This is a genomic window from Carboxydocella sporoproducens DSM 16521 (genome assembly GCF_900167165.1).
In the GTDB taxonomy this organism is placed as follows: domain Bacteria; phylum Bacillota.
The window spans coordinates 1-57,671 of the sequence record NZ_FUXM01000003.1; the positions used below are offsets into that span (position 1 = coordinate 1).

General features: G+C 49.4%; 53 protein-coding genes, 1 tRNA gene and 1 rRNA gene (1 of these 55 running past the window's edge). 46 read left to right on the forward strand and 9 right to left on the reverse strand.

Annotation, left to right across the window (positions count from 1 at the left end):
- Nucleotides 1–102 precede the first annotated feature (102 nt).
- The 21 genes from B5D20_RS01710 (at nucleotide 103) to alr (ending at nucleotide 24,535) form a co-directional block, all read left to right on the forward strand.
- A tRNA-Asn gene (locus tag B5D20_RS01710) sits at nucleotides 103–177 on the forward strand.
- Nucleotide 178: 1 nt separating this feature from the next.
- Nucleotides 179–295: ribosomal RNA gene (rrf, locus tag B5D20_RS01715) — 5S ribosomal RNA — on the forward strand.
- A 129-nt stretch (nucleotides 296–424) separates the two neighbouring features.
- Nucleotides 425–2,875: a UvrD-helicase domain-containing protein gene (locus tag B5D20_RS01720; protein ID WP_078664506.1), complete on the forward strand. Its 2,451-nt coding sequence runs from the start codon at nucleotides 425–427 to the stop codon at nucleotides 2,873–2,875.
- A 25-nt stretch (nucleotides 2,876–2,900) separates the two neighbouring features.
- Entirely contained in the window at nucleotides 2,901–5,264 is a 2,364-nt protein-coding gene (locus tag B5D20_RS01725) for a DEAD/DEAH box helicase family protein (protein WP_078664507.1), read from the forward strand.
- Nucleotides 5,264–5,647, forward strand: coding sequence for an HIT family protein (locus B5D20_RS01730; RefSeq protein ID WP_078664508.1), 384 nt, complete (start codon nucleotides 5,264–5,266; stop codon nucleotides 5,645–5,647). The genes B5D20_RS01725 and B5D20_RS01730 overlap by 1 nt, the downstream gene beginning before the upstream one ends.
- A gap of 2 nt (nucleotides 5,648–5,649) precedes the next feature.
- Entirely contained in the window at nucleotides 5,650–5,961 is a 312-nt protein-coding gene (locus B5D20_RS01735) for a nucleoside triphosphate pyrophosphohydrolase (RefSeq protein ID WP_078664509.1), read from the forward strand.
- A gap of 92 nt (nucleotides 5,962–6,053) precedes the next feature.
- Nucleotides 6,054–7,508: a Wadjet anti-phage system protein JetA family protein gene (locus tag B5D20_RS01740; protein ID WP_078664510.1), complete on the forward strand. Its 1,455-nt coding sequence runs from the start codon at nucleotides 6,054–6,056 to the stop codon at nucleotides 7,506–7,508.
- Nucleotides 7,509–7,512: 4 nt separating this feature from the next.
- Nucleotides 7,513–8,118 carry a DUF4194 domain-containing protein gene (locus B5D20_RS01745; protein ID WP_078664511.1) on the forward strand — a complete coding sequence of 202 codons (606 nt, stop codon included), beginning with the start codon at nucleotides 7,513–7,515 and terminating at the stop codon, nucleotides 8,116–8,118.
- Nucleotides 8,115–11,423, forward strand: a complete 3,309-nt coding sequence (locus B5D20_RS01750; RefSeq protein WP_159071919.1) for an ATP-binding protein — start codon at nucleotides 8,115–8,117, stop codon at nucleotides 11,421–11,423. The genes B5D20_RS01745 and B5D20_RS01750 overlap by 4 nt, the downstream gene beginning before the upstream one ends.
- 10 nt (nucleotides 11,424–11,433) lie before the next feature.
- Nucleotides 11,434–12,672 carry a Wadjet anti-phage system protein JetD domain-containing protein gene (locus B5D20_RS01755; protein ID WP_078664513.1) on the forward strand — a complete coding sequence of 413 codons (1,239 nt, stop codon included), beginning with the start codon at nucleotides 11,434–11,436 and terminating at the stop codon, nucleotides 12,670–12,672.
- 129 nt (nucleotides 12,673–12,801) lie between these two features.
- Complete coding sequence (locus B5D20_RS13775) at nucleotides 12,802–12,939, forward strand: hypothetical protein (protein ID WP_159071918.1); 138 nt, start codon at nucleotides 12,802–12,804, stop codon at nucleotides 12,937–12,939.
- 468 nt (nucleotides 12,940–13,407) lie between these two features.
- Nucleotides 13,408–14,547 carry a glycerate kinase gene (locus tag B5D20_RS01760; RefSeq protein ID WP_078664514.1) on the forward strand — a complete coding sequence of 380 codons (1,140 nt, stop codon included), beginning with the start codon at nucleotides 13,408–13,410 and terminating at the stop codon, nucleotides 14,545–14,547.
- Nucleotides 14,544–15,689 (forward strand): acyltransferase, encoded by a 1,146-nt coding sequence (locus B5D20_RS01765; protein ID WP_078664515.1) that lies wholly within the window; start codon nucleotides 14,544–14,546, stop codon nucleotides 15,687–15,689. Before B5D20_RS01760 ends, B5D20_RS01765 begins: the two co-directional genes overlap by 4 nt.
- A 43-nt stretch (nucleotides 15,690–15,732) precedes the next feature.
- Nucleotides 15,733–16,899: an acyl-CoA dehydrogenase family protein gene (locus tag B5D20_RS01770; RefSeq protein WP_078664516.1), complete on the forward strand. Its 1,167-nt coding sequence runs from the start codon at nucleotides 15,733–15,735 to the stop codon at nucleotides 16,897–16,899.
- A gap of 39 nt (nucleotides 16,900–16,938) precedes the next feature.
- Nucleotides 16,939–18,654 carry an aldehyde ferredoxin oxidoreductase C-terminal domain-containing protein gene (locus B5D20_RS01775; protein ID WP_078664517.1) on the forward strand — a complete coding sequence of 572 codons (1,716 nt, stop codon included), beginning with the start codon at nucleotides 16,939–16,941 and terminating at the stop codon, nucleotides 18,652–18,654.
- Between the two features lie 167 nt (nucleotides 18,655–18,821).
- Nucleotides 18,822–20,150: a histidine kinase gene (locus B5D20_RS01780; protein WP_078664518.1), complete on the forward strand. Its 1,329-nt coding sequence runs from the start codon at nucleotides 18,822–18,824 to the stop codon at nucleotides 20,148–20,150.
- Nucleotides 20,122–20,910, forward strand: coding sequence for a LytR/AlgR family response regulator transcription factor (locus B5D20_RS01785; RefSeq protein ID WP_078664519.1), 789 nt, complete (start codon nucleotides 20,122–20,124; stop codon nucleotides 20,908–20,910). Before B5D20_RS01780 ends, B5D20_RS01785 begins: the two co-directional genes overlap by 29 nt.
- A gap of 59 nt (nucleotides 20,911–20,969) precedes the next feature.
- Nucleotides 20,970–21,359, forward strand: a complete 390-nt coding sequence (acpS, locus tag B5D20_RS01790) for a holo-ACP synthase (RefSeq protein ID WP_078664520.1) — start codon at nucleotides 20,970–20,972, stop codon at nucleotides 21,357–21,359.
- A gap of 1 nt (nucleotide 21,360) precedes the next feature.
- Complete coding sequence (locus B5D20_RS01795) at nucleotides 21,361–22,926, forward strand: NAD(P)H-hydrate dehydratase (RefSeq protein ID WP_078664521.1); 1,566 nt, start codon at nucleotides 21,361–21,363, stop codon at nucleotides 22,924–22,926.
- Nucleotides 22,923–23,411, forward strand: coding sequence for a CBS domain-containing protein (locus tag B5D20_RS01800; protein WP_078664522.1), 489 nt, complete (start codon nucleotides 22,923–22,925; stop codon nucleotides 23,409–23,411). The genes B5D20_RS01795 and B5D20_RS01800 overlap by 4 nt, the downstream gene beginning before the upstream one ends.
- Nucleotides 23,411–24,535, forward strand: a complete 1,125-nt coding sequence (gene alr / locus B5D20_RS01805; RefSeq protein ID WP_078664523.1) for an alanine racemase — start codon at nucleotides 23,411–23,413, stop codon at nucleotides 24,533–24,535. Before B5D20_RS01800 ends, alr begins: the two co-directional genes overlap by 1 nt.
- On the opposite strand, the gene B5D20_RS01810 is transcribed toward alr, so the two are convergent.
- The 3 genes from B5D20_RS01810 to acs form a co-directional block, all read right to left on the reverse strand.
- Nucleotides 24,532–25,206, reverse strand: coding sequence for an LrgB family protein (locus B5D20_RS01810; RefSeq protein WP_078664524.1), 675 nt, complete (start codon nucleotides 25,204–25,206; stop codon nucleotides 24,532–24,534). The two genes, alr and B5D20_RS01810, sit on opposite strands and share 4 nt — an antisense overlap.
- Nucleotides 25,203–25,574 (reverse strand): CidA/LrgA family protein, encoded by a 372-nt coding sequence (locus B5D20_RS01815; RefSeq protein WP_242952031.1) that lies wholly within the window; start codon nucleotides 25,572–25,574, stop codon nucleotides 25,203–25,205. Before B5D20_RS01815 ends, B5D20_RS01810 begins: the two co-directional genes overlap by 4 nt.
- An 84-nt stretch (nucleotides 25,575–25,658) precedes the next feature.
- Nucleotides 25,659–27,560, reverse strand: a complete 1,902-nt coding sequence (gene acs / locus B5D20_RS01820) for an acetate--CoA ligase (RefSeq protein WP_318262671.1) — start codon at nucleotides 27,558–27,560, stop codon at nucleotides 25,659–25,661.
- A 197-nt stretch (nucleotides 27,561–27,757) separates the two neighbouring features.
- Here acs and B5D20_RS01825 point away from each other — a divergent pair, with 197 nt between their 5' ends.
- Nucleotides 27,758–27,949, forward strand: a complete 192-nt coding sequence (locus tag B5D20_RS01825) for a ferritin family protein (protein WP_159071917.1) — start codon at nucleotides 27,758–27,760, stop codon at nucleotides 27,947–27,949.
- Here the strand turns inward: B5D20_RS01825 and B5D20_RS01830 are convergent.
- On the reverse strand, nucleotides 27,946–29,205 hold the full coding sequence (locus B5D20_RS01830) for a hypothetical protein (protein WP_078664526.1): 1,260 nt from the start codon (nucleotides 29,203–29,205) through the stop codon (nucleotides 27,946–27,948). The two genes, B5D20_RS01825 and B5D20_RS01830, sit on opposite strands and share 4 nt — an antisense overlap.
- Before the next feature lie 97 nt (nucleotides 29,206–29,302).
- Between B5D20_RS01830 and B5D20_RS01835 the strand changes: the two genes are divergently transcribed.
- The 3 genes from B5D20_RS01835 to B5D20_RS01845 are packed head-to-tail and all read left to right on the forward strand — an operon-like array spanning nucleotide 29,303 to nucleotide 32,943.
- Nucleotides 29,303–29,713, forward strand: a complete 411-nt coding sequence (locus tag B5D20_RS01835; protein WP_078664527.1) for a CoA-binding protein — start codon at nucleotides 29,303–29,305, stop codon at nucleotides 29,711–29,713.
- A gap of 3 nt (nucleotides 29,714–29,716) precedes the next feature.
- The gene (locus B5D20_RS01840) at nucleotides 29,717–30,586 is read left to right on the forward strand and encodes a damage-control phosphatase ARMT1 family protein (RefSeq protein ID WP_078664528.1); all 870 of its coding nucleotides are present in this window, start codon (nucleotides 29,717–29,719) and stop codon (nucleotides 30,584–30,586) included.
- A gap of 5 nt (nucleotides 30,587–30,591) precedes the next feature.
- Entirely contained in the window at nucleotides 30,592–32,943 is a 2,352-nt protein-coding gene (locus B5D20_RS01845; protein WP_078664529.1) for a polysaccharide deacetylase family protein, read from the forward strand.
- Nucleotides 32,944–32,950: 7 nt separating this feature from the next.
- Here the strand turns inward: B5D20_RS01845 and B5D20_RS01850 are convergent, their stop codons facing one another.
- The 4 genes from B5D20_RS01850 to B5D20_RS14045 form a co-directional block, all read right to left on the reverse strand.
- Complete coding sequence (locus B5D20_RS01850; protein WP_078664530.1) at nucleotides 32,951–34,060, reverse strand: PRK06851 family protein; 1,110 nt, start codon at nucleotides 34,058–34,060, stop codon at nucleotides 32,951–32,953.
- A gap of 328 nt (nucleotides 34,061–34,388) precedes the next feature.
- Entirely contained in the window at nucleotides 34,389–34,694 is a 306-nt protein-coding gene (locus B5D20_RS01855) for a hypothetical protein (protein ID WP_078664531.1), read from the reverse strand.
- On the reverse strand, nucleotides 34,684–35,790 hold the full coding sequence (locus B5D20_RS01860) for a phage minor capsid protein (RefSeq protein WP_078664532.1): 1,107 nt from the start codon (nucleotides 35,788–35,790) through the stop codon (nucleotides 34,684–34,686). Before B5D20_RS01860 ends, B5D20_RS01855 begins: the two co-directional genes overlap by 11 nt.
- A 279-nt stretch (nucleotides 35,791–36,069) precedes the next feature.
- Nucleotides 36,070–36,789, reverse strand: a complete 720-nt coding sequence (locus B5D20_RS14045; RefSeq protein WP_078664533.1) for a thermonuclease family protein — start codon at nucleotides 36,787–36,789, stop codon at nucleotides 36,070–36,072.
- A 190-nt stretch (nucleotides 36,790–36,979) separates the two neighbouring features.
- Here B5D20_RS14045 and B5D20_RS01870 point away from each other — a divergent pair, with 190 nt between their 5' ends.
- Nucleotides 36,980–38,935, forward strand: a complete 1,956-nt coding sequence (locus B5D20_RS01870) for a thioredoxin domain-containing protein (protein ID WP_078664534.1) — start codon at nucleotides 36,980–36,982, stop codon at nucleotides 38,933–38,935.
- Between the two features lie 41 nt (nucleotides 38,936–38,976).
- Here the strand turns inward: B5D20_RS01870 and cooS are convergent, their stop codons facing one another.
- A complete protein-coding gene (cooS, locus tag B5D20_RS01875; protein WP_078664535.1) occupies nucleotides 38,977–40,875 on the reverse strand; it encodes an anaerobic carbon-monoxide dehydrogenase catalytic subunit in 1,899 nt (632 codons plus the stop codon).
- Between the two features lie 94 nt (nucleotides 40,876–40,969).
- Here cooS and B5D20_RS01880 point away from each other — a divergent pair, with 94 nt between their 5' ends.
- The 20 genes from B5D20_RS01880 to B5D20_RS01970 all read left to right on the forward strand — a co-directional run.
- Nucleotides 40,970–41,518: a GDSL-type esterase/lipase family protein gene (locus tag B5D20_RS01880; RefSeq protein WP_078664536.1), complete on the forward strand. Its 549-nt coding sequence runs from the start codon at nucleotides 40,970–40,972 to the stop codon at nucleotides 41,516–41,518.
- Nucleotides 41,515–42,999: a coproporphyrinogen dehydrogenase HemZ gene (gene hemZ / locus B5D20_RS01885; protein ID WP_078664537.1), complete on the forward strand. Its 1,485-nt coding sequence runs from the start codon at nucleotides 41,515–41,517 to the stop codon at nucleotides 42,997–42,999. Before B5D20_RS01880 ends, hemZ begins: the two co-directional genes overlap by 4 nt.
- A gap of 142 nt (nucleotides 43,000–43,141) precedes the next feature.
- Nucleotides 43,142–43,498, forward strand: coding sequence for a hypothetical protein (locus tag B5D20_RS01890; RefSeq protein ID WP_078664538.1), 357 nt, complete (start codon nucleotides 43,142–43,144; stop codon nucleotides 43,496–43,498).
- 18 nt (nucleotides 43,499–43,516) lie between these two features.
- Entirely contained in the window at nucleotides 43,517–44,536 is a 1,020-nt protein-coding gene (locus tag B5D20_RS01895; RefSeq protein WP_159071916.1) for a type IV secretion system protein, read from the forward strand.
- Nucleotides 44,514–44,834, forward strand: coding sequence for a hypothetical protein (locus tag B5D20_RS01900; protein WP_078664540.1), 321 nt, complete (start codon nucleotides 44,514–44,516; stop codon nucleotides 44,832–44,834). The genes B5D20_RS01895 and B5D20_RS01900 overlap by 23 nt, the downstream gene beginning before the upstream one ends.
- Nucleotides 44,818–45,444 (forward strand): hypothetical protein, encoded by a 627-nt coding sequence (locus B5D20_RS01905; RefSeq protein ID WP_078664541.1) that lies wholly within the window; start codon nucleotides 44,818–44,820, stop codon nucleotides 45,442–45,444. The genes B5D20_RS01900 and B5D20_RS01905 overlap by 17 nt, the downstream gene beginning before the upstream one ends.
- On the forward strand, nucleotides 45,375–47,207 hold the full coding sequence (locus tag B5D20_RS01910; RefSeq protein ID WP_143311771.1) for a VirB4 family type IV secretion system protein: 1,833 nt from the start codon (nucleotides 45,375–45,377) through the stop codon (nucleotides 47,205–47,207). Before B5D20_RS01905 ends, B5D20_RS01910 begins: the two co-directional genes overlap by 70 nt.
- Entirely contained in the window at nucleotides 47,179–47,817 is a 639-nt protein-coding gene (locus B5D20_RS01915) for a M23 family metallopeptidase (protein ID WP_159071915.1), read from the forward strand. The genes B5D20_RS01910 and B5D20_RS01915 overlap by 29 nt, the downstream gene beginning before the upstream one ends.
- A gap of 7 nt (nucleotides 47,818–47,824) precedes the next feature.
- A complete protein-coding gene (gene cpaB / locus B5D20_RS01920) occupies nucleotides 47,825–48,484 on the forward strand; it encodes a Flp pilus assembly protein CpaB (RefSeq protein WP_159071914.1) in 660 nt (219 codons plus the stop codon).
- Nucleotides 48,485–48,507: 23 nt separating this feature from the next.
- Nucleotides 48,508–49,782 (forward strand): CpaE/TadZ family protein, encoded by a 1,275-nt coding sequence (locus B5D20_RS01925; RefSeq protein WP_242946682.1) that lies wholly within the window; start codon nucleotides 48,508–48,510, stop codon nucleotides 49,780–49,782.
- On the forward strand, nucleotides 49,710–50,936 hold the full coding sequence (locus B5D20_RS01930; RefSeq protein ID WP_078664546.1) for a TadA family conjugal transfer-associated ATPase: 1,227 nt from the start codon (nucleotides 49,710–49,712) through the stop codon (nucleotides 50,934–50,936). The genes B5D20_RS01925 and B5D20_RS01930 overlap by 73 nt, the downstream gene beginning before the upstream one ends.
- A complete protein-coding gene (locus tag B5D20_RS01935) occupies nucleotides 50,920–51,735 on the forward strand; it encodes a type II secretion system F family protein (protein ID WP_159071913.1) in 816 nt (271 codons plus the stop codon). Before B5D20_RS01930 ends, B5D20_RS01935 begins: the two co-directional genes overlap by 17 nt.
- Entirely contained in the window at nucleotides 51,732–52,589 is an 858-nt protein-coding gene (locus B5D20_RS01940) for a hypothetical protein (protein WP_078664548.1), read from the forward strand. Before B5D20_RS01935 ends, B5D20_RS01940 begins: the two co-directional genes overlap by 4 nt.
- A gap of 19 nt (nucleotides 52,590–52,608) precedes the next feature.
- A complete protein-coding gene (locus B5D20_RS13780) occupies nucleotides 52,609–52,782 on the forward strand; it encodes a hypothetical protein (RefSeq protein WP_159071912.1) in 174 nt (57 codons plus the stop codon).
- A gap of 20 nt (nucleotides 52,783–52,802) precedes the next feature.
- Nucleotides 52,803–53,171, forward strand: a complete 369-nt coding sequence (locus B5D20_RS01945) for a TadE/TadG family type IV pilus assembly protein (RefSeq protein WP_159071911.1) — start codon at nucleotides 52,803–52,805, stop codon at nucleotides 53,169–53,171.
- Nucleotides 53,158–53,598 (forward strand): pilus assembly protein TadG-related protein, encoded by a 441-nt coding sequence (locus tag B5D20_RS01950; protein WP_078664550.1) that lies wholly within the window; start codon nucleotides 53,158–53,160, stop codon nucleotides 53,596–53,598. Before B5D20_RS01945 ends, B5D20_RS01950 begins: the two co-directional genes overlap by 14 nt.
- Before the next feature lie 166 nt (nucleotides 53,599–53,764).
- Complete coding sequence (locus B5D20_RS01955; protein ID WP_078664551.1) at nucleotides 53,765–55,027, forward strand: D-alanyl-D-alanine carboxypeptidase family protein; 1,263 nt, start codon at nucleotides 53,765–53,767, stop codon at nucleotides 55,025–55,027.
- 78 nt (nucleotides 55,028–55,105) lie between these two features.
- Entirely contained in the window at nucleotides 55,106–55,282 is a 177-nt protein-coding gene (locus tag B5D20_RS01960) for an aspartyl-phosphate phosphatase Spo0E family protein (protein WP_078664552.1), read from the forward strand.
- Between the two features lie 166 nt (nucleotides 55,283–55,448).
- The gene (locus B5D20_RS01965) at nucleotides 55,449–56,651 is read left to right on the forward strand and encodes an ABC transporter substrate-binding protein (RefSeq protein WP_078664553.1); all 1,203 of its coding nucleotides are present in this window, start codon (nucleotides 55,449–55,451) and stop codon (nucleotides 56,649–56,651) included.
- Nucleotides 56,652–56,783: 132 nt separating this feature from the next.
- Nucleotides 56,784–57,671: the 5' portion of a methyl-accepting chemotaxis protein gene (locus B5D20_RS01970; protein WP_078664554.1), read on the forward strand. The gene runs 816 nt beyond the window's last position; 888 of the gene's 1,704 nt are visible here — the first part of the coding sequence; the start codon lies at nucleotides 56,784–56,786; the stop codon falls past the right edge of the window.

Genomic DNA, 57,671 nt, shown 5'->3' on the forward strand with positions numbered 1-57,671 from the left:
AGCCGCAAGGCTTTGAGCGGACCGGTACTAATAGGTCGAGGTCTTAACCTCAAAAGAACTCTGTGCGGTTTTGAGGGAGCAATCCCTTGAATTGAATAATGTTCCCCGATAGCTCAATGGTAGAGCGCCCGGCTGTTAACCGGTAGGTTGCAGGTTCGAGTCCTGCTCGGGGAGCCAGTCCGGTGGCAATGGCGGTGGGGCAACACCCGTTCCCATACCGAACACGGCAGTTAAGCCCACCAGCGCCGATGGTACTTGGACCGCAGGGTCCTGGGAGAGTAGGTCGCTGCCGGACAAAGAACCCCTCTGATCAGAAGATCAGAGGGGTTTTGCATTTCATCGCAGTTTCAGGTAAGGAAAATAAAAGGAATTGCTTGGAATTTGTCGAATTGATATATCTGACAGGGAATGGGGGGAGACCGATATGGAATTAAATTTGGAGCAAAGAAAATTAATTCAGCTAAAACCAAATGGTCAATGTTTAATTAAAGGAGTAGCTGGTTCTGGTAAAACTACAGTTGCGGTCTATCGGATCCCTTTTTTGCTTAATTATTATTGTTATCAGCCGGATGACAATGTACTTCTGGTGACTTTTACTAAAACACTCACAAATTATATAAAATATTTATATGACAGGGTTAACGATGAGGATAAATTACCATATCCAAGTCTTTTTAGCCCTGAAAATGCAAGGGTTGAGATTATTAATATTGATAGCCTGGTTTACAAATACTTTCAGCAATATCAGCTTTGTAATAATGTTAGATTTAATTTATTAACTGATAAAAGGTTAGCATATACATATCTGGCTCAGACAATAAATGAGTTAAAGAGACAATATTCGAATATTTCACTACTTGATCAGCAACATATAATTTTTTTATATGATGAAATTGATTGGATAAAATCCTGTAATTATCTTGAACTAGAAGAATATCAAAATGCAGATCGCCTGGGTCGCATGGGGAAGCAGGGCAGTGATGGACCTAAGAAGTTGCCCAAAAACTCGGAGACTAGAAGAGCAATTTTTGAATTAATGAAACTGTATAATGAAAAATTAAGAAGCAGCGGATACGTGGATTTTAAGGATATGGCGTTGTATGCTTTGAAGCAGGCGAAAACTAAAGTTGATAAAAAGTATACGCATATAATTATTGATGAAAGTCAAGATTTGACACGGGTACAATTAGAGTTACTTAAATTGCTTTATAATGAAAAAGATTATTCCAGTATATGTTTTATTGCTGATACAGCACAAAGTATTTATCCACACTCATGGTTAGTTAAGGGCAGGAGCTTTGCCAGTATTGGTTTTGATATGACAGGTAGGAGTTACTCGTTATCCAAGAATTATCGTACAACAGCCCAAATTGCTAAAGCGGCTTACAGTCTAATTGAAAAGGACCCTGAGATTATCGAGGATGAGAACTTTGTTCAACCATCTTTAATAGATAGACAGGGAAATTTTCCTGTAAGACGATATTTTACTTCTCCCCAGGATGAAGCAGAGTATATCGTTCGTGAGCTGGGTCAATATGTATTGAAAGCTTATAATCCTAAAGACATAGCTATAATTGCGAAAAATAAAGAGCAGCTCAGATATATTAAAGAACAGTTGGATAAAGCTCAAATTACGGCAAATATATTTGAACGTAAAGAGATGGATTTTGAACATGAGGGTATAAAACTGGTAACAATCCATTCTGTAAAGGGATTAGAGTTCAAAGTTGTATTTATTATTGGACTTAATTCAGGCATTATACCATACATATCTTATGCAGACGAAGAAGGGCGGTTGGTACAGGAAACAACAGACAGAAAACTGCTTTATGTAGGAATGACCAGAGCAAATGATATGTTATATTTGACTTGTAGTGGCCAGCCATCTAAATTTTTGCAAGAAATAAATTGCGAGTTTTTGCGCCTTTCGCCTCGAGCTAAAATTGGCTGTTATTATCAGATACCGATTGAAAAATACCAATTTAAAGAAAAAATTATCGATCTTTTTTCACGAGAAGAACAAGTAAGGCAATGGTTGATCAATGAGCTGCAAGAAAAATATAAATATCCTTTAGCTTTGTTGGACGTTGAATATCAGGTAAATTCTTTTTCTAAAGTTGGTCTTGTTGATATAGTCGTATCAATATATCGTAAAAATTTGCGAATACCTTATATTTTTGCTGAAGTAAAGGCTTTAGGAAGAGGCTTGCATAATGGCTTGGAACAATTAAAAAGTTATATGAGTAATGAAAAAAATTGTCAATATGGTTTATTAACTGATGGAAATGAAATGGTTTTTCTTGATAAAGACCTGCAAATGATCGATGATATTCCCGAGTTCGGCTCATGGATGTTGCCTGAATATATTATCAGGTACGAGTTCCACGATTTGAAACGAAACAGGACTTTCATTTTGGAGTTAGATCAGGATAACCCGGATGAACTAGTTGTTAGAAGCCAGGATGCTTACTCAGAAAAATATGATTTTGCTCAATTATCAGCAATAAATGTTTACAGTAGTGTTGCTGCTGGTAACCCCACTGAGATTTTTGAAGAGCCTTTAAAAGAGATGTTATTACCGGAGGAATGGTTTAATAAAGCAAACGAGTATTTTATACTCCAGGTAAAAGGGGACTCAATGATTGGAGCCAACATTGCAAGTGGGGATATGGTACTTGTACAAAGACAAACAACAGCTCAAAATCGTGATATAGTAGTTGTTGCTTTAGGAGAAGAAGCTACTCTAAAACGTTACGTTCCAATGGGAAATAGTGTTATTCTGATGCCGGAAAATAAAAATTATGAGCCTATTCTAGTCCAGGATACAAAAGCACAAATTATAGGAGTTGTGATAGGGATAATAAAACTTGTCTAATTTTGAGAGCCAAGGGGGCAAGCCGATGCCGGGAAATGCAATTACCGGAGAAGAGCATGGCCTAATATATTATCTATCTAAAGATTTACAGGAAGCTAAAATGGTAAAACTAATTGTTTCTTTTCTAATGGAGCAAGGAGCTGAATTGCTGGTAAATGACTTAAAAACCCTGGCTGCAAAGGGAGTCCCAATTCGCATTTTAACCGGACGATATCTTAATATAACTGAACCGTCGGCAGTTTACTTGCTGAAAAAAGAACTAGGAGACAGCCTGGATATCCGTTTTTTTAACCGACAAAATGTCTCTTTTCACCCTAAGGCTTACATTATTGAAAAGAAAAAGGCTGGGGTAATCTATATAGGTTCGTCTAATCTTTCCCGCTCCGCGTTAACTAATGGGGTAGAATGGAATTTCCGGTTGGAGGAGCAGGTGGCTCCTGAAGATTATGCTCAGTTTGTTGCCGCCTTTGACCGGTTATTTGAAAGGCAGTCGGAGAAGGTTACGGATGAAGTTTTGATGGAATATGCTGCAAACTGGCGCAGGACTATTTTTAGCGAAGACCGTCCACAGACGGAAGAAATAGTAAGGCCAAGAGGGGCACAGATTGAAGCTTTATATAATTTGGCTGAGTGCAGAAGAAATGGCTATAAAAAAGGGTTAGTGGTTGCTGCAACAGGTATAGGCAAAACATATCTTGCGGCTTTTGATAGTAAAAAATATGCCAGAGTGCTGTTTCTAGCCCACAAAGAAGAGATTTTACGACAGGCAGAGGCTAGCTTCGCTAAAGTTCGTCCTGGAGCAAAGACTGGCTTTTTCTCTGGGCAGGAGAAAACGCTTGATGCTGAGCTGCTTTTTGCAACTGTGCAAACCCTGGGCCAAGAACGTTATTTAAAGCCGGAAGTGTTTTCTCCCGACTATTTTGACTACATTGTTGTGGATGAATTTCATCATGCAGCGGCTGATAGCTATTTACGTGTGCTAAATTACTTCAGGCCCAAGTTTTTATTGGGACTTACGGCAACTCCGTACCGGATGGATAATAGGGATATTTTTGCTCTCTGCGACAATAATGTTGTTTATGAAATTTACCTGGCTGATGCCATTAATCGTGGACTGCTGGTACCTTTCCGCTATTATGCTTTTTATGATGATACTGATTATGACCGAATCGCTTTCAGAAATGGTCATTATGATATTAAACAACTGGAAGCAGCCCTTTCACAAAATCGCAGAGCAGGTCTGGTTCTAGAAAAGTATAAAATGTTTCAGAAAGAGAAGGCAATAGGTTTCTGTGCGGGTATTCGTCATGCAGAGTATATGGCGGAATATTTTAATCAGCATAAGGTTCCGGCTGCGGTGGTACACAGTGGGCCTTCTGAGTCCAGATACTATCTGCCCCGACAGGAAGCAATTAGCCAGCTGGTGGAAGGCAAACTCAAGGTAATTTTTACCGTCGACATGTTTAATGAAGGCGTAGATATTCCAACAGTAGATATGGTTATGTTCTTACGACCGACTGAGTCATATGTTGTCTTTTTACAGCAGCTGGGTCGAGGTTTGCGTAAGGCAGAAAATAAAGAATATCTGACGGTGTTGGATTTCATCGGTAACTATAAGCGAGCCCATCATATTCCTTATTTATTAGCTGGGAAAAACCCCATGGCTGTTGAGGGGAAGAAATTTAGATTACCTCATGAAATTGATTTTCCAGAAGGCTGTATAGTAAATTTTGATTTCAAACTCATTGACCTTTTCCAGGAACTGCGGAAACGGGATCCGCTGACACAAAGGCTTAAAGACGAGTTCTGGCGGCTTCAGGATGAGTTGGGGCGCCGGCCCACAAGACTGGATATTTACCTTGGCAGCGATATACCCCTTCGCCACTTCCTTAATATGGACGGCTGGCTGGGTTTTTTGGCCAGTATCGACCAACTGACAGCAGAAGAGCAAAACTGGCTTAACAATAATGTTGCTGCATTTTTAAGAGAACTGGAGAAAACCAGTATGACTAAGTCGTATAAAATTCCTACTTTGCTCAGCTTTATTGAAGACGATAGGTTATTACACAGTGTAAATAAATCAAGGCTGATACATGTATGGCGTGAATATTATTCTGATCCAGTACATGAGCAGGATATGGTCAGGGACAAAACCACCAGAACCTGGAGAAACTGGGATGATGAAAAACTGGCCCGACTGGCAATCCGTAATCCGGTTTTTTACTTATCGCAAGGCCGGTTTTTCCACTTCGATGAAATTAACCAGGTATTTACCTTAGACAGTTCCATTGTGGAACATATTAGTCCGTTATTGGCGGAACATGTCAGGGATATTTTGACCTGGCGCAGCACTGAGTATTTTGCGACACGATATAGAAGGGGTGAGTAATGATGGATTGTATTTTTTGTCAGCTGCCGAAAGAAACCTTTATTGCTGAAAATGAGCTTGCAGTTGCTATTTTTGACAAGTTTCCTGTTAATCCTGGGCATACGCTGGTAATTCCCAAGCGTCATTTTGCAAATTTTTTTGAGGCGACTGGAGAAGAAATAATGGCTATTTATGATTTGTTACAGGAAGTAAAAAGGATACTTGAAACGCAATTCAAGCCCGATGGCTATAATGTTGGAATAAACGTAGGGCAAGTAGCTGGACAGACTATCATGCATCTGCATGTCCATGTCATTCCCCGTTATCAGGGGGATGTGGATAAGCCCCGCGGTGGGATAAGAAACTTGAAGCCAAATTTAGTACCTTATGTGGAGGAACTGTAGAGATGAAGGTTTATAACAAACTGGTGAGAGATCGAATACCAGAAATCATTGAACAGACCGGCAAAAAGGTGGAGTATGAAGTGGTGGAGGATAATGAGAAAGTGATCCAGCTGCTGGAAGAGAAACTTCTGGAGGAATGGCAGGAGTATAAGGAGAGCGGGAGTGTGGAGGAGATTGCCGACCTGCTGGAGGTGTTGTTTGCTATAGCCGAGAGGAAAGGGATAAGCAGGGATGAGTTATTGGAGCTGGCAAGAAAGAAGGCAGAGGAACGAGGGGGGTTTAGGAGAGGGGTGGTTTTGATTGGAACATATTGATAATTGTTGCTTAAATCGATAATTTAAGAAGGAATCCACTTTCATCAGGGCGAACTAAAAATACTGACAAATCGCCAAAAAGGAAGGTTCTAATGAAGCCAGAGCTAAACCTCTTCGCTGTTATTCCTGAAAAATTTTTCAGCGTCCTGGCCAGCCCCCTCAAAGAGGACTATGCTAATATCCTCTTCCGCATTTTCCACCAGTACCGGTTGACCAATTTCGGTTTATCCAGGGAAGTTTTGCTGGATATCATCATTGATTACCTGGAGGAAAAGGCGGAAGATGAACAATTTACCCGTCTGCTCGATGAAAGCGTCTGGGAAGAAAGCCTGGACCTGGGCAGCTCGCCCCGGGACCGGGCCAGCTTTGTTTTGCGCAAACTGGAGGAAACGGGCTGGATTACCAGAGAAACCCTGGTCAATTATGAAGAATATATCAATCTCACCGATTATGCCATTCAAATCCTGGACTTGCTGGACAAAATCCGCAAAAACCACCGGGCGGAATACCAGGGTTATGTATTTGCTACCTATACTTTACTTTACACCGAGGAGGCCAGCCGGCAGGGGGCCATGGCCCTGGAAAAGGCCTATGAGCAGACGGAAGCCCTGCTCAACGGGCTGAAGGCGTTAAGTCATAATATCAAGCGCTATATTGAACGGGTTCAGGATGAACTGGATCCGAAGGCCATCTTGCGCCTGCATTTTGAAGATTATAAGGCGGAGATTCTGGACCGCAGTTATCACCGGTTGAAAACATCGGATAACGTTTCCCGCTATCGGCCTAAAATCGTGGACAGGATCAACCAGTGGTACAATGATGAAAACTGGGTACAGGAAGCGGCAGTCCATGAGGTGCAGCGCCGGCGCCAGGGGGAGCTGACCATAGAGGAGGCGCGAGAGCTGATTTATGGGCGCATGGATTTTATCCGACAAACCTACCTCAACCTGGATCAACTGCTGGAGGAAATCGATCGGCGCAATTCCCAGTATGCCAGTGCCTCTCTGTTGCAGATTCAGTACCGGCTGAACAGCAGCCAGAACCTGGAGGGGCAAATTCTTTCCCTTTTGCAGTACCTGGCCCAGTTGTTAACCGAACAGGCAGCCCGGGGAGATGATGATTTGCCAGCGGCCATGGCTGGACTGTTCAGCCTGTACAGCCAGTCTTATCTGGATGAAAAATCCCTTTATACTCCCCGCCGGGCAGCGCGACAGCACCAGCCGGCAGAAGTGGTGGAAGCGGTTACAGTGGACGAGCGGGTTCGGGCCCAACGGGTGGCGGAACTGCAGGCGCGCCTGGCGGAAAAGCTGACCCGGGACAAAATCAACCGCTATGTGCTGGAGAAACTGGGCGAACGGGAGATGATCCGGGCCGAAGAGCTGGGTATCGAGGCCATGGAGGATTACCTCAAATTGATTTACACGGCAGTCTATGGCCGTTCACAGCGGGTGGACTACCGGGTGGAGTATAGTGGACCGCGGGTAACAGCGGCAGAAGGAGCTTTTGAATTCAAAAATATCGTCATCCGGCGGCGGAAGGGAAGATAACAGGATGAACTGGTATACCCGTTATGAGGGATTGAATAACAGTGATAAAGGGGAATTTAACCGGGTGGTAAATTTATTACTTGCGGTGACTTTTGTCAATAAAAAGCATCCCGACCAGCGCCGGGATTATTATTTCATCGAACGGCATGAGGAAATGTTTCACCAGTATTTGGCCCTGGCCGGCTGGGAGCTGCGACATGATGCTGTCCACGGCGTTTACCAGGCTGTCAACAGTCAGGACTTCAATCGCTTGCGGCTGAAGCTGGAGGAGAGCATTATTCTTCTGCTCATCCGGTTGATCTATGAGGAAAAACGCAAGGAGCTGCATCTATCTGAACACGTTAGTTTCCGGGTGAGGGAGTTGCAGGAAAAATATGCTGCCCTGAAAATCAGCAAACGGCCTATCAATAAAAAGTCTTTGCGGGAAGGGTTGGCCCTGTTTAAGCGTTTTCATCTGCTGGAGGTTCTGGATGGGGATGTGACCGACCCGGAATGCCGCCTCCTGATCTATCCGGCTATTTTGCTGGCAGTCAGGGTGGAGGATGTGCGCCAGGTTTACGAGCGACTGAGCGCCTATGGGGAAGATGGGGAAGAAGGAGAAGCAGAATGAAAGACTTGACGGGGATTAAACTGATCAACTGGCATTATTTTACCAATGAAACCATTCGTATCAAGAACAGTGTACTTTTGACCGGGGACAATGGCTCGGGAAAGTCTACCATTCTGGATGCCATGCAATATGTGCTGGTGGCTGATTTGCGCAAAATCAAATTCAATGTTTCTGCCCATGATGAGACCAAACGGGATCTTTTGGGCTATTTGCGCTGTAAAACCGGCAATGACCGCAGTGATGGCAGGAAGTTTTTGCGCCAGGGGGATATTACTTCTTTTGTGGTCCTGGAATTTTTTGATACTGACAAACAAAAGCCCTTTCTGCTGGGGGTGGTGGCTGATTCCTATGCCGATGACATCAACTGGGACAGCCGCTTTTTTAAAATTGAAAACCAGGCCCTTGCGGATGAGTTGTTTTTCCTGCCCGGCACCAGACGACCGAGGAATATCAAGGTCTTTCGGGACCATTTAAAAAAATTGTCCGGTGCTACCCTTTATCCTTCCGCTGACCAGTATCGGCGGGATTTGCTGCAAAAATTGGGTTCTTTAAATGAACGTTTTTTTGAGCTGCTGGTCAAAGCCATTTCCTTTAAGCCCATTACCGATATCCGGGAGTTTGTCTACAATTATGTCCTGGATGCCAAACCCATTCAGATCGAGGCCATGGTGGAAAACTTCCGCCGTTACAGCGAATACCGCAATCTGGCCCGGCAGACCAGAGAAAAGATTGAGGACCTGACTGCGATTCTGGACCGGTATCAGGAAATCCGGAACCAGCAGGAGACGGCCCGGATGCAGGAGTATATCATCAAAGGGGCTACTGCCGTCGGTCTCAGGGCTGAGCTGGAAGCCAATCTGCGCGACAGCGCCCGGAAAGAAGAAGATTTAAACCGGATCAAAAGCGAGCTGGCCGGGCTGGCCAACCGGGAAGAGGTTCTGGAAGGGGAATGTAACGGCTACCGGGAAGCACTGGCTGCCAGTAGCACTTACCAGTTGATTAAAGACCTGGAAAGGGAGATCAGCTGGCTGGAGGTGGAGGAAAAACGGCTGGAGCAGGACAGGCAAATGCTGCAGGAACTTGCCGCTGCTGAGCTGGCTTCTCTGCGGCGCTTGCTGGCAGCCAATTGTCTAACTGAATCAGAAAAACTGACCCTGGCTCCTTTGCCGCCTCTCCTGACGGCCTTGAGTCAGGGCCAGGGCGGGGAGGAAGCGGCAGCGGTTCTGGCGGCCGGTTTGGCTGCCCTCAAAGAGGTCCAGGCCCGGCTGGACCAGGAGATCTGGACCCTGAAAGGCCGGTTGCAGGAACTGACAGAAAGGGAAGAAAAGTTACGGTCAGAACTGGCCCAGTTGCGCCAGGGACGGTTTGCCTATGACCGGCGGATTACCGATTTACAGGCCGTGATTCGCCAGGGCTTCCGCCAGGATAAGGGGCTGGAAGTGGAAGTATCGATTCTCTGCGAATTGCTGGAAATCAGGGATGAAAAATGGCGGGATGCCGTCGAAGGCTTTTTAAATACCCAGCGCTTCGATCTGCTGGTGGAACCCCGGTATTTTGACTATGCCCTGACCCTGTATGAACGCTATAAAAGGCAGAAAGGGATTTCCGGTGTGGGCCTGGTTAATACCCGGGCGGTGGAAAAATTTATCGACCGCGTGGAAGCCAATGCCCTGGCTGAAGAAGTACTGACGGATAATCCTTATGCTCGTGGTTATGTCAACCAGTTACTGGGCAATGTAATCAAATGTGAAACAGAACAGGAGTTGAAATATCACCGCCGGGCCATCACTCCCACCTGTATGACTTACCAGAACAATACTGCTCGTCAGATTAACTTTAAAGTCTATGAAACCCCTTATATCGGTGAAAAAGCTATTCCCAAACAAATCGCCAAAAAGGAAGGGGAACTGGCTGAACTGGTACGGGAACGGGAACAGCTGGCTGCTATGCTGGCGGAGCGGGAAAGCTGGCGGCGGGAAACGGCGTATAAAGAAGGCAGCTACGCCAAATTAACAGACCGCTTATCTGCTATTACCCGCCTGGCGGCGATACGAGATGAACTGGCTGCTAAACGGGCAGAGCTGGACCGGATGGATCGCTCGGATCTGGAGGCTCTGCAGGGTCAACTGGCTTTGCGGCAGGCGGAACTGAAACAGGTGCGGGAACAGATTAATTTACGCAACCGGGAAGCAGGGGCGGCAGAAGAAGCATTGAAGCGGGCCCGTAATCTGCAGCTGGAGTTAAAGCTGCAAGCCGAGGCAGCAGAAGCGGAATGGGAAGAGTTCAAAAGGCGTTATCCCGAACTGGCGGTCCGGGGTGAGGAAAGTTTGCAGAAAGAGCTGGCCCGCAAAAAGCCGCGGGAAGTGGCGGAAAGTTTTCGCATCAACTACCAGGGCCTGCTAACCCAGATCAATACCAAACAGCAGCAGTTAATGAGCTTGCAGAGCCAGTACAACAACCGGTGGCATTTCGGTGGCCGGATTGACGGGAACGATATCGCGGAATACCGGGCGGAATATCAAAAGCTGGCGGACAGCGAGTTACCGGAATACGAGGAAAAAATCCTTCAGGCTCAAAAAGAGGCTGAGGAGGAATTTAAGGAACATTTCATCTACAAACTAAAGGAAAATATTGAACTGGCTCAATCACAGTTCAACACCCTCAATGATGCCCTGAAAGATATTGCTTTTGGTTCTGACAAATACCGCTTTCTGGTTACTCCCAGCCAGAAGTACAAGCGGTTTTATGATATGATTATGGACACTGATTTGCTGGGCGGTGGCGAATCCCTTTTTGCTTCTCATTTCCGGGAACGGCACCGGGAAGCCATGGACGAGCTGTTTGAGCGCATGGAAAATCAGCACCTGGAAGCGGTAAAAGAAAACGTGGAGTTGTTTACTGACTATCGCACTTTTCTGGATTATGATATTAAGATTTACCATGCCAATGGCGAGGTTTCTACCTTTTCTAAGGTTTGTCGGGAGAAATCCGGTGGTGAGACCCAAACTCCCTATTATGTAGCGATTGTAGCTTCCTTCCTGCAATTATACCGGCTGAAGCACAATCGGGCGGCGGCGCGCCTGGTTATGTTTGATGAAGCCTTTAACCGCATGGACAGCGACCGGGTGGAAAATTTCCTGCGCTTTTTGCGGGACCTGGGCTTACAGGCCCTGATCGCTGCTCCTACCGATAAATGTGAATATATTGCCCCCTATGTCGGCACCACCTTATTAGTGATGCGGGATGGCCATAGCAGCTGGATCGAGGATTATAAAGTGCTGAAGGAAGAGATGCTCCGCCGTTAGGAGGTCAGCGATGAATCAGCATAGCCGTCAGATTCTGCATACTCTTTTAGACAAATATGAAAACAGCGGCAGTTACCGGGGCACCAGCACCAGGCCCCGCCGGCTATTTTACCGATTTACTCCCCGGACCTTGCCAGCCTATTTTGATGATACTTCAGCCCGGCAGAAAGAGGAAATTAACAGCGATATGATCCATTTGGCTGAAGCAGGGGTAATCGAGATTTTCTGGGTGAAACATGAGGAAGGCAATCTCATCCAGAAAGTGGCCCTGAGAATAGAAGGCTTACCCACTGCCTTTCATCTGCTCAGGCGTACGCCGCGCCAGAGCCGGGAAGAGAGTATGCTGGCCCTGGTCCGCAATTACCGGGGCCAGGGTCCCGCCTGGCTGGAAAACTTTCTGGCCTGGCTGGAGGAGCGGCTGCTGCTTCGGGAAGGCATTAGTCCATATCTGGACTTGCATGACATGGAAATAGCCGACCGGGTTCTGACTGCCCTGCAGGCCCTGACAGAGCTACAGGAAGAAACGCCCGAGCGGGTATTCAGCCTGCGGGTGCTGGGACATAGTAAAGCCTGGGCGGCTATTGCTCAGAGGGTCCTGCGGATAGTGCGGGATTTTCACGGGGGCTGGGGCCTGGAGGAGGCCCGGGAGGTCTGGGCGGAATTTGGTCTGGTGGCCAATCCCCAGCATATTTTTGTTCATGGTAACCTCACCCTGCAAGTAGCCGGTGGGATAGTGGAAACCCGCCTTTTCCAGCCTGATCTGGGTCTTTCTGCCCAGCTGATTCAAAATATGCAGGTGCTGGACGTCCAGGCAGACTTCCTCATCACCATCGAGAATTTGACTTCTTTTTATCAATTCATTCGCAAACATCCGGGCCAATATGTGGCAGTCTACCTGGGCGGTTACCACAACCGGTTACGGAGGGAGTTTTTGCAGAAAATCCAGCGTTGCCTGCTGGAGCAGGGCCGGGAGATTCCCTGTTATCACTGGGGGGATATCGATTACGGCGGCTTTGATATTTTCCGCCACCTGGCTGAACACAGTTTACTGCCGCTCAATCCCTATCTGATGGATTCCGAGACCTTGCTGCGGCATCGCCATTTGGCCCTTGCCATCAGTGATGCTTATGCCCGGCGCCTGGCGGGGTTGCTGGATAAGCCAGGATTTGAGGCGTTTCGCGAGGTGATAGAGGTAATGCTGCGGGAAAGAATCCGGCTGGAGCAGGAATCGGTGGAGGTAATTGTGTAGGGGGGAGAAGTTATACAGTGTAGCAGCATTATATTTATCACGAGATAAATTCGACTTAAGTATAGAAATTCCTAATTTCATACAAACAAATTAAGCAAATGATATAATGTTTATAGAGAGGTGATATATATGGAAACGAAAATTACATTAAAACTGGAAGAAGGTAGCGTAAAAAAAGGGGGCTTAAACCCACAGCCGACAACACAAAAACCCGTTTATTCTCCCCCAGCGCAAAAACCGCCGGTAAAACAAGCTTCCCCAAAATAAAAGAAAGAGCCCGTAATGACCTACGCTACAGCTACTGCAAATCCCTGCATAGCTGCCTGCAATCTTTCGACTGCAAACAACCATTACGGAACCTGCAATAACCTTTGCTCGACCATTACAAGTACCTTAGAAGCCGTAGCTGACCTCTCGGCCAGATACGACCTCCAGCGCCGCTGAGGAGCCTGCGGAACCTGGAATGATCTTAGCTCGACCACCAGGCATCCCTTTTGACCCTGCCATGATCCTTCGGACCATGACAGAGCCTGACAGGACACCGGACAGTCTGCCCGCCGACCAATACAGAGCCTTATCCGACCCTGTATTGACCTTTGGCCGACTATTACTGAGCCTTGCGACCCGGTAACAGTCTTGGCTCGGCCATTACGAACCCTTTCCGTTCATTATTGTCTCCAGCGGATAAGATAATATACAGCGAAACAAAAATTTTTTGCAAGGGTGATAGTCATCATGAGAGTACTGATCGTGCCTGATTCTTTTAAAGGAAGTTTGTCGGCCACGGCGGTGGCAGAAGCCATTCGGAGCGGCTGGCAAAGGGTGCGGCCGCAGGATGAGATAAAACTGATACCCATTGCTGATGGGGGTGAAGGGACAGTAGAGGCGCTGCTGACCGCGGTGGGCGGGGAAAAGGTAGATTGCGTTGTGCGGGGCCCCCTGGACCGGCCGGTACAGGCTTTTTACGGCTTGCTGAATGAGGGCCGAACAGCGGTTATCGAAATGGCAGCTGCTTCCGGGCTACATCTGGTACCGGTAGCGGAACGCAATCCCCTGCTGACCACTACCTCTGGTACAGGCCAGTTGATTAAGGCAGCCCTGGATCGCGGTTGCCGGCGGCTGATTATTGGTATCGGTGGCAGTGCCACCAATGATGGCGGAACGGGCATGGCTACCGCCCTGGGGGCCCGCTTCCTGGACCAGGAGGGCCGGGAATTGCCTCCCGGAGGAGGGGCCCTGGTCAATCTGTGGCAGGTGGACCTCTCGGGCCTTGACCCTCGAATCAAAGAGGTGGAAATCCTGGTGGCCTGTGATGTGACCAATCCGTTAATTGGTCCCCAGGGGGCCAGCCGGATCTATGGGCCGCAGAAAGGAGCAACTGCTGAGCAGGTGGAAATCCTGGAAGCAGGTTTAACTCGCCTGGCAAAAGTAGTGGAAGGAGAACTGGGAGTAGCAATTGCTGATTTACCCGGTGCCGGGGCGGCAGGGGGACTGGGTGGCGGTCTGGTGGCTTTCCTGGGAGCTCGTTTGCAACCGGGCTTTCCCTTGATTGCCCGGCAATGCCGGTTGCAGGAGTGGATAGATTGGGCAGAGCTGGTTATCACCGGGGAAGGTCAGCTGGATGGTCAGTCGGTTTATGGCAAAGTTCCGGTAGGAGTGGCGGCTATGGCTAAAGGTAAGCCCGTAATTGTGCTGGCCGGGTCCATCGGGCCGGGGGCGGAAAAAACCCTTACTGCTGGTATTACCGCCTACTTTTCTATTGTCAGTGGGCCGATGGCTCTGGCAGAAGCCATGGAACGCGGCCGGGAGCTACTGGTAGAGACGGCTGAACAAGTGGCCAGGATTTTAACAATCAAGAAGGCGGGGAACGGATGACAACTGACAGGGAAAGAATTGCGGAGTTAGATATATTACGGGGAGTCGCTTTTCTGGGTGTGGTTTTGCAACATGCGATTGGGATTTTTATCCGCAAACCGGATATATACCAGGAAGCGGCTCTGATTCTGGGACTGCTGTTTAATCTGGTGAAATTTGCAGTCCCGATGTTTGTCTTTATTTCCGGAGTTGGATTGCTTTACAATTACTATGAGCAACTTGACTATGCAGGTTTTATTAAAAAACGGAGCCGGGAAATTTTGTTTCCCTATCTCTTCTGGTCGTTGTTGTATTATTACCATTACTATGAGAAATTACCTCTGGATTCTCCCGGGTTGATACGATTCATGCAACAACTGGCAACGGGTAGTGCCGCTTACCATCTCTGGTTTGTGGTAATGATTTTTCAGGTATATCTCTTCTATCCCTTGATATTGCCCATTTATCGCTGGCTGAGACCAAGAGTCCAGAGCTATAAAAGCCTGTACATAATACTGGGAATGGCTGCTTTATTGTATACTGCTTTGATGGGGTTTTCCGCTTACATAGTTCCGGGTGGATATTTTAAATTTGAATCGAGTTTGCTGCAGCTAATTTTTATCAAATACAGGTCTATAAATTTTCTTTACTATAGTTTTTACTTTGTTCTTGGTAGCTTGGCGGCCTTTGCATTGGTGAAATGGCGTGACCTTGTGCTGCGCACCCTGGCCGGTAATAGTGTGGCTTTTGCCGGGCTATTCTTGTGGATTAGTTTAGAGCTTCTCCAGGGAGCAAGAAACGGAGTCGTTAATCTGGCTATATCTACTAGCTTAAAGCCCTCCATGTTTTTTTATACCGTCTCCTCGATTCTGCTGATTTATGGGTTAGCCTTATTAGTGACGAAATATAATCCACTGCTTCAACAAATTCTGAACGGGATAGGTCGCTATTCCTTTGGAGCCTATCTGGTTCATGCCCTGGCCCTGGACTATATTGTCAAACAGCTAACCTGGGCTACTCCGTCCAATTATCTGGAAATGACGCTGATAAGTTTTGGATTAACGGCGGTTGTCTCCTTTTTGTTAGCCTATTTGTCTCAGTACGTGCCTTTCGGGAAACTTGTTATGGGCAATGGCTCCAGGGGAAGAATAGAACTATTATAAAAAGGAACATTGTTTCGATAATCAGAACATGGAGGTAATAAGGATGAATTTCTATTTCACCGAGGAACAACAAATGCTGCGCCAGACGGTACGGCGCATCGCCGAGGAGAAAGTGGCTCCGCGGGCGGCAGAAATCGATGAAACCGGTCAGTACCCCTATGACATCTGGGAGGTATTCAAGGAAACGGGTTTGCTGGGGGTCAGCTTCCCGGAGGAATACGGCGGCTCAGGGATGGGAGCTACCGGGCTCTGTATTGCCATTGAAGAAGTGGCCAAATACTGTTGCAGCTCCGGCCTGATCCTGTTACTCACCTACTTACCCACATTGCCGATTCGCATTGCCGGGACACCGGAACAGAAGAAAAAATACCTTACACCGGTGGCAACAGGTGAAAAACGGGCTTCCTTCTGTCTGACCGAGCCTACTGCTGGCTCTGATGCAGCTAACATCAAGATGACCGCTGTCCGGGACGGGGACTATTATATCCTGAATGGCCGTAAGCAGTTTATTTCCGGGGCCTCCATGGCTGACTATGTCACTGTCTTCGCCAAAACCAAACCGGAAGCCAAACACCGCGGTATGTCGGCTTTTATTGTCGATACCAGTACCCCTGGCTTTTCCATCGGACGGCATGAAAACAAAATGGGAGTAAGGGGTGTGCCTCTGTGTGAGGTGATCTTTGAAAATGTGCGGGTACCGGCAGAAAATCTGCTGGGTCAGGAAAATGAAGGCTTCAAGCTTGCCATGCAAACCCTCAATTCCATGCGGCCGGTGGTAGGAGCCCGGGGACTGGGGTTGGCTCAGGGGGCACTGGCCTATGCCCTGGAATATACCAAACAACGCCATGCCTTTGGCGGGCCCCTGGCGGATAAACAAGGGCTGCGCTGGATGATGGCTGACATGATTACCCAAATCGAAGCGGCCCGCCTGCTGGTTTATCAGGCAGCTTTCCTGATCGATCAAGGTAAGATTACCAGAGAATATGCCGGTTTGCTCTCCATGTCCAAGATTTATCCCACCGATATGGCCATGCGGGTGGCGATTGATTGTGCCCAGCTGCTGGGAGGCTACGGATATATGAAGGATTATCCCCTGGAGCGCTATATCCGGGATGCTAAACAATTGCAAATTGTAGAAGGAACCAGCCAGATTCAGAGAGAAATTATCTCCAGGTGGCTGCTGGAAAACGGAGTGAACCGGCCCTTCTAAAACTAAAGGGCTGTGGCAGCACAAAAGGGGGTAATAGGAGTGGATAAACTGTTACGCATTGACCTGGGACGTCAGATGATCAAGGAAGAAAATCTGCCGGAAGCCTGGCAAAAATACGGGGGCAGGGCGTTGACCGCTGCTGTGTTGCGCGCAGAAGTAAATCCAAAGGTGGATCCCTTGTCTCCAGGCAATAAACTGGTGCTGGCAGCGGGCTTGCTGGCAGGCAGCGGGGTACCCTGTTCCGGGCGCTTGTCCATCGGGGCCAAAAGCCCTTTAACTGGCACCATAAAAGAGAGCAATGTAGGCGGAACAGCGGCCCAGCGCCTGGCCCGGCTGGGTTATCGCGGGATAATCATTGAAGGAAAGGCTGAGAATGGGCCAGCAGTGCTGGTGGTAAAAGGCGATGGAGCAGTTCTGGAACTGCGGCCCCAGCTGGCTGGGCTGGGGAATTACCAGACGGCGGCCCGGTTGCTGGCTGAATATGGGCCTGAAGCGGCGGTAATCAGCATTGGACCGGTGGGGGAACTGGCTTTGCCGGTGGCTTCTGTGGCGGTGACCAACCGGGAAGGATTGCCTTCCCGTCATGCCGGCCGCGGGGGCATGGGGGCAGTGATGGGCAGCAAGGGGCTGAAGGCCATTGTGCTGGTGGGCAAGGATGGCGTTTCCCGGCCCGCCGCTCAGCCGGAGCAATTTACTGCTGCCATGCGGGCCTGGTCGGAAGGGCTGATCAAGGGCAAAAAAGCCCTGACCCGGTTTGGTACTGCCATGCTGGTTAATGTCATCAATGGGATCGGCGGGTTACCCACCCGCAATTACCGACAGGGACGGTTTGAACTGGCGGAAAAACTGTCCGGAGAGGAACTGGAGGCCAGGGCTACCGCCCGGGGTGGCCGCACAGCTCATGCCTGTCACCGGGGCTGTGTTATCCGCTGTTCCAACATCTATCATGATGAACAGGGCCAGTATCTCACTTCCGCACTGGAATATGAAACCCTCTGTCTCCTGGGGTCCAACCTGGGGATTGGAGATATTGATGCCGTTGCCCGTTTTGACCGGCTCTGTGATGACCTGGGCATGGATACCATGGAAACAGGCGCTGCTCTGGGGGTAGCCATGGAAGGCGGTCTGCTTGCCTTCGGTGATACTGCCGGGGTGGAGGAATTGCTGAAAGAAGTGGGGGCCGGGACGGTGCGGGGCCGTCTGCTGGGACAGGGAGCGGCTACCGTTGGCAAGGTGCTGGGGGTAAAAAGGGTACCTGCAGTCAAGGGCCAGAGCCTCTCTGCCTATGATCCGCGGGCCCTCAAGGGAACAGGTGTAACCTATGCTACCTCGCCCATGGGAGCGGATCATACTGCCGGGAACTGTTTGCCAGGCCGGGGTGGTCTGGATACAAAGCAAGCTGCTGGCCAGGTGGACTTAAGCCGGCAGCTGCAGATAATCAGTGCTGCCTGTGATGCCCTGGGAGTATGTATTTTTGTTGGTCCCACGCCGGATAACGTGGATCCCCTGGCCCAGCAACTCACCTACTTCAATGGCAACACCTGGCATGAGCGGGATTTGCTGGAGCTGGGCAAAGAGGTACTGGCCATGGAACTGGAATTCAACCGCCAGGCCGGCTTCGGACCGGAGGATGATGACCTGCCCGCCTTCTTCCGGGAAGAAGTTTTGCCGGAAACGGGTACAGTTTTTGATTTGCCTCAATCCCAGCTGGCAGAGGTGTTTAGTGATTTTTTTCGTCCCGGGGGCAGCGGATGAGAAAATAATGCAAGGTGGAAAGAAGTTGATTCCGGTAATCGGGGGGGTAATCCCCCTTTTTTTTGTGGGAAAAAGAAAAAAACTGTAGTATAATAAAAATTAAAAGGAAAAAAACCTTGTAAGTAGAATATACAGTTTAATATCCTGAAGCATATTGAGGTGAGGGCATGCGAGTTGGACAGGCAATTGCCATTGGATTAGGAATTACCCTGCTGGAAACCCTCTTCCTCCTGGCTGGATTTAACAGCAACCTCTGGTTAACCGGTGGTTTTCTGGCGATAATAAACGGAGTCGGAGCCTACATCGCTCTGGATTATGCCGCCAGGCGCAGGGTTGTGACAGTACGTCTGGATGACCAGCCGGTGGACCCTACCCTGCAAATCGCCAATGAAACCCTGCCGGTCTTGCGCCGGGGGCTGAATGAGGAAACGGCCCGCAAGACGGCGGAAATTATTCAGAAGATCTCTGATGTAGCCGCTGTGGCCATTACCGACCGGGAAAAGGTGCTGGCCTATGTGGGAGCCGGGTGTGAACGACATCAGCCGGGACGTTTGATTTTGACCCATGCCACCAAACAGGTGATTGCTACAGGTGAACTAAAAATCGTAGAGAACAAGGAGAATTTGCGCTGCCCGGTCAAGGATTGTGACTGTCCCCTGGAAGCAGCGGTTATCGCCCCTTTGAAATGCCAGGGGAAAGTGGTGGGATGTGTCAAGCTCTACCAGACCAAACAGGGCAAAATTCCGCCCCATGTCATCAAACTGGCAGTGGGGATTGCCCAGCTTCTGGCGGTACAGATGGAACTGGCGGAGCTGGACAGGCAGGCCCAGCTGGTGACCAGTGCCGAGCTTCAGGCACTGCATGCCCAGATTAACCCCCATTTTCTTTTTAATACTCTTAATACTATCATTATGTTCAGCCGTACCAATCCCGAAACAGCCCGGCGCCTATTAATCCGCCTGGCCGCTTTTTTCCGCCATGCCTTGAAAAAACATCAAATGTTCAATACTTTAGAAGAAGAGCTGGAATATGTCAATACCTATCTGGTTCTGGAGAAAGCGCGTTTCAGGGAAAAGTTAAAAATCCTGCGGGATATTGACCCCGAGTTATTGCAGTATCAGGTGCCGGTGTTGACCATCCAGCCGCTGGTGGAAAATGCCATCAAGCATGGCATTACACCCAAAATGGGCAAAGGAGCAGTGCAGATTTCTGCCCGCAAGGTGGATGGTGAGCTGGAAATCGTGATCCGGGATGATGGAGTGGGCATACCCAGGGAAAAACTGCCCCTGGTTCTGACCCCTGGTTATGGCTCTGGCAACGGGGTAGGTTTGTCCAATGTCCATGAACGCCTGAAAGGCCTGTTTGGGGAAGACCACGGCCTGAAGATAGTCAGCGAAGAGGGCAAAGGCACTACTGTTACGGTACGGGTACCCTTACTGAAAGAGAAACATGTGGGAGGGGAAAGGCATGAAGTTGAAGGCTTTAATCGTAGATGATGAATATCCGGCCCGGAAAGAGCTGCGTTTTCTCTTGCAGCAGTTTGATAATGTCGAGGTGGTAGGGGAGGCAACCAATGCTCAGGAGGCTATGACTCTGATTAAGGCCCTGGATTACTCCATTTTGTTCCTGGATATTGAAATGCCTGGCATGAACGGCCTGGAGCTGGGGGCCCGGATTCGGGAATTGCCCAAACCCCCCAAAATCATTTTTGTTACTGCCTATGATGAATACGCAGTTAAGGCTTTTGATGTCGAGGCCATTGATTATCTGCTCAAACCCATTGATGAAAAGCGGCTGGCCCGGGCTATTGCCAAAGTGGAAAAAGCCATCTTGCAACAACAGCAAAAAGCAGATGAAGCCGGAGCGGAAGAAAGGGGTGCTGATGATGGACCAGCTTTAGGTCCGGTGCCCGGCAATATCAAAATTGACCGCATTCCGGCGGAAAAACAGGGTAAAACGGTGCTGGTCAATGAAGCGGATATCATTTATGCTTTTACAGAACAGGACTATGTTTATATTAAAACCTTTTCGGACAGACTTTTTACCAGATACACCCTGAAGGAACTGGAAAAACGCCTCAATCCCCAGGTCTTTTTCCGCACTCATCGTTGTTATATTGTCAATTTGCATAAAGTCAGGGAAATTGTGCCATTCTTCAATGGCACCTATACCTTGATCGTAGAAGACCAGGAAAAAAGCGAGGTTCCCGTCAGCCGGGCCAATGCCAAAAAACTGAAGAAAATTCTCGGCATGTAGGTTTGAACAGCTTACCCCCAGCAGATGCGCTGGGGGTCGGCTTTTGCGGAGGTGGGAAAGTGATTGTCGGCATCGGTACCGATATCATTGCCATAGAGCGCATCAGGCGGGCAGAAGAAAAAAGCGGTGGCCGCTTTAGCCAGCGGGTGCTGACGGCCGCTGAAAAAAGGATTTATGAAGGACGGCGGGATAGGATGGCTGTACTGGCAGCTCGTTTTGCTGCCAAAGAGGCGGTGGCCAAGGCGCTGGGGACAGGCCTGGGAGTGGTCTCCTGGCAGGATATCGAGATAGGGCGTAGCGAAACAGGCCGTCCGGTGGTGAGACTGACCGGGGAGGCGGAGCAGCAGGCCCGCCGCCTGGGCATAGGGGAGATTCAGCTTTCCCTATCCCACTGTCAGGAGTATGCGGTGGCTTTTGCTCTGGCTCTAAGGAAACCAGGAGGTGTTTGAAATGCTGGTTTTGAAACCGGAGGAGATGAGACAGCTGGATCAGCTGGCGATAAAGAAGCTGGGCATTCCTGGAGCAGTGTTGATGGAAAATGCCGGAGTCCAGGTGGTACAGGCTGTGGAAAAATTGCTGGGGGAATTACGGGGCAAAAGGGCTACCATTCTGGTGGGCAAAGGCAATAATGGTGGGGATGGACTGGTAGTGGCCCGCCATCTGCTCAACCGGGGTATGGAGGTCAAAACATTGCTTCTGGCAGCTCCTGAGGAAATCCGGGGCGATGCCCGCCTCAACCTGGAGATATTACATAACCTGGGTTACAAAGTCCATTATGCCGGGCAGCCGTCCAGTCTCAATACCGTCAAGGTTGCCCTGCTCTATACCGATATCATTATTGATGCCATTTACGGTACCGGTTTTCAGGGCTCGGTGCCGGAATATGTAGGTCAGGTTATTAATCTGGTCAATGACAGCGGGAAGCCGATTGTGGCGGTGGATATTCCTTCCGGGGTAGAAGGAGCCAGTGGGCATGTTCACGGTCCGGCGATCAAGGCTACTGCTACCGTCACCATGGCCTATCCGAAAGTAGGGCTGGTGGTAGAACCGGGAGCCAGTTTCTGCGGTCAGCTGCTGGTGGCGGATATCTCCATACCAACGGTACTGGAAAAGGAAGTGATCGCCCGGCGGCAGTTGCTGCAGGGTGAACTGGTAGCCAGCTGGCTACCCCGGCGGGCTGCGGAAGGCCATAAGGGTACCTATGGTAAGGTGGTAGTAGTGGCGGGGAGCCGCAACATGTCGGGAGCTGCGGTGCTGGCCACTCTGGGCGCCTTGCACGGAGGAGCAGGCCTGGTAGAGGTAATTGTCCCCCGTTCCCTGCAGGACCGGGTGGCAGTGGCTGTACCGGCAGCCCTGACCCGCGGGGCAGAGGAAACCCCGAGCGGGACCCTGGCGGAAGCGGCGCTGGAGGAAATCACCGCTGGCCTGGCGGGAGCCCAGGCGGTGGTAATCGGGCCAGGACTGGGACAGGAGGAAGAGACCGGCCGCTTGTTTCGCCAGGTACTGGAGCGGATTGGTTGTCCGACTGTGATCGATGCGGATGGGTTGAACTACCTGGCGGCAGCAGGGGAAAAACTGCAATTGCCTCCAGGCACTATTCTTACTCCCCATCCTGGCGAAATGGCTCGTCTCACTGGCCTAACCACTGCTGAAGTACAAAAGGACCGGCTGGCAGCGGTGGAACGGGCCTGGCGCAACTGGCAGGCGGTAATAGTGCTGAAAGGCGCCCGTACCTTGATTGCGGCCGGGGAAAACTGCTATTATTTCAATCCCACCGGCAACCCCGGTATGGCTACAGGGGGCAGCGGGGATGTTCTGGCCGGTTTGATTGGGGCTTTGCTGGCTCAGGGGCTGTCGCCGGAACAGGCAGCAGCAGCAGGGGCCTGGCTGCATGGCCGGGCCGGAGATCTGGCCCGCGAAGAAATGGGAGAGCTGGCGTTGACAGCACTGGATGTGGTAAATTATTTACGGAAAGTATCCCGGGAAATTTGGCAGTTGGGAGGTAGTAAGCTATGATGGCCAGGGAAATAATGACCAGGGATGTTATTACTGTGCATCTGGAAGATTCAGTGGAAAAGGTGGCCCGCTTGCTGGCGGAAAAAGGCATCAGCGGAGTTCCGGTGGTAAATGATGAAAATAAACTGGTGGGGATAGTGACTGAAGGGGATTTTATCGTCCGCAGCAAGAAATTGCGGGTACCTACCTATTTTCAGCTGCTGGGCGGGGTCATCTATTTTGAAAGCCCGCACCGGCTGGAGGAAGAATTGCGGAAAATGACTGCTACCAGGGTCAAGGATATTATGACCGAGGATGTAATCAGCATTGTAGAAGAAACACCCATTGAGGAAATTGCCACTATTATGGTGGAGAAAAAAATCAACCGCCTGCCGGTGGTGCGCAATCACAAGGTAGTGGGAATTGTTTCCCGCTCGGATCTGGTAAAAGCGATGGTGGGAATGAAAAAACCCCACCACCATGGGGAAGAGAGGCAGGGAGAATAATGCATTGCCGGCCGGTTTGGGCGGAAATAGATTTGGGAGCGATAGGACATAATGTGCGGGAACTCAGGCGGGTAACCCAGCCCCGGGCCAGGTTGATGGCAATTGTCAAGGCCAATGCCTACGGGCATGGGGCGGTGGAAGTGGCACGGGTAGCCCTGGCTAACGGAGCAGAACGCCTGGGGGTGGCCCTTTTACAGGAAGCCATTGAATTGAGACGGGCCGCCTTCGGGGTGCCCATCCTGATTCTGGGCTATACGCCTCCTGATGGGGCTCTGGATGTGGTTAAATATAACCTGACTCAGACTGTTTTTGATTACCAGGGAGCAGAAGCCCTCTCCTGGGCAGCAGTACAGCTGCGCAAAACCGCCAAAATTCATCTTAAACTGGATACCGGCATGGGCAGGCTGGGGTTTGTCACTACCAACCCCCGTTCCCTGGAAGAAATTTTGCGGATAGCCCGCTTACCAGGGCTGGAAATCGAGGGGATATATACCCATTTCGCCTCCAGTGATAGCAAGGATAAAACTTCGGCTCTAAGGCAGCTGGAGCTCTTCCGCAACTTTGTGGACCAGCTGGAAAAGCTGGGACTGGAAATTCCTCTTAAACACACTGCTAATAGCGGGGCTATTCTGGATATGCCCTCTGCCCATCTGGATCTGGTACGGGCCGGGATTGCCCTCTATGGCCTGTACCCTTCCGATGAAGTGAAAAAGGAAAAAGTGGCCCTGCGTCCGGCGATGACCTTGAAGGCGCGCATCGCCTATGTTAAGGAAGTGGGGCCTGGCAGCGGGATCAGTTATGGCTCAACCTATGTCACCAGTGGCTGGGAAAGGATTGCTACCATCCCGCTGGGTTATGCTGACGGCTATAACCGCCGGCTTTCCAACCGGGCCGAAGTGCTGATCAAAGGCCAGCGCTGCCCGGTGGTAGGGCGGGTTTGTATGGATCAGTTTATGGTGCGGGTCTCCCATCTGGAGCAGGTAACAGCCGGGGAGGAAGTGGTCCTTTTTGGCCGGCAGGGCCAGGCTGAATTGCCGGTGGATGAACTGGCCAGCATGCTGGATACTATCAATTACGAGCTGGTTTGTGCAGTTAGCAGCAGGGTGCCCCGCATCTATGTCTAAAACCAGGCCACAATCCAGGGAGCCAGGAAGGAGGTTAGGATGGCTGCCACTGCCATGGCTACTCCGGCCAGGGCACCCTGGGTTTCGCCTTCCTGCAGGGCAATGGCTGTGCCCTGACCATGGGAAGTGGTACCCAGAGCCAGACCCCGGGCAGCGGCATCATTTATTCCAGTTTTATTCATCAACCAGGGGCCAATGGCAGCGCCGATCATGCCGGTAGCCACCACAAAGGCTACGGCCAGAGCTGGATCACCTCCGATAATCCTGGCAATTTCCAGTGCGATAGGTGCTGTTACTGATTTGGGGGCCAGGGAGAGCAAAATGGTGCGCTGCAGCTGAAAGAAAAGGCCCACTCCCAGCACTGTAAACATGGAACTGACAGCTCCAGCGGCTATGGCTGTCAGGTAGCCGACCAGATTGGTTTTAAGTAGACGGCTATTGCGATAAAGAGGGACGGCCAGGGCTACTGTTGCGGGACCAAGCAGAAAGGTCATGATGTCCCTGGCCTGTTTATAATCATCAAAAGTGAGATTAAAACTGCTTAAAACGAGAATTATGATGGTGGTGGAAACAATCACTGGATTAAGCAGAGAAATCCCGGTGCGCAAAAACAGCTTGCGGCTGAACCAGTAACATAAAATGGTGAGAATGATGGAAAAAAAAGTAATCACTGGCCTTCAACCTCCTTCCGGCCCAGACGCTGGGCAGTATAACCTGTTACCAGGATGGTAACAGCGGCACTAATTAGCAGGGCCAGAAAAAGCTGCAGGCCTGCCTGCCGGAACAGATGCCCCCAGGCCATCAGGCCAACGGAGATGGGAATAAAGAAAAAAGCCAGGTGTTTAAGTAAAAGGTTTGCTCCTGCTTCAATCCAGGCCAGGGGGATAAGGCCACTGACCAGAGCGAAAAACAGCAGCGACATGCCCAGCACGTTTCCCGGGATGGGCACATGGGTTAAGGAGGCCAGATAGTTTCCCAGTTGATAAATGCCATATAACAACAGCCACTGGCTCAGGATCTTCAACCATTTCTGCAACATCCATTCCACCTCCTGGTAAGACTTAACCCTTAAATTAATCCCCTGGTCTTCTCTACGGAAGAGCCAGGGGATAATTTCCATGCTTTATTCTTCCAGGGTAGTCAGGTCACCGGGATCCTGACCTAGCTCCTGAGCTTTCAGTAAACGGCGCATGATTTTGCCAGAACGGGTTTTGGGCAATTTGGGGACAAAATCCAGTTCAGAGATAATTACTATGGGGCCCAGTTCATTGCGGACGTGGTTGACCAGCTCTTTTTTCAGTTCCTCTGTCCCCTCATAACCCAGTTTCAGGATGACGAAAGCTTTCAGTACTTCTCCTTTAACCGGATCGGGCTTGCCGATAGCGGCTGCTTCGGCTACTGCGGGATGGCTGACCAGAGCGCTTTCCACTTCCGCAGTACCGATGCGATGGCCGGCAATGTTCAGCACATCATCAGCCCGGCCCAGTACGGTGAAATACCCTTCTTCATCTTTCACTGCCACATCCCCGGTCAGATAATAGCCGGGAATAGTGGTCCAGGTTTTGCTGTAACGTTCATCATCACCGAAAACAGTGCGCAGCATGTGGGGGAAGGGGTTTTTCAGGACCAGCAAGCCGCCTTTGTTAGGAGGCTGGGGATTACCGGCTGAATCCACTACATCGGCCACCACTCCCGGCAGGGGGACTCCCACTTTCCCTGGTTTGGCAGCCATGGCTGGCAGAGTGCCCAGAGTGGGTCCGCCCAGCTCTGTTTGCCACCAGTTATCCACGATGTACCCGCCCTGGCTGGAAAGCAATACTTCATAGGCCCAGCGCCAGGCCTCGGGGTTCAGAGGCTCGCCAGCACAGGTAATCAGGCGCAGGGAAGTCATGTTGTATTCTTTGGGATAGGTATCCCCGTATTTCATCAACAGGCGTATGGCAGTGGGGGCGGTAAAGATAACGGAGACCCTATATTTTTCTACTATTTCCCAGGGAGTGGCGGGACTGGGATAATCCAGGGCCCCTTCCCGGAAAACGGTGGTAATGCCCGCTACCAGGGGCGCATAGACAATATAGGAATGGCCTACAATCCAGCCAATATCGGAAGTACACCAGAAAATATCATCATCCTTGAGGTCCATGAAAGTCCGGGCATGATAGTAAGTGCCCACCATGTAGCCGCCGTGGACATGCAATACTCCTTTGGGTTTACCGGTAGTGCCTGAGGTGTAGAGAATGAAGAGGGGATCTTCTGCTTCCATAACTTCGGCGGGACAATCGGGTTTGTGGTTGAAGAGGGTGAGGAAATCCACTTCATTGTCTTTCAGGGGCACTTTTTCGGTTTTACGCTGCCAGAATATCACTTTTTCAACACAGCTAACCCCTTCCAGAGCTTGATCGACTATGCTTTTGAGATCCACTTCCTTGCCGCGGCGATAACCGATATCGGCAGTGATCACCAGTTTGGCCTGCGAGTCGTTAATCCGTTCCCGCAGGGCACCGAAGCCGAGACCGGCATAAACCACACTGTGGATAGCTCCCAGCCTGGCACAGGCCAGCATGGAGATTACCCCTTCTAAGGTCAGGGGCATGTAGATAATGACCCGGTCGCCTTTTTGCAAGCCCAGGGCTTTCAGGCCATTGGCAAAACGGCAGACCCGGTCATAGAGCTGGGCATAGGTTAGAGTCTGTTCACTGCCATCTTCACCCAGGAAAATAAAGGCGGCCTTGTTTTTCCGCCAGGTATTGAGGTGCCGGTCCAGGGCATTATAGGTAATATTGCATTTCCCCTCGCTAAACCAGCGATGTTTGGGATATTCCCATTCCAGGACTTTTTCCCAGGGCGAAAACCATTCCAGCTCAGCTGCTACTTTGCCCCAGAATTCCTCCGGCTGGCTGACGGAATAAGGATAGATTTCTTCGTAATTGGGCAGGGCAGCATTTTCTTTAATTCTGGCCGGGGGCTCATATTTTGTTTCTACCTGCAACAGGTTATCCAGCTTAAGATCTTCCAAACTGTCCACCTCCAGTGATAAAAATCTTTCTTACCACTATTTTTGACTAAAAATATAAAAAAGTGAATAAATATGCATTAAATCAGCAAAAAAGGGAGGGGAACAGTCGCTGGCGCGGGGTAAAAAAATTACCAGCCATTTACCTTTAATTGAGCTGCCATTCAATATATAATAAAGAAAGACTATGAATGGGGGAGGAAAGAACCATGGATTTGCTCACAGCATTAGAAGAAGCATTACAGGAGGAAATAGAAGCCCAAAAAAAATACCGGGAAGCAGCTGCCCAGGCAGCCGATCCCGAAACCCGCTTGCTCTTTGAACAATTGGTTCGTGAGGAGGAACAGCACGAAAAACGCATTCGTGAAAGAATAAAAGCGGTCAAGCTTTTAGGCTATTAATAAATGGCAGATAAAAAGAGCATAAGGCCAAATAGGGCAACCAGGAGAGCCAGGGAAATTCTGAGCTTACTTCTGGCTGCTGAGTGGCCCTGGAATTTTTCCGCGGAAAAATGGGTAACTGCTACAGCAGCACTGGCAAAACCCACAACTACCGCTAGCTTGAGCAGGGCCGGAATGTGATGAAAGGTGGTTTCTGGAGTCAGGGTTTTCCAGATGGACAGGCTATAATAGATAACCACTATAAACTCAATGAATGCGGCCGCTACTTGCAGGGAGAGGCCTTCCTTCTGGAGCAGCACTGTTTCATTGGCATGAATCAGTTCTACCTGGGTTTGGACTACATCAATGGCGGCTTTGGCGTTCTGGAGTGAAAGCTGTAATTGCTGGGAAGTATTATGGAAATCTTTGAGCTGGTTACTGAACTCAGGCAATACATCTGTTAACAGTGCTTTAGGACCGGCGCTTTCTTTGGTTAAACGCAGGAGAATTTTGCTCTGCCGGTTGATATCCAGCTGTAAAGTGGCTTCAATATTCTTGAGTACCAGGGCATTACTGCCCAGGGTGCCATAGAGCTGGGCCAGTTCCTGCAGGGTTTCTTCCCAGAAGAGGCTTTTTTCTTTTTCCGATTGCTGTTCCAGCTGTTTCTGTTTATGCAGAATGCTGGCCAGGCGGCGGTCGATTTCCCGCTTGTCTTGAGTGATCATTTTTCTCTGGTCTTTAAACAAGCGCAGCTCCTGGTTCAGGCAAAAAAAGCCCAGATCCAGCAGGGGTAAGTCCCTCAGGGCCAAAGGCTCCAGGGAGCGATCTGCTACAGGGAGCAGGTGATAATAATGGTGCTGCCTATTTGCATAGTTATGCCGCAAGAGGCCATATTTGGTGACTGTAGTGGCAGTCTCCTGCAAAAGCGGCCGGGGCAAATCCAGTTCCTCTGCCGGAGCGACGACCAGGGTAGTCTGGCCCAGAAGATAATCAGCATCTTCGGGTGAAGTCACCACTTCGGGCAGAAGCTGGGCTGGTGAGCCTTCCAGCCATTGTACGACAATCGTTATGGTTTCAAATTCGAACAGAAGTGCCCTGCCGGCGGGAATGACTATTTCTTTTAACAGATTAAGTTCATTTTCATTGACCAGATCGGCCCAGGCAGGAGGAGATTCTGTACCTAGCTGGTGGTTACTCAATTGTTGCCAGAGGTTGACGATCTCTGCTTCGTCCCGGGAAAACAGATACTGATAATGAATAATACCGTTTCTTGCCATCTTTTGCCTCCTTTCCCCTAGCATAAAGTATATCATTTGCCACCCGGGGAAGCAAAGGGGTATAATAGATTTAAGTATATTCAGAGGAGGCGGGTGTATGTATACTGACCAGGAACTTAAGGCAATTCTGGATGAGATGCGGACAATTGCCATCGTGGGCATTTCCGACAAAGAAGACCGGCCCAGTTACCGGGTGGCAAAGTACCTGCAGGACCAGGGGTACAGGATCATTCCCGTCAATCCCCGTTTGCAGGAGGTGCTAGGGGAAAAAGCCTATCCTGACCTGAAGAGCATTCCTGAACCTGTAGATGTGGTGGATGTTTTCCGCAAACCGGAAGAAGTGGTGCCAGTAGCCCGGGAAGCAGTGGAAATCGGGGCGAAAGTTCTCTGGTTACAACTGGGGATTCAAAATGAGGAAGCGGAAAAACTGGCTGCTGCAGCAGGACTTAAGACCGTAGCAGATCGTTGCCTGAAAATAGAACATGCACGTTTAATGGAGAGGGGTTAATCGATGCAAGTTAGCTTGGAGTGTGTACCCTGTTATTTGCGCCAGGTATTGAATGCCATGCAACACGGTGAGATACCCGCTGAAGAACAGGGTAAAATACTGGACCAGATTCTCCTTGAGATTCCGCAGCTGGACAAGACTGCCACTCCGGCTTTAAACTCTTCCCTGTTATTGCACCGTTTGCAGGAAATGGCCGGGGTCGGGGATCTTTTCCAGGAGGCCAAGGAAAAATCCAATGAGCAGGCCCTGGCCTTATTACCCCTGCTGCGGGAAATGGTCAGTGAGGCGGATTGGCCGCTGGAACTGGCAGTTAAGCTGGCTGTAGCCGGTAATATAGTGGATCTGGGGATATTGCAGGATTATGACCTGGAGGCCAGCATTCGACAAGTTTTACATGAACCTTTTACCATTTACCATCTCCCGGCACTGGCCCAGGATCTGCGCACAGCCCGGAAGGTGCTGATTATCGGGGATAACAGCGGGGAAATCATTTTTGATTCTCTGCTGGTGGAACAATTGCTTGCTTTGGACCTGGAGGTAACTTACAGTGTCAAAGCCGGGCCCATTCTCAATGATGCTACCCGTGAGGATGCGGAAGCTGCTGGCTTGCCCCGGTTGTGCCGGGTGATCGATACCGGAAATAATTTTCTCGGCGTAGTTCCCGAACGTTCAGGACAGGAGTTTTTACAGGCCATGGCTGAAGCTGATGTGGTTATTTCCAAAGGCCAGGCCAATTATGAGTCTCTGGAGGGTACGGAACTGGCTGGTGAAAAAACGTATTTTTTGCTCAAGGCCAAATGCCCACTGGTAGCAGCTCATCTAGGGGTTGAACTGGGCGACCTGGTACTGAAAAAGAATGACTTGAGGCGGTAAAACTCATGAAGAAAAAAGGCCTGTACTTTATTGGAATTATTATCCTGTTAGCTGGCGCATTCTATTATTTTTGGCCGCGACCGGGGGTACAGCCTCAGTTTCAGCAACAACCGGTAACAAGACTGGGCGAAGAAGGCCGGGTTGCAGTGCTGGAATATCATGATTTTAATTCGCCCGGAGGGTTTAGTATCTCCGGCGAGCAATTTCGCCGTCAGCTCCAGGCACTGCGCCAGGCAGGCTATACTCTGGTCACCCCTGAAGAATTTCGGGACTGGTTACAGGGAAAAAAGGAGATAAAGGATAAGAGCATTCTCCTCACTATTGATGATGGTTATGCCAGTGTTGCCGAGATTGTTCCCATTCTGCGGGAATTCAAAGCGCGGGCCCTGGTCTTTCTGGTTACTTCCCGTACAGGCAAACCGAAATTGACTGACGCTCAGCTGCAGGAGTTTGCTGACGTTCTACGGCCGGAAAGTCATACCCATAATCTGCACTATCAAGGGGAGATCAGACCGGGGAAAACAGGACCAGCCCTGACCTCCCGTCTCTGGCTGGCTGCTGAAGGTCGCCAGGAGAACAGGGATGAGTATAAATTGCGCCTGAGAACCGACCTGGAAACAAGTCTGGCTACTTTACTACCAGTTAATAAACGGCCGGAATTTTTCGCCTATCCCTATGGGGTAAGCAACAGTGATGTAATTCAGTTATTGAAGGAACATGGAATCAAATTTGCCTTTGGTACCAAGCCTGGCCTGGTCACTCGCAAGAGCGATCCCTGGTACTTGCCCCGTTTTGAGGTAGGCATGCCGTCCTTTACCCCGGAACGGCTGCTGGCCATGCTGGAAGTGGAGTTTGGCAAGAGGGAAGCCTTCAGTGGCTGGCAACTGGCTGGCATTGATAACTTCCAGCCCAGGATTTTCTGGCTGGAGGAAGGCCAGGTACGGGAAGCCCTGCAAATTACCGGGCCGGGCTGGAAATTCCAAAAAATAACCAGGGACCAGCTGGGACCATTTCGACGCTGGCAGTTGAGCTGGGAAAAAGAGAATGGGGAAAAACTGGCCATCGACCTTTACTCTGTTCCAGGCGGGGGCATGTACCTGCTGGAGTGGACCCCTGCTAATCAGGATAGTAAGTTAGTCTACCACTGGCAACGGGTAGGGGAAAAGGGGCCCTGGCAGGTGCGGACCATATCCTATCGGCCCTCTCAGTATGGCCCTTACAGTCAACTGGCTTCAATGGTTACTACCAGCTCCTGGCCTGCTCCAGACGACAAATGGCTGGTCCAACCCAACCGCGGCTATTTCTGGCCGGGGCAGAAAGGGGAAGTCTATCTCAGTCGCGGTGACAGCTGGGAGGTTCTGCAGGAAGATACCCGCAGGGAACTGGACCCAGGGGCCAAAGTACAATTGCATAGCAACCAGTATGGTACTGCTCTCTGGTATTCCGTTACCGGGCTAAAACCCGGCCAGGCTTACAGCCAGTGGGGTGCCGTTGCCAGTGAGCAGTTGCTTAACTGGGAGAATCAGATTAGCATTGCCGATGTGCGTCGGGCTGATGGTGACCGTTATCGTAAAGTTTTACGCGATGGGATCTATAACCAAACCCCGGGTGGATATGAGCCCGGGGGGGAGCGGGTCTTCTGGCGTATCCCCGCCCAGCATGTGGGCATGATGGCATTAGACCATGATGAGGTATTTTTCCGAAACCTGGTTGCCCTCAGCCTGTTTAATGCCGTTGAGCGCCAGAATCAGGCCGGGATCTGGCCGACAGAACATCTTGTTAAAAATTTGAAAGAAAAATATGGTCTGGACCAGCCTTTCTTTGATACGCGCTTTAATACCGATACCGGTATGTTTTTATTAAAGGTGTATCGTCAATACCAGATTCAGGCTGCCTGCCAGAAGGCGGAGCAGTACGGTAAATATCTCTGGCTCTATGTGGAAAATAACCATTTTACCACTCAAAACAAAGGCTATCTGGTTTATGATTACCAGAATCTAACGGCTAGCAAAGTAATTACCCATACCAGTCTCAATCATCAGCTAGCCGAGATCAACTTTTTCCTGGAACTGTATTTGTTAACTGGTGAGGAGGCCTGGTTGACTCAGGCAGAGAAAATGCTACAGGGCATCAGGGATATTGGTACAGCCTGGATTAAACCAGATGGAGATTTGCATTATGCCTACTTGCCAGATGGCAGTTTGGGCATGCAGGATTATCCGCTGGTAACCCTGAAGGATTTGTTGTATACCCAGGAGCTGCTGTTGAAAATCAAAGGGAGTCGAGATCCCTTGCTGGACCAGCTGATAAGCAGCAAACAGGCGTATTTACAAAAACAAAAACTAGGACCGCAATAGCGCGGCCCTAGTTTTTTGTTTCTTCAGCATATTGCAAAATCCGGTTGAGGATTTCTTCCCGGCGCTGATTGATGGCGGTGAAATCCATGGCGGGAATGTAGTAGGTTTCCATGCGGTCATGTTCGGCTTTGGCTTCTTTAATATATTTAACCGCCCGGTAGAAAGAGGTCCAGAAACGGCCTTTAACACTGTCGATTTCAGTAGTATAGAGAGATAAACGCTGACGATTGAGATAATCATTTAGATTATAAATTGTAGCTGTTGCCGGCAGCTGCAGGTCTGAGGGGATATTGCCATTGATAACTGCCACTTTCAAGGCGGGGATGATGATCCCATCCAGTTTGGTCGGGTCAAAGGAGCAATGATAGGCCTGGCAGTCCAGTCCTAGCAACTGGGCCCTGGTCAGGAGCCGTTCGATCAGGGTGGATTTGCCGGTGCCTGGATCTCCTTGCAGGACAAAGATTTTATCAACACCAATCAACAAGGTATCCCAGCTGTTTACCGGGCCGAGGGGTGTGATGGCTGAGGCAAAAAGGCGACGGATTTTGGCGGGACGGATAAACTGGGGTTTAATATCAGCAAAGATTTCCTCTTCTAGTTTGAGGGTAAGGCGGTTAACCTGAGGAAAATTCTGGCTTTCCTGCAGATAGGATTCCCATTCATCCAGAACAATCTTGGCTTCCGCCAGAGCCTGATAGGCGATGACAAAGAGGCGGCCCACCCGGGCATTGCTTTCCATGATGGCAGTCTTATTGGCCCGCAGCATATCTTCCTGCCAGTGGTCACCGAGATGGATGATTTCGTCTACTGCCCCGGGGTTTTTGGGATCAACTCCATGGGGGGCGGTACCATCCAGCAAGGCGATCCGCAGAGCGGGGATTACCACGCCATCCAGGGAATTATTGTCGGAAGAACAGCAGTGAAATTCTACTTCATACCCCTGTTCCAGCATGGCTTCACCGATACGGCGCATGAAGGTGGACTTACCGACCCCGGGGCCACCCTTGATAACGAAAATGCGGGTAGCATCGGGTTCAATCATGTGATGATAGAGAGAATAGAATCCCTGACAAGTGTTCCCACCCGGGAAAAGACGCCGTAGAATTCCTTTGTTCACTCTCGAACCTCCCTAGTTGTTTTGGGCTTTTGCCCTAATAAATATATATGATATTTTTAGGCAAGTGTGCATAGAAAATTCACAATTATCAGTTTGCCAAGATAGAATTCTGGTTTTGATTGTTCATTTGATCATCATTCATTGAAGCTCCCCTCCTTTAAATTTCCGTGCTTAACCGGCGCACGTTGCCGTAATATAAAAACCACTTTAATATGCTTATAACGCAAGAAGCGCCTAAGTCTCACTTAGACGCTTCTTAGGAACTCCATCTACTCTTGGTAGCTGAGCTTATAAAAATACCACCTCAACCGCTTTGGTTGGGTGGTTATTAATTCACTTGTGGGTTTAGCTTTCCTTCGACAACTTCATTAAGATACCACCACCAATGGGACTTAGGCTTATTCTTTTGTTCTGCTTCTAAAAAACCTTTTAATGCCTTATAAAACAGTGGGGCTCTCTCAATGAGAATTCTATCCAGCTTTTTAATTTCCTCTTTTTCTGTTTCATTGAAGTCATTAATATGTTCCTGAATAACATCTCTGCATGCTAACTCATATAAATGTTCAAATGGGCTAAGGTCCCATTCACCATTGACAAAAATATCATAGCCTTTAATTAAATGTTTATTGTCCATTAGGCCTCAACTCCTTTACAGTGCCTAAAAAATTCATGCCATTCTTCTTTATATATTCTTCATAATTCATTCTATCAACTTTAAATGCAGTATCGATAACCTTATTCTGCCCGATTATTGCAATCCATTCTTTATCGCCAAACACATAATACTTTTGTTTGAATCCTTCTTTGTGATATAAATATACCTCATTATCAGCTTTAGAACATAACTCTTGTATTTTTCTATTATAGTCATCTAAAGTCCAATTTTCCGGTATATGTCCCCGCTTTTTTCTTTTATTAAGATGCTCAATATCCTTACCGCTTTTCCATTGTGGTCCATCATTAATAACAGTATCTGAGATGATTATAGCATTATATTTATCCTCATTCAACTGATAATGCTTTATTACCTGCGCATCAAAACCAACAGGCTTTTTGCCTGTATCTTCATATGTTTTTTTAAGTTTTTTATATGCCTCCATCTTTTCTTCCAATGGAGCATTCTCACTTAATAAAACTTCCCTTGCCCTTTTCCGGTTAGTAGCTATTGTCACCGCATCCCGCATTTCTTTGTATGCCTGCTTCTCTTCTTCGCTTCGTGGGTCTTTGGTAAGCGAAGTATTGCTGTATTTTTGTACCTTATCTGCTTCCGGATCCAGCTCTCTCACATAAGGATGCAAAGAATGCCGGCAATTAGGATGGATCGGCGGCCTGTATTCATCCATAAGCTTCGGATAACGTTTATCTTCTCCACTAATGCTAAACACCTTGCCCTGCAGCGGAGCACATTTTTCGCAGGTTGGATAATGCGTTGTTATCTTCACCAAATCAAGCCCCGCTTCCCGGCAGGTGTTTATCGTGGCCGCGCTAGCCGCTTCCCTGGTGGTAGTCCTGGCCACCATCTCAGCGTAAGAGTCCAACCTCCATTTTCTGCCCAGCTTGTCCACAAAAGCAGTCTGTCCCTGGTCAAGCAGCCGCTGGATTACCCGCTGTTTCATGTCCTTTATCGTGGTACCGCTGGCCATTTTGCGTCCGGCTTCTTCAAGGGCAACGCGCCTGAATTGGTCATCAATTCGCCGTCCTATAAACTGAAAGGAATCGTGCATACTCATGAGGTGAAGAAGCCTGTATCGCGCCGTCTGTTTTTAATGGCAGCAGGCCACACCCTGTTAGGAGTACTGCTGCCGGCGGGATTAAAGGCGGTAGCTACTGAACCAGTATATCAGCAAGTTGACTGGGAACAAGTCTGGGCGGGGAAAGAATGGGGATATGTTGTCGATGTGTCCCGTTGTATCGGATGTGCCCGCTGTGTGCTGGCCTGCAAACTAGAAAACGGGGTACCGCTGCAAGAGCCAGTTAACCAGGGACAAGTCGGAACTGATGCTTTTTTATTATGGCCGACAAACCTTACATGGGTCATAGCCGGCTTTGATAGCCTGTTCCCGGCTGTTAAACCATACGCGATGGCTGGGACTGATTTTTTGGGCCCATTTACAGCTGGGATAATGAAACTTCCGGGAATTAGAATTACCCAAATAGGATTTTTTGCTAACTGTGGGGGAAGATACCCGGCTCGTTCCGGTCTTTTCCGTAATCCCCCAGAGGCCTTTGTTTTGGTTGCGGGCTTCCCGCTGTAATTTGACAAACAGGTCAGCATATTTCACATTGGGAGGAACGGTCATGACCTGGGCATAACCATTCTGCAGCAGGATAGCATTGAACATCTTCTTCCGGACTTCCGGTTCCCGGGTGGAAGCGGGTTTTTCCAGCCAGACATAGGCCAGGAGGCGACCATATTTGTCCCGTTTTTCTACATCGAATTCCAGGAAAACTTTACGGCCCTTTAAGGCACTGGTAGTATATTTTTGGGCAGCCTGGCCATAGGGTTGTTCCTTGATGCCCAGCTCGGGATGGGCGATTTCAGGAGTATTGACCCCGATCATCCTTACCCGTTCATTTTTACCGTTAAATAAAACATGAATAGTATCACCATCAGCAATGGAAACTACTCTGGCAGGTGTAAACTGCTGGTTCCCGCTAAAAGCAAAGCTAAATGGCAGCAAAAGCAGTAGAAGGAGAAAAATAAATCTGTTCTTGGATATCAAATTCATAGCGTAACACCTCCGCTAGTTTTATTATACATATTTATTAATTTGTTTAAAAGTCATTGCCGAGATTAGTGTCGTAACAAAACTTTACCTCCTGAGCAATATTCTCTATAGGAATATGTATTTTCCTGTTTATATAAACTAAGCTTGTAAAATGCTTTGCTCAATCTAGAAGAAATTGGAGGGTTAAAAAATGGCAAATAGATTGGCAACTGAGAAGTCACCATATTTATTACAACATGCTCAAAATCCGGTTGACTGGTATCCCTGGGGTGAGGAAGCTTTCCAGCGGGCCCAAAAAGAGGACAAGCCAATCTTCCTATCTATTGGGTACTCAACTTGCCACTGGTGTCATGTCATGGAAAGGGAAAGCTTCGAGGACGAGGAAGTGGCGGAAATTCTTAACCGATACTTTGTTTCCATCAAGGTGGATAGAGAGGAGAGGCCTGATGTTGACCAGGTCTATATGACTGTATGTCAGGCTATGACCGGGCAGGGCGGTTGGCCCTTAACTATTATTATGACCCCGGAGAAAAAACCATTCTTTGCAGGCACCTATTTTCCCAAACAAAGCCGGCATGGCATGCCAGGGCTGGTGGATATACTGCAGCGAGTAGCGCAACTGTGGCAGGAAGAACGGGAACAGTTACTGGAAACAGGAGACAGGATAGTAGAGGCTATACGACAGGAGCAGCCGGAAGGGGAGACAGAAGAATTGAAGACAGCTACATTTGAAAAAGCCTTCCAGCATTTTTCCCGCTCCTTTGATCCGGACTATGGTGGATTTGGGCCTCCGCCCAAATTTCCCACTCCTCATATAGCCGGTTTTTTGTTGCGTTACTGGCGGCTAATGGGTGAGGAGAAAGCCCTGGCGATGGTAGAAAAGACCCTGGAAGCCATGTATTTAGGGGGAATTTATGACCATATCGGATATGGGTTTAGCCGTTATTCCACAGACCGTTACTGGTTAGTACCCCATTTTGAAAAAATGCTTTATGATAATGCCCTTCTGATTTATCTTTATTCAGAAGCCTACCAGTGTACCAATAATCCCCGTTATGCCCGGATTGTTACCGAAATAATTACTTATATCTTGCGGGAGATGACCCATCCTGAAGGGGGATTTTATTCCGCTCAGGATGCTGATTCGGAGGGGGAAGAAGGCAAATACTATGTCTGGCAACCGGGAGAGGTCATAAAAATCCTGGGGGAAGGGCGGGGACAAGCCTTTTGTCAGGCCTATGACATTACGGTTAAAGGCAATTTTGAAGGTAAAAACATCCCTAATTTAATCAAAAGCGGATGGGTCGATGGGTTTGAACAGGAGAAAGAAAGATTGTACCGACATCGGCTACAGCGCATCCCTCCTTATAAAGACGATAAAATCCTGACGGCCTGGAATGGGTTGATGATAGCTGCCTTAGCTTTTGCCGGCAGGGTATGGCAAAAAGAGGAATGGACTGGAGCTGCGGCTAAGGCAGTCCAATTTATCTATCGCCATCTTTTCCGGGAAGATGGTCGGCTATTAGCCCGCTACCGGGAAGGAGAGGCGCAGTATCCTGCTTATCTTGATGATTATGCCTTTCTGACCTGGGGGCTACTGGAACTTTATCTTACCACTCTCAAGTCCGAATACTTGCAAAAGGCGGAAAAGCTGGCTGAGGAAACAGTGGATTTGTTCTGGGATAATACCAGTGGCGGCTGTTTCTTTTACGGCCACGATAGTGAAGAGTTATTTCTGAGACCCAAAGAAGTGTATGATCATGCCCTGCCGGCGGGCAACTCCGTAATGGCTTATAACTTCTGGCGTCTCTGGGCCATAACCGGTCAGGAAAGATGGCGCGATCTGCTGGATAAACAGCTGCAGGCTTTTGCTCCAGTTGTTAACAGGGTGCCGATGGCTGCTACCTTTTTCCTGCAGGTTTGCTGGCTGGAAGAACAAACTCCCCTGGAAGTTACCATAAGTGGGCGATCGGAAGAAGCGGAAATTAAGACCTTGATTTACCAGCTTTCCCGGCGTTTTCGGCCGGAACTGGTGATTACTATTAAACCCGAGGACAAGCCTTTGACTTACATGGTGTGTCACAAGCAGGCCTGCCGGCCGCCGGTTAATAATCTTGAAGAACTGCTAAAAATGCTGGCCGAATAATAAAACCGCCCCCGGCTTCTGGGCCGCGGGGCGGTTGCCTGTTATACCGGCAGTCCTAAGCCCTGTCGTTTGTTATTGATATGCTGCTCGATCTCACTGGCTACCTGAACCGGGTCATCGCCTAGTATAACCTTGCCACCGGTCAGCTGTTCCACATCCTGGGTCAGCAGCTGGACCAAACGGGGTGCGCCGGTAATAAAGGGCGTGGGTGACAGGTGCGTGATGGTACCATAGGCTACGGCAAAGAAGCCGTCGATGGTGGCCTTTTGCTCCATCCATTCTGGTGCGGTAACGGCGATGGGAAGTTGCGGTACATCCACCTGCAGATGTTCGGCCAGGGCTGTTACCAGCATGGAGATACGGCCGGTATCGGTACAGGTCCCAAAGGGTAAAACCGGAGGAATCTTCAGCAGGTTACATACTTCCTGCAGCCCCTGACCTGCCTGGCTGATGGCATCTAGATTGCAGAGGCCTGCTACTTCCAGACCGTGTACACCGCAACCGCCTGCTACTACCAGGATGTCCCGCTTGATCAGTTCTTTAGTAAGACCTACGGTAGTGGTATCATGGGGTCCATTGCGCAAGGTGGTACAGTTGACCAGAGCGACAACACCTTTGAGTTTGTTGGCCTTGATTACATCCACCAGGGGATCCAGGGAGTTGCCCAGGGCCTGCAGCACGGCCTCAGTGGAGAAACCGGCAATGGCTTTCTGAGTTTTTAGCGGTACCCTGGCAGTAATCCCCCTGTTTTTTCGAGCCTTGAAGTTTTCGATGGCCAGATCGATGACGCGGTTGGCGATATTGGTCGCTTCGATGGGTTTATAATCCAGGGCATGGTGGAGACCGGGCAAACGCACGATGGTATTGACACTGATCAGAGTGAACTGATATTTTTCTGCATATTCACCCAGGTGCGGAGGTGAACAGTTTTCTTCCATGACGAAGGCATCAACAGTACCGGTGGCCAGTAATGGTTCAATGGCCAGCCAGTTGCCCATCAAGCCCACAAATACATCATCGACCGGGAAACGCTGAATTAATTCCTGGCCGGTTTCGATAGAACCGACAATCCGTAAACCCCTGGCGCCGGCGGCTTTGGCCTTGTTCTGGATATCGGCACTGCGGGCCAGCTGCAGGGTAGCGGCACCGATCCAGGGCTGATGGCCATTGAAAACGATATTGACATAGTCGCCATCCATAATGCCCAGGTCCACATTGACTTCATGGGGCATAGGAGTGCCATACAGGATATCCTGGACCATTTCCAGACCGATCTGAGCGGTGTAGATGGTGGCTATTCCCAGCCGCAGTGCTTTTTTGGCCAGAGAAACATAATCCCCGTCGACATTGGTTAAACAGCTGGCTACGGCATCCTGAATTTCGTAAACTACACCAGCGGGATAGATGGCCATTTTTTTCCAGACCTCTTTGCGTTTGCTGGGTGCGAATTTTTCTACCATGATGCTGGGGCTATCATGGTCTTTGTGCTGTTCAGCCAGGAGGAAATCAGCCAGCTGGGCAGCCATGGCGTTTATGTCCTGGTTGGTATTGATGCCAACAGTTTCACAGAACCAGCGCAGTTTGTTCTGGTCGGTGATGGTAAAGGGGGTCTTGCCTTCAGCTGTGGCTTTCAGGGTTTTGAAAGCCCAGTAGGCATGGTGTCCGTAGGTAGCGGCACCCATGATATTGCGCAGAAGCATATTGCGCATGGCCATACCATCACCATCGATACCACAGACCCCCCGGGTAATCCCGGCTTGCTCACTAATACGGCAGGGTCCCTGAGTGCAGAGGGTGCAGCTCAGGCCTTGCAGACAGAATTTGCAGCGGATTTTTTCCATGGCCTGATAGCGGTCGAAAACAGTGGTGAGGTTGTCTTCACGGATTTTTTGCACCATTTCCTCTACCGAGTCGTGGTAGCTGATTCTGGTATCTGTCATAAACCCACTCCTTTCCTGGATTGCTCTACAATAGTTTTTACCCGTGGTTTTTTTCTATGCAGGATGGTATGATAAAACATGAGGTGATTTAAGGATGTGGGTAGCACTGGGCGATTCCCTGACCTATGGCTTTCCCTATAGCCCCCGGGAGTCCTGGGTGGCCCGGGTGGCGGAGGAACTGGGGATACAGATTGAAAACAGAGGGATTTGTGGAGATACGCTTACTGATATGGCCAGACGTCTGGAAAAGGATGTGCTGGGATATCAGCCCAGTCATTGTCTGGTACTGGGAGGAACCAATGATGTTTACCAGCTGCACTACCGTTTCCAGAGAAGCTGTCAGGCCTTTATGCAGATAATTGATGGTTTGCGCCGGCATAATATTATCCCCCTGGTAGGTTTGCCCTTACCGGTAGAAGAGGCAGAAATCAGTGCCCGCTTGCAGGAATTGCTGGCCTGGCAGCGGGATTTTTGCACGGAGGAAGGTATTATCCTGATTGACTTCTTTGCTGCCTTTCAAAGACAGGGCGGTATCGCTCTCTTGCCCGATGGGGTTCATCCCGGACGGGAGGGTTACCGCTTAATGGCTGAAACTGCTCTGGCTGTTTTACGGCCTTTATTCAAGGAGGAACAAAGTCGATGAAAATTTACTGGCAAGGACAGGAACCCATCAACGCAGAAGTAGTGCTAGATCTGTTAAGAGCAATTTATGGGGAAGTGGAACTATTGCCTGGGCCTGCCGGGGCAGATCTGTGTCTCTATCTCAGCTTTGAGCGGGAAGGGCAACAGATAAGGGTACAAACGGAAATCTGCCAGGAGGGACAATCAGAACTGGTCTGGCTGGAGCGCGAGCTGCACCGGGCAGAAGAAGATTATAACGGCCTGCGGCGGATTTGCCGTCTGGCACTCCTTGAGGCCCTGTTGCCTTTCGCTGAAGCGGGCAAGCTGCCCTGGGGGGTACTGACTGGAATCAGGCCCACCAAAATCGTACATCGGATGCTGGCAGCCGGTTATCAACCCGGGGAAATTCGGGATTTGTTGCAAACCGGTTATGGCCTGACAGCAGAAAAGGCAGGGCTGTTGTTGCAAGTTGCACTGAGCCAGCGTCCCCTACTGGCAAGACAGGAGCGGGAACAGAAGCGGATCGGGATTTACATAGGTATTCCTTTTTGTCCTACAAAATGCCTTTATTGCTCCTTTCCTTCTTATCCCCTGGCGCGCTGGCAGAAGTGGACGGAACCAGTATTAGCGGCCTTATTGAAAGAGATGGCGGCACTAGGAGAACAGGTCAGAGAGCTGGGGCTTACGGTGGAATCCATTTATGTCGGCGGGGGTACGCCCACTTCGCTGGATGCCCGGGAGCTCAGGCAGTTGATGACCGGCATCGAGCAAGCTCTTTTGCAACCGGGGACAGAGGAATTCACTGTGGAAGCAGGTCGGCCTGATACTATCAATAGAGAAAAATTGCAGTTGTTGCGGGCAGCCGGGGTTAACCGCATCAGTATCAATCCGCAGACCATGAATGAGGCAACCCTGCAGAAAATCGGCCGGGCCCATACTCCTGATCAGGTGGTGGAATGTGTCCGGCTGGCCCGGCAAATGGGCTTTCCGGTTTTGAACATGGATCTGATTATCGGCCTACCGGGCGAGGGGCGGGAGGAGCTGGAAGCTACCCTGGCCAGCATCAGGGAGCTGGCCCCTGAAAATCTGACAGTCCATACCCTGGCCTTAAAAAGAGCCAGCTTGCTGGCAGAGGCAAAACGGCAGGGGCAGAGCCTGGAACTGGCTTCGGCCGAAGAGGCGGAAGCGTTGCTGGCCCGGGTTTACCGCTATGCTGAAGAAGAGGGGTTAGAACCCTATTATCTCTACCGGCAAAAACAAATGGTAGGTGCCCTGGAAAATGTGGGTTTTGCAGTACCGGGTAAAGCCTGTCTTTATAACATCCAGATGATTGAGGAAAGACAAACAATCCTGGGCCTGGGCGCAGGGGCAGGTTCAAAGTGGGTAAGACCTGATTACACTTTAGTCAATACCTATAATCCGAAAGACCCCATTGCTTATCTAGAACGCATTGATGAGGTGATTGTGCGCAAAAAACAGGCATTACAGGAGTTGTTTGGCTAGCATACCGGGTAAACCCCGGTATTTTTGTTTGAAAATTGAACAAACCAGAGTATTGTCAAAAAGATTCTGACATGTTATTATAGTTATTGCCTGGCAGGCAAAAAGAGGAGTAAAAAGAAATTTCAACAAAGGATGGTTAAATATGTCGAAAAGGCGCTCTTTTTTCTGGCGGGAAATAGTGAAATATGTCGCATTCCTGCAGCTTTTGTCGCTAAATGGTATCGCCTGGGCAGCTAAAAGTAAAAAAGCTGAAATGCTGACAGGGGAAATCCAGGATATCTGGGAAAAAGTCAGCAGTCTATCCGATATCCTGATGTATCTCGGGGCTTTCGGAGCCATTCTGGGACTGGGGGTAACCGGAATCAAACTGACCATGGGTGGCTGGAGTCCGGAGAATTTGCGAAAATGCAAGACCAGCGTGATTGTCGTAATGCTGGGGTTATTGCTGGTTGTGTCCAGCCGGGTCATGGTCGGAATTGTATATAATGCTGTGAAATAGGTGACCGGCATGGGCCAGATGAGGCGAAAATGGAAATTGTTGTTTACTGGTCTCTGTTTCATCTTTATACTATTGAGCATAGCCAGTAAATCGCAGGCAAATCCTGCAGCCGGTGGGTTAGCAAAAGTTATTAGCGCAGCTGCCCCTGTTGTTGGGGAGGCAGTGACCGGTGCAGTGATCGACCAAATCATCAGCAAAATCTCATCAGATCAGGGCCTCACACCGCAAGAAGCTACCTTACTTACCTCCTACATCCTTTCAGCTATCCTGCTCGAAGCTAACCATCAGATCGTAGCTTTTATCCAGAGCTATTTAAGCTATCAGCAGTATGTCTTCTCGGACAATGGCTGGTTACAGCAATGGTGGACAAGCTATTTGCTAATCGTCAATTTACTGGCTGTATTTGTCCTAACTCTTTACGGGGCGGGCCTGCTCTGGCAGGCGGGATTACAGGTTATGGCAGCGAAAAGGTCTTTGAAAGAATTGATTCCGCGCCTTTTATTTGGCCTGCTGCTGGCCAATGGTATTGTGGCTCTGGTGGAAATGGTTTTACGGCTAAATGGTGCCCTGTGTCAGGGATTATTTAATCTGAATGCTGTCGGTGGGGCCCTGCAGCAGCTCCTGCCCGGGCTGAAGGTACAGGAAGGGGTTAACATCAACCTGGTTTTGCTGGTTCTTTATGCTATTGGCAGTACATTCGCTGCAGTTGTGATTATTTTGCGCCTGGCCATGATCAATTTGCTCACTTTGCTGGCACCGGTGGCGGCTTTGCTCTGGATTTGGCCGCAAACCCAGCACTTTTTCTGGAATTGGTTAAAAGAACTGTTAACCTGGGTTTTCAGTCAGCCTCTGCAGCTGTTAATTTTAACGGCCTTTGGTACAGTTATATTTCGCTCGCCTCAGGCTATTTCCCAGACACTGCTGGGGATAACCCTGTTTCTCTTCCTGGCAGCAACACCCTTCTGGCTGCGCAAGCTGGTAGCCAGCACTATCAAGGATAAGGATGAGGTTGAGCATGAACAGGCATTACACCTATAAAATTCCGCGCAACATGAATCATCCGGACAAAGTCTGGTCCAACGGTACCCACTATATTTCCTGGTTTGATGTTATCCTGAGTTTTGCCGGGATTTTGCTGATTATCGCCCTGACCTATCTGGTCAAAAACATTCTGGTTCTTGTATTGAGTATTTTTCTGATTATGCTTGTCTGCGGGGTACTGGTTTTCTGGAAGCCCCGGGGCTGGCCGCTATATAAAATAGCCTTGCTATTTCTGATTGATAAAATGCGTCCAGCAGTTTGGGGGGAAGGGGAAAAATATGCCGGCAAGTATTAAACAATTGCTGGGTATAACCAGGGTAGAGGATGAGCTTGTAATTTTATCCAGGGATAGATATCGGGCTATTCTGGAAGTTCAACCTCCCAGCCTGGGTCTTTATGATTGGGAAAAGTGCCATCAATTTGACCTGGCTTTTGCCCGTTTGATGGACGGCTTGAACTTTCCGTTACAAATTCTGGTTCGTCCCGTGCCGGTGGATCTTTCCAGCCTGGAGGAGAAATTGAACCAGCTCCTGGCCCGGGAGTTCATGGAATCGAGGATCAAATTGCTAAAAGCCTATGCGCGCTGGCTCTATCAGGCTGTTCAGCAAAAACAGGTAGCAGAGAAAAAAATCTATCTGATTCTGGGCTGGGATGCGGTCCAGGTAAGGGAAGGGGCCTTGCAGCAGGCCCGGGAGGAATTGGATGAACGCTGTCGGCTGGTTCAGCAACTGGCCCGGAAAGAAGGGATCGGGATAAGACGGCTGAATACTATCGAAATTTTTGATTTTCTTTACCGTTGCCTTAATCCGGGTCTGGCAGAAAGGCAGGAAATAGAGTGGCAAAAATTTTTAGCAGATGGCAAAAAGGAAAAACCATGGATAAAACTGAAGAAACCATTGACTTAACCCGGAAATCCAGACCTGAAACCCAGCAGGATCCTCTTCCGTTGCGCCTGCTGTTACCTTCGGCAGCAGCGCGCCACAACCAGCTGGCTGGCACCATGGTGATTAATGGTTATTATCAGGCGCACCTTTATTGTCTAGCTTTTCCTTACGAAGTGCCCATCGGCTGGTTACAACGGCTTTTCCGCTGGTCTGGACCTTGCTGGCACAGTCTGCACCTTGTCCCGCTGGATCGGCTGACCACCATGAAAAAACTGGCCCGTCAGCAGGTGAATGCGGGTTCAACCCTGGAAAATGCCCGCCGCAAGAACTATTTACTGGATCCAGAAGAGGCCGTGGTTTTCCAGGATGCTGAGGAGTTGCGTCATAGTCTAGTGCGCGGGGAACAGAAGATGTATCAGCTCTCCTGGTATGTGGCTGTTCAGGGGGAGACGGAAGAAGAAGTAAAAAGCAGCCTGCGGGATGTGGAAGCCGAACTGGGCAGTGCCGGTATCATCAGCCGGCGGGCTATCTGGCAGGCACCGGAAGCCTGGCTATCCGTCCTGCCCCTTGGCCTGGATCTATTGCAATATCAGCATACTTTCACATCAGAGGCACTGGCAGCCATCAATCCCCTGCATGTTCCCGTAGGTACCGGTTATACCGGAGTGGTGCTGGGCATTGAAGCCAAAACCGGTAAGCTGGTGGCCATAGACACTTTTGCCCTGACCAATGCCAATATAACCATTATGGCCATGAGCGGTGCCGGCAAAACTTATTTGACCAAAACCCTGATCACCCGGGAACATTTCTGGTATGGCAATGACCTGATTGTTATCGACCCGGAAGATGAATACGGCACCTTGATCTCTGAACTGGGGGGAGAACTGGTCAGACTGGATCTGCAACAGGGAGCGGGGATCAATCCCCTGGAGCTCTGGGGAGATAGTGAAGGCAATGGGCTGGCCGAAAAGATTGAGTGGTTGCTGGGCCTGTTCAGCTTAATGCTGGGGGAACTTGGTCCGGTTCAAAGAGGATTACTGGAGCAAGCCCTCATCAGAGCCTATCAGGCCCGCAGCACTATGCCCCTGAACCGGGGGGCAGCTATTGGACAAGAAGAGATAGTTATCGTTGGCAAGAAAAGACGCCAACCCCTGTTGACTGATGTTTATCAGCAGCTGGCTGAAATGGAAGATCCGGAAGCCCGCATCCTGTGTCAGGGACTCTATCGCTGGGTTTATGGAGCTGTAAATCTCTTTAACTGCCATACTGACCTTAATCTCAAAAACCCTCTGGTCTGTTTTGTCCTGAAGGGTCTGGATCAGGAGGAAGTGAAGGCAGTGGCTGCTTATGTAATCGCTGGCTATTGCTGGGGTAAAATGAAACGCCAGCGGGACCAGAGAAAGATCAGGCTGGTACTGGATGAGGCCCATTTACTTTTGAAATATCGGGATACCGCCAGCATTATGGCCCGCTTTGCCAGGCAATGCCGCAAGTATAATGCCGGTTTACTTACCATCAGTCAGAATGTGGATGAGTTTTTGCTTAGCGAGGAGGGCAGAGCGGTTGCCCTTAATTCTGCCGTGCAAATTCTCCTGCGCCAGCATGAAGCTGCCCTTGACCAGGTCAGTCAACAGTTTTGCCTGACCGATTTTGAGCGGGAATTCATCCAGCAAGCAGGGCGGGGGGAGGCCCTGGTGCGGGTAGCTATGACTGATGGTATGCAAAAGTATGGAATTAATGTGGTGGCCAGTGAATATGAACATGAAATTTACTGTTCTCGGTAGCCAGCAACGCTGGCTGGGCTTTTTCCTGCTGGTTCTGATCCTGGGGTTGCTTATGTTTTTAGGGGTTTATATCTGTATTTTCTGGATACTGCTTGAGGCCAATGGGGTAACAGTGAAACTGGAATTTCCTACTGTCAGGGAACAGATACAGTGGGAGGAGGTGGGTAAGGGGCAGCTACTGGGCAAATATGTTTTTCCTGTGCTGGGTAGCTATAACTACAGCGATTCCTGGGGGGCACCTCGCAGTTTTGGTGGTGAGCGCCAGCATGAGGGCACTGATATTTTTGCTCTCTGGGGCACTCCATTAATTGCCGTTACCGATGGTCTAATCGAAAAGCTGGGCTGGAATACTTATGGTGGCTGGCGTATCGGCTTACGCGGAGAAGATGGAATCTATTATTACTATGCCCATCTTTCTTCCTATGCTGCAGGGATTTATCTGGGGAAAAGGGTAAGCAAAGGAGAAATTCTGGGGTATGCAGGCAACTCCGGTTATGGACCGGTGGGAACGACCGGGCGGTTTCCGCCCCATCTTCATTTTGGCATTTATATTGATGGACAGGCTACCAACCCCTATCCATATTTGAAAATGTGGGAAGGAAACAGGTGACATGGTGGTGGAGAAAAGTTTTCTAAAAAAGAATCTGAGTTTGGTGCTGGCTATATTATTTGCTCTTGTGAGCTTTTTGTTATTGCAAAAATACGTTAATAGTATGATTCAGCCGGAAACTGCCGTGGTAGCTACCAGGAATATAAAATCCGGTGAGCTCTTTAGTGCTGATTCGGTGAAAGTGGAAGAAATACCCCGAAAAGGGGTCATCCCCGGTGTGATCCGCAATCCTGGCGCACTGGTAGGAAAGAGAGCTGCTTACCCTCTTCTGGCCGGTCAGCAGATCAGTGAAACCGCCGTCAAGTCAGGGCAGGGCGAGCTTCAGGTCGGACCGGATCAAAGGGTGGTTGCGATCAAGGCCACTCTCACCAATTCTCTGGGCGGGAGATTACATAAAGGGGATAAGGTGGATATTTTTGTGCGCTGGCAGGATAAAAACAGTGGGCTGGTGTACAGTCAGCCGTTGCTCAGTGGCATTACCGTACTGGGGGTGCTGGATGATCAGGGGCGGGACTTTGAGCAGAGACAAAAAGACGTGCTGGATAAGGGTGGGCGCCTCATGCCTGGTGCAGTGCTTTTGGCAATAGAACAGAAACGGGTAGCTGAGGTTTTGCGTTATGAGGTCCTGGGTGAACTGGTGCTGGCTGGCAGTACCCGCCTGGAGTGAGGGAGGGATGAAGTTTGCGCATCATGCTGGCTACCGGTGATGATATTCTGGCTCCGGTGATTACGGAAAGAAAAGACTGGGAACTGGTTGGGTTGGCCTTATTTGCCGAAGATGTGCTGGAGCAAATCAAGCTAACCGGGCCAGATCTGGTGATTATAGCAGATGAGCTGGATCCTCATCTGCGTACCAGTAAGAGGATCCGGCTGGAATATCCGGATCTGCGCCTGATCTATATCATTACCGATGAAAATAACCCTGTTACTTCTGATGACCTGCTAAAAATGGGCATTTACGATATTCTGCCTGGTGTCTTTAAAAAGAAGGATTTACTGGATTTGATTGCTAATCCCAGGAGCTGGCAGGATACCGTCTCGGCGGAGCAGCTGCTGGAGCAACTGGTGGAAGAACCCGGGGAAGAAGCCCCAAAAGTTACTGAAATGATGCCAGCACCAAAACTGGTCTACAAGCAAAAAATTCTGGTTTTCTGGAATCCCAAACCCGGTACAGGGAAAACCTTTCTGGCCAGCGGGGTAGCATTGGCACTGGCGCAAAAAGGACTGAATGTGGGGTTTCTGGATGGGGATTTAAATAATCTGTGTGCTCCCTACTGGCTGGGGGTGGAAAACAAACAGTTTCCCTTGCACAAAGCTATTCGCTCGGGAGAAGAAAGCCGGATTCAGGCTCTGGGGCAGCCCCATCCCCTCTGGCCTAACCTTATTATCTACAGCGGGACGATCTATTGCCGACCTGAAAGTTACAGCCAGTTTGAACCGGAACAGTTTCGCTCTTTTATCAACAGAATGAAAAGCTGTTTTGATGTCATCATAATTGACACTGCCAGTGACTTAAAACTGGTAAGTACATATATCGCATTACAGGAAGCCAGTGAAGTTATTATTCCGGTGAATCAGGACTATTGTCAGTTGCTGGCCATCAAACGCTACTTGCAATTATGGCAGAGGTTGAATATGGATAGTGGGAAAATCTACTACTGGCCTAACGGAATCAATGCCGCTGTTAAACCGGCACTTTCAACCATGATGGAAATATTGCCCGGTCGCTGGGGCAAGCTCTTTCCTGACCTGGGCAGTGAAATATTTGAGCACTTGCTGGCCGGTGAGCATCCCTGGTTTAAACTGAAGGAAAAGGAGGCGAGCTGGGAGGAAAATCTCAGGACTCTCTTTCCAGCCTATCAGCCTCAGCCAGCAGGAAGAGGTGGTAGATTATGGCCATCGTTGATCTCCTTACCGAGCTGGCCAAGGCCAGGCTGGAAAAAGCTGATACCGAAGGAGAATTAACGGGATATAACCGTTTACTGAATGAGGTAAAGGATTATTTGCTAAAAAATCACAGCCAGCTGGTAGGACTTTCACTGACTGACCGGGAGAAAAAACAGGCTGTTGCCCAGATCATCCAGGACTATTTGACTGGAGAGACAGGCTATTTACTCCCCGATCTGGAAAAAATCAAACAGTATTGTATCCAGGAAATTTGCGGTTATGGACCGCTGGATGACTTGCTGGCCAATCCCGATATCAATGAAATCATGGTTAATAACTATCAGGAAATCTATATTGAAATAAATGGTCAGATTCAGAAAACCAGTCGGCAGTTTGCTTCAGAAGAACAGCTAATCAATGTAGTGCGTAAAATTCTGGCTCCGGTGGGAAGAAGCCTGGACCTGGCCAATCCCTATGTAGATGCCCGTTTGGCTGATGGCAGTCGCTTAAATGCGGTTTTGAGCCCCATTGCTGTGCACGGAACCTGTGTTACCATCAGAAAGTTTCCGGTGCGCTTTTATACCCCGGAGAATTTGCTGGAGCTGGGGACTTGCAGTCGGGAAATGCTGGATTTTCTACGAGAAGCAGTGAATAACCGGGCCAATATCCTGTTGGTCGGCGGTACCAGCTCGGGCAAGACCAGCACTCTGCGTTCCATCTGTGCCTATATTCCATCCCATGAACGGCTGGTTACCATTGAAGATGTGGATGAGCTGAAGCTGAAGCAGCTTCATCCCCATGTAGTCAGCCTGGAAGCCAGAAAAAGCAAGGAGTTCCCGATTACTCTTTATGATCTCTTACTCAATGCATTGCGCATGCGGCCTGACCGCTTGATTGTCGGGGAAGTGCGAGGCAAAGAGGCCCTGGAACTGCTGGAAGCGATGAATACCGGCCATGAAGGCAGTATGGGCACTTTGCATGCCAATAATGCCTTGCAGGCAATTCAGCGGCTGGTATTGATGATATTGCGTAACAGTATGGATTTGAATCCAGAACTGGTGATGCGTTTGGTCTGTCAAACCCTTGATTATATCGTTACCATGAAGAGATTGAGTAATGGTAAAAGGGTGATGCTGGCAATAACTGCTGTCAGGGGCTACCAGCAGGGGGAACCCTGGCTGGAGGATGTCTTTTACTTCGAGGAGGACAGATTTTATGCTGCTAGCAGCTGAGCTGTTTTTGGCCGTTTCGGCTTGTTTGCTGGTCTGGTGGGCTTTTCGTGAAAATGAACTTGAGTTAATTGCCACCCTTTACAGGAAGCTTCCCAAACAGGTAGTTCTGGTGCTGGGTGGGGTACTGCTGGGAGCTGGCGTTGGTTTTTTGAGTGGAAGCAATTTCATTGTTATTCTTCTGATTTTTTGTGGTGGAGCATTGCCCTATTTCTTTTATCGTAAACAGTTGATTCGCCAGCAACAACGGCTGGTAGAACAGATGGTAGCTTGCCTTTACCAGCTGGCTTCTTTATATGGAGTTTGTAATAATGTCTATCATGCTTTTGTGCAGACTGCCCAAACAGCTCCTGAACCGCTGAAGTCAGTCTTGCAGGAATTGCTGGCTGACTGGGAACTGGCCGGCTTGTCCACAAATGAAGCTATGGCCCGATTGGAGGAACGCATTCCCCATGATGATGTTCGTTTCTTCTGCCGCATTATTAGCCTGGCAGAACAGACAGGGGGAAACATCAAAGACATCATGTTACAGGTGCCAGAGTCCTTACAGGAACGACAGCTTTTAAGGGAAGAGGGTATGGCGGAACTAAAAGGTTATATCGCCCAGGCCTGGCTTTTAATCTTACTGGTACCTGGCTTTTTGTTGACCTTTTATCTATTGCAGCCTGAATTCATCTATTTATTAATGGATACTGCCCTGGGCAAGGGAGCTCTTTCCCTGGTGCTTTTTATAACTGCGCTGGCGGCTTATCTGGTAGACAGGGTGGTTTCCCCGCAGGAATGGGAGGATATGGCACGGTGATAAAGCTGCTAATTGCTTTGCTGGCTTTGGCCAGCGGCTGGCTGGTTAAAACCATATTAAAAAAAATCCTGACAAGCTATAACTCCAGGGAGCAAAAACGCCTGGAGCTGATCCAGCGCATAGGGTTTCTGCCCTCAGAGGAAAAGGATTTGACTACCAGATTGATGGAAAAATATTTGCTGTACTGGTATAAGCAGAGATTAAACTGGCTGGGCGGAGAACTGCAACCTGCCTTGCTGCGGGAAATAAAAAGAACTGCCGGACTGGGGTTGTTAGTGGTTTTTACCGGTATCTTACTGGCCATATTTAAACATAAAGTTTCCATACTGATTTACTGGACGGGGATGGGGATATTGCTCATTCACTGGCCTCTTATAAAAAAGCGCCGTGTTTATTTGCGCCAGCGGCAACAACTACAACGGGAAATGCCCAATTTAATTGATGGGGTCAGGGTTTTGCTGGGAGCGGGGTTTAGCTGTGCCCAGACTTTATCCTACTGGAAGCGCTTTGCTGGCCCTGCCCTCTTACCTTACCTGCAACAGCTGGAACAGGAGGCTGATTTGGAAGGGCTGGAAACGGCCTTAACCAGATTTGGTACCAGGGTAAATACCGCCCCGGCACAGGTACTGGTTTCCCTGTTGCTGCAGGAAATGCGCGGAGGAATAGATATAAGGGCAGCTGTTGGCCAGTTATCCGGTTATCAGCGCAAAATACGCTGGCAACAACTGCGGGGAGAGCTGAAGAAAAAACCGGTGTACCTGGCCTTGCTGGGAGCTATCCTCTTTGCTAATTTGTTTATCTTAATTGGAGTGCCGACAGTACAACTGATTTTACGAATACGACAGCTTAACTGAGATAAAGGAGGCGTAGGGAGTGAACAGGAAGTGGCAAAAACTGCTTTGCGAACGCGGGGATTTCGTGCAAAATGCTTTATATCTGGCCCTGGTGGTGATTTTTGGGATAGGAGTGCTATCCGCTTTTGGCCAGGAAATTGTGCAGCAATTTCAGGCCATCATCGACAAATTTGCCGCCACCCGTCCCCGTTAGGGCAGAGGGGTAGTGCTTATGTGGAGCTAGTCCTGGTCTTGCCAGTACTGCTGTTTTTATTGTTTGCCATCCTTGAAGGCGGAATCCTCATGGGGGTGGACAATTCCCTGGTTTCGGTTGTGGATTATGGCATCAGAGCAATGGCGGTAGAAGGGGGAATGACAGAGGAGATTGAGGAAAAGGTCAGACAACAGCTCAACTTGAGAGGGATCGATCCCGACCAGGTGAGAATAGAAGCCAGCTGGCAGCCGGTTCAGTTTCAGGAGGAGATTTTTTTGCGCCTGCACTATGATTATCCCTTGCGCTTGTTTGCTATCGAGGATGTACTGGAAATAACTATCCCGCTCAAGGCGGAAACGGTGGGAATCAGTGAACATGTTTTTCGTTGAGGAAAAAGGGACCAATACAGGCTGGCTGGTGCTATTACTGCCAGTTTTACTGCTGTTACTGGGCTGGGTTACGGATATTTCTATGTTATATATTGCCAGTAACCAGCTCCAGCATATCGCTGATAAAGCAGGGGAAGGAGCATTGACCACTTCCATAATAATGAATGTAATCCAGGAAGAAGGAACCATAAAGGTAGACCCTGTTCAGGCAGAAGAAAATTTTCAGCGGCTTTTGACTGCCAATGCCGAGCGCGAGGGCTGGGTTTTTACTGATGTTAAGCTGACCAGGCTGGAGATAGAACCGGAAGGCCCGCCCCGGCTGAGCTGTCGCCTGGAAGGGGAATACAGGCCAGTTTTTATGGGTTTCTGGCGAGAAAAAGTAACGCTGGGGGTAGAGAGCGAGGTTGTACTGGAGGATATACCTTGATGTAAACAATTTGACAGACAGGCTCTGAAAAAGTGGTATAATATATACGAACAACTTCACAACCTCCCAACACAACCTCTAACTTTTCTCCTGGCCCTTGGTTAACAAGGGCTATTTTTTTTGGTATACTTACAGGGGATGATGTGAGTGCAGGGGAGTGAAATCATTGCTGAGAAAATGGTTTGTCTGGCTTATTCTAACTGTACTGGTGGGACAGGCAGTTTTGCCCGCCAAAGCCTGGACTGCCAGGGAACCTTTGATTGTCGGTAAAGGCGCGGTGCTGATTAATGGCAGAACGGGAGAAATAATCTGGAGTAAAAACCCGGATCAGAAGCTCTATCCAGCCAGTACCACCAAAATCCTGACTACTCTGTTGGCCCTGGAAAAGGGCAATCTAGATGATATTGTTACAGTCAGCCGCAGGGCGATGCAACAGGAAGGCAGTGCCATCTGGCTGCAGGAAGGAGAGCAGATTAGTTTACGGGATCTGCTCTATGCTGTAATGCTGAATTCCGCCAATGATGCTGCAGCGGCGGTGGCTGAACATATTGGTGGCTCGATAGAGAATTTTGCCCAAATGATGAATGAACGGGCCCGTCAGGCAGGGGCTGTCAATTCCCATTTTGCCAATCCCAATGGTTTGCCCAATCCGGATCATTATACTACCCCTAAGGACCTGGGATTAATCGCCTATGCTGCCATGCAGAATCCCCATTTTCGGGAAATTGTGGCCAGCAAGACTTTTAATATTAAAAGACAGGATCCGGCGGCTTTGACGCAGTTAATTAATCACAATAAACTGCTCTGGCGCTATCCAGGAGCTAATGGCATTAAAACCGGATATACTGTAGCCGCTCGTCAGTGCCTGGTCGCCTCTGCCCAAAGGGATGGGGAGGAGTTTATCGCAGTTGTCCTGGGCAGTGAAGGCAGAAATATCTGGACCGATTGTACCACACTTCTGGATTATGGTTTTAACAATTTCAAAACTGTACTGGCAGCTAAAGCCGGTGAAAAAGTGGGAGAAGTGCCAGTTAGTGAAGGAGCGAAGAAAGCGGTTGCCGTACTGAAAGAGGACCTTTATGTGACGGTTCCCAAAGACCAGCCTTTACCCAGCTGGGGCCGAGCAGCCCACCTGCTGGATAATGTGCAGGCACCGGTAGAAAAAGGCCAGAAGCTGGGGGAAATGGTGCTGCTCCTGGGGGATAAACCGCAGGCCAGGGCGGAAGTGGTGGCGGAATCAGGAGTAGCCAAAAAGAAATGGGCCAGTTTTGTTACCAGCACGGGCCAGGTCTGGAGTGAATATAAGTGGTGGTTTTTTGGTTCAGGAGGGATGGTGCTGGTCGGAGGTTATTTGCTGGCCCTGGCCAGAAAAAAGAGACGTCAGCAACGCAGATTTTCCCGCTATTATTACGATGATTCGGAATATTAGAACTTTCCATTGCTGACACAAATCGACAGTTGTTGTTGTGCCTTCCTGCTATAATTGAATTAGAAGGAGGCGAGCGGTATGAGAAAACAATTCTTAGAGCTGTTGCTGGAAATGATTGATCGGGAGCGAAGCAAACTGGAGGAGCTCTGGCTGGAATGGGGTAGCACCCAGCACCCCCTGGTTTACCACCAGAGCTGTAAGCTGGACAAATTGATCAACCTTTACCAGCGCCAGAAGTTTTTTTGTAGTTGTTGAAAAGAAGCCTGCTGATAATTCTGAAGGCAAATGAATCGGCCTTCAGAATTTTTTTGTTTTTTCTGTCTATTTAGCAGGGAAATTAGAAGACATGTAGAATATAGTGTTGTATAAAAGATGCTCTAACAAAACAATTGTTACAAGACAAAGGAGGTATTTTCAGGGTATGAAGGGAAAAAAGTTGTGGAGTCTGGTGTTAGCGGGAGCTTTGCTGGCTAGCGGGCTGTCCGGTTGCGGCACCCAGGCTGGCAAGGAAGGGGAGCAAAAGCAGAGTGGAGATAACCAGGCCGGTGGCGGCGAGATTTTAATCGGTACCAACTTTGAGATGACCGGTAATGCTGCCTCCTACGGTCAGGGTTCAGTTAAAAACATCCGGCTGGCTATTGAAGAAATCAATGCTGCCGGCGGCGTACTGGGCAAAAAGATTCGCCTGGTGGAAGGGGATAACAAGAGTGAACCTTCCGAATCCGCCAATGTTACCACCAAGCTTATCACTCAGGACAAAGTGGTGGCCATTATCGGGCCGGCAGCCAGCTCCAATGCGATTGCTGCTGCGCCGATCTGTGATCAGTTTGGCATTCCCCTGGTACCTTCCAGTGCTACCGCTTCTGGCGTAACAGTGGACAAAGATGGCAAGACCCATCCCTATGTTTTCCGGACCTGTATGATTAACCCCTTCCAGGGTAAAGTTGGTGCTGCTTTTGCCATTGACACTCTGAAGGCCAAGACTGCGGTAATTGTGGTGGATAACAGTACCGACTACAGTAAGGATCTGGCTGCTGAATTTGAGAAGAACTTTATCGAAAAAGGCGGTAAGATTCTGGGCAAAGAAGCCTATCTGGCCAAGGATACTGACTTCCGGGCTATCCTGACCAAAATCAAGCAAATGAATCCTGATATTATCTATCTCCCTGGTTACTATAACGAATCCGCTCTCTTCATCAAACAAGCCCGGGAGCTGGGCCTGAACCTGCCCATCGTCGGTGGGGATGCCTGGGATTCCCCGACTCTGGTTGAAGTAGCTGGGGCCAAGGCGCTGAACAATACTTTCTTCACTAACCACTATTCTATCGAAAGCCAGAACGAATTGTCTAAAAAGTATGTAGAAGCCTATCAGAAGAAGTATGGCGAGTTGCCTGATGCCATCGGTGCGATGGCCTATGACGCCGCTTACCTGGTAGCAGATGCTATCAAGCGGGCTGGCAGCGCTGATCCCAAAGCTATTCGCGATGCTCTGGAAGCCACCAAGGATTTCAAGGGCATTTCCGGTACTATCACCTTTGATGATAAGCACAATCCCATCAAGAGTGCCTTTATCATCGAGTTTGTGGATGGCAAGCAGAAACTGAAGACCATCGTAGAGCCCTAAGAGAAAGGCAGCCCACTACAGTGAGAGGTAGTGGGCTGTTGTTTTTTTCTGTCAACAAAAAGCAGGATTTCAGGGATAAATGTCGAATGTGTCAACTGTTAAAACCTGAACAAGCGAAGGGAAGTGTGGGAGATGAAGCTCTGGCGTTTGCGCTTGAATTTTCGCTGGAAACTGGCTGTTGTCTTGATGTTTGCCGTTTTCATCACAGCGGTTTCCATGGGTATCTATGCGGTTTATCAGGAAAAACAGGAGCTGGCAGCTGTTGTTCAGGAGCGATTGCGACATAATGGCAGGATGGCACTGGCTTACCTGGATGTGTTATATCCAGGGCCCTGGCGGGTGGAAAATGGCCTCCTGTACAAGGGGAATATTCAGATCTCCTACAATGACCGGCTAGTTGATGATTTGCGGGATAAAACCGAGTGCCTGGTTACCTTCTTCCTGGGGGATACCAGAGTTGCCACTACAATCCGGGATGAGTTCGGTCGGCGCATAATTTCCACCCAGGCCGCACCGGAGATAGCCCGACAGGTGCTGGCTGGCAAGGAATTTCAAGGGGAAGCTGACGTACTGGGCAAAAAACTGCAGACAGCCTACTTTCCTTTGCAAGATGAAAATGGTCGCACTATCGGTATGTTTTTTATCGGCAGTGACCACCGGGACTATGATGCCAAATTGAATGGTTTAATCTGGAATTTCATTTGGGCCCTCCTGTTTGGCCAGCTGATGGCCAATGTCCTGGCCTGGTATGTCGCCCGTCATTTCAGCCGACCGGTGCAGGCCATACAGCAGGCTATGTCCCGGGCGGAGCAGGGGGATTTGACAGTGCGGGTCCCTGTTACCACCAAGGATGAACTGGGGGATCTGGCGGATAATTTCAACAGCATGCTGTTGCGCCTGAGCCAGGCCTTCCAGGAAGTGAATGAAACTGCCCACCAGCTGGCGGGCTCAGCCCAGCAATTATCTTCAGCGGCGGAAGAATCCAGTCGTACTACCGAGCAGATTGCCTCTACCATCAAT

What these genes read in the sequence shown, in the direction of transcription:
- B5D20_RS01950 (WP_078664550.1), top strand. Translation starts at nt 53,158, where the DNA reads ATGTTTTTCGTTGAGGAAAAAGGGACCAATACAGGCTGGCTGGTGCTA.
- B5D20_RS01760 (WP_078664514.1), top strand. Translation starts at nt 13,408, where the DNA reads ATGAGAGTACTGATCGTGCCTGATTCTTTTAAAGGAAGTTTGTCGGCC.
- B5D20_RS01725 (WP_078664507.1), top strand. Translation starts at nt 2,901, where the DNA reads ATGCCGGGAAATGCAATTACCGGAGAAGAGCATGGCCTAATATATTAT.
- B5D20_RS01900 (WP_078664540.1), top strand. Translation starts at nt 44,514, where the DNA reads ATGAACAGGCATTACACCTATAAAATTCCGCGCAACATGAATCATCCG.
- B5D20_RS01780 (WP_078664518.1), top strand. Translation starts at nt 18,822, where the DNA reads ATGCGAGTTGGACAGGCAATTGCCATTGGATTAGGAATTACCCTGCTG.
- B5D20_RS01930 (WP_078664546.1), top strand. Translation starts at nt 49,710, where the DNA reads ATGGCCATCGTTGATCTCCTTACCGAGCTGGCCAAGGCCAGGCTGGAA.
- B5D20_RS01795 (WP_078664521.1), top strand. Translation starts at nt 21,361, where the DNA reads ATGCTGGTTTTGAAACCGGAGGAGATGAGACAGCTGGATCAGCTGGCG.
- B5D20_RS01735 (WP_078664509.1), top strand. Translation starts at nt 5,650, where the DNA reads ATGAAGGTTTATAACAAACTGGTGAGAGATCGAATACCAGAAATCATT.
- B5D20_RS01870 (WP_078664534.1), top strand. Translation starts at nt 36,980, where the DNA reads ATGGCAAATAGATTGGCAACTGAGAAGTCACCATATTTATTACAACAT.
- B5D20_RS01815 (WP_242952031.1), bottom strand. Translation starts at nt 25,574, where the DNA reads ATGTTGCAGAAATGGTTGAAGATCCTGAGCCAGTGGCTGTTGTTATAT.
- B5D20_RS01860 (WP_078664532.1), bottom strand. Translation starts at nt 35,790, where the DNA reads ATGAGTATGCACGATTCCTTTCAGTTTATAGGACGGCGAATTGATGAC.
- B5D20_RS01965 (WP_078664553.1), top strand. Translation starts at nt 55,449, where the DNA reads ATGAAGGGAAAAAAGTTGTGGAGTCTGGTGTTAGCGGGAGCTTTGCTG.
- B5D20_RS01890 (WP_078664538.1), top strand. Translation starts at nt 43,142, where the DNA reads ATGTCGAAAAGGCGCTCTTTTTTCTGGCGGGAAATAGTGAAATATGTC.
- alr (WP_078664523.1), top strand. Translation starts at nt 23,411, where the DNA reads ATGCATTGCCGGCCGGTTTGGGCGGAAATAGATTTGGGAGCGATAGGA.
- B5D20_RS01835 (WP_078664527.1), top strand. Translation starts at nt 29,303, where the DNA reads ATGTATACTGACCAGGAACTTAAGGCAATTCTGGATGAGATGCGGACA.
- B5D20_RS01905 (WP_078664541.1), top strand. Translation starts at nt 44,818, where the DNA reads ATGCCGGCAAGTATTAAACAATTGCTGGGTATAACCAGGGTAGAGGAT.
- B5D20_RS01840 (WP_078664528.1), top strand. Translation starts at nt 29,717, where the DNA reads ATGCAAGTTAGCTTGGAGTGTGTACCCTGTTATTTGCGCCAGGTATTG.
- B5D20_RS13775 (WP_159071918.1), top strand. Translation starts at nt 12,802, where the DNA reads ATGGAAACGAAAATTACATTAAAACTGGAAGAAGGTAGCGTAAAAAAA.
- B5D20_RS01925 (WP_242946682.1), top strand. Translation starts at nt 48,508, where the DNA reads ATGCTGGCTACCGGTGATGATATTCTGGCTCCGGTGATTACGGAAAGA.
- B5D20_RS01855 (WP_078664531.1), bottom strand. Translation starts at nt 34,694, where the DNA reads ATGGACAATAAACATTTAATTAAAGGCTATGATATTTTTGTCAATGGT.
- B5D20_RS01960 (WP_078664552.1), top strand. Translation starts at nt 55,106, where the DNA reads ATGAGAAAACAATTCTTAGAGCTGTTGCTGGAAATGATTGATCGGGAG.
- B5D20_RS01750 (WP_159071919.1), top strand. Translation starts at nt 8,115, where the DNA reads ATGAAAGACTTGACGGGGATTAAACTGATCAACTGGCATTATTTTACC.
- B5D20_RS01720 (WP_078664506.1), top strand. Translation starts at nt 425, where the DNA reads ATGGAATTAAATTTGGAGCAAAGAAAATTAATTCAGCTAAAACCAAAT.
- B5D20_RS01785 (WP_078664519.1), top strand. Translation starts at nt 20,122, where the DNA reads ATGAAGTTGAAGGCTTTAATCGTAGATGATGAATATCCGGCCCGGAAA.
- cooS (WP_078664535.1), bottom strand. Translation starts at nt 40,875, where the DNA reads ATGACAGATACCAGAATCAGCTACCACGACTCGGTAGAGGAAATGGTG.
- B5D20_RS01740 (WP_078664510.1), top strand. Translation starts at nt 6,054, where the DNA reads ATGAAGCCAGAGCTAAACCTCTTCGCTGTTATTCCTGAAAAATTTTTC.
- B5D20_RS01935 (WP_159071913.1), top strand. Translation starts at nt 50,920, where the DNA reads ATGCTGCTAGCAGCTGAGCTGTTTTTGGCCGTTTCGGCTTGTTTGCTG.
- B5D20_RS14045 (WP_078664533.1), bottom strand. Translation starts at nt 36,789, where the DNA reads ATGAATTTGATATCCAAGAACAGATTTATTTTTCTCCTTCTACTGCTT.
- B5D20_RS01800 (WP_078664522.1), top strand. Translation starts at nt 22,923, where the DNA reads ATGATGGCCAGGGAAATAATGACCAGGGATGTTATTACTGTGCATCTG.
- B5D20_RS01880 (WP_078664536.1), top strand. Translation starts at nt 40,970, where the DNA reads ATGTGGGTAGCACTGGGCGATTCCCTGACCTATGGCTTTCCCTATAGC.
- B5D20_RS01895 (WP_159071916.1), top strand. Translation starts at nt 43,517, where the DNA reads ATGAGGCGAAAATGGAAATTGTTGTTTACTGGTCTCTGTTTCATCTTT.
- B5D20_RS01825 (WP_159071917.1), top strand. Translation starts at nt 27,758, where the DNA reads ATGGATTTGCTCACAGCATTAGAAGAAGCATTACAGGAGGAAATAGAA.
- B5D20_RS01765 (WP_078664515.1), top strand. Translation starts at nt 14,544, where the DNA reads ATGACAACTGACAGGGAAAGAATTGCGGAGTTAGATATATTACGGGGA.
- B5D20_RS01730 (WP_078664508.1), top strand. Translation starts at nt 5,264, where the DNA reads ATGATGGATTGTATTTTTTGTCAGCTGCCGAAAGAAACCTTTATTGCT.
- B5D20_RS01755 (WP_078664513.1), top strand. Translation starts at nt 11,434, where the DNA reads ATGAATCAGCATAGCCGTCAGATTCTGCATACTCTTTTAGACAAATAT.
- B5D20_RS01915 (WP_159071915.1), top strand. Translation starts at nt 47,179, where the DNA reads ATGAACATGAAATTTACTGTTCTCGGTAGCCAGCAACGCTGGCTGGGC.
- B5D20_RS01770 (WP_078664516.1), top strand. Translation starts at nt 15,733, where the DNA reads ATGAATTTCTATTTCACCGAGGAACAACAAATGCTGCGCCAGACGGTA.
- hemZ (WP_078664537.1), top strand. Translation starts at nt 41,515, where the DNA reads ATGAAAATTTACTGGCAAGGACAGGAACCCATCAACGCAGAAGTAGTG.
- B5D20_RS01830 (WP_078664526.1), bottom strand. Translation starts at nt 29,205, where the DNA reads ATGGCAAGAAACGGTATTATTCATTATCAGTATCTGTTTTCCCGGGAC.
- B5D20_RS01745 (WP_078664511.1), top strand. Translation starts at nt 7,513, where the DNA reads ATGAACTGGTATACCCGTTATGAGGGATTGAATAACAGTGATAAAGGG.
- B5D20_RS01845 (WP_078664529.1), top strand. Translation starts at nt 30,592, where the DNA reads ATGAAGAAAAAAGGCCTGTACTTTATTGGAATTATTATCCTGTTAGCT.